This window comes from Fulvivirga imtechensis AK7, from assembly GCF_000331535.1.
GTDB lineage: Bacteria > Bacteroidota > Bacteroidia > Cytophagales > Cyclobacteriaceae > Fulvivirga > Fulvivirga imtechensis.
This window is the reverse complement of sequence record NZ_AMZN01000007.1, coordinates 1-49,918: the sequence shown is the minus strand read 5'-3', so window position 1 is coordinate 49,918 and position 49,918 is coordinate 1. Positions and strand designations below refer to the sequence as shown.

Here is a 49,918-nt window from a genome sequence, read left to right as displayed (position 1 = left end):
AAAAAATGCCCCAAATCAAAATTCAGAGCATCTTATTTTTATTATCTAGTAATTAGCCAAAGTCAAGAGGTAGAATGATAATTCTACCACCCCGCCAGCGACAATGAAGAAAAGTATCTTGTAAAATGAGGTTACGTGAAACTTTTTGAGCAGGACGAAAACAGCTATAGTATAGACAAAGAATCCGATGATCTGAAAAACATAAAAACCTGTGTACCTCATGTATTCAGTGGTAAATGCCAAGCTCGCATCGGTGTTGCTGTTGAGCTTCAGGTAAATGAACTGAATAAATACCAGCATCAGTTCGGTTACCATTCCCAGGAGTATTACCTGCTTGTAATTGAGTTCTTTAGCTATATTCATGATAGTCTTCTTTACATAAATAATTTTTCCTTATCTATCCCCGATAGATGTGATCACTGAAATAAAGGTACAGGTAGTGTATCTGTAAGTATATGATGCCAGTCACCGGATTCAAATGATTTTTGTTTGACGTTTTTGTCGCAAAAACCCTTCAAAATGACGTTTTTGCACCAGATAGAATATAATATTCATGCCGACATTTGACTTGATTATCTAAACAACCTAATAGAGAAATGAGGCAAAAAGGACAATAATTTAACTTTTATGGAGACATTCATTTTAGAAAAGGATATCAAAGTGCTATATGTTGAAGCAACATCATTTCCTGACGGTATCATGGAGGCACATGAGAAACTGCATGACCTGGTGCCGTTTGACATCAATCGAAGGTATTTCGGAATATCTCGTCCTGAGAATGGCACTATTGTGTATAAAGCGGCAGCGGAAGTGACTTTTTCAGGGGAGGCAGAAGAACTTAACTGTGATACGATGACCGTGAAAAAAGGCAGGTACATCAGCAGCACAGTGCGGAATTTCAAACAAGAACCACATAAGATCGAAAAGGCTTTTCAAAAGCTGCTTATGCATGATAATCTTGATCTAAAGGGGTACTGTGTTGAATGGTATATGAATGACGAGGATATTGTGAAGTGTATGATCAAGTTGAAAGACATCTGATGTTTTGCGGGCCATTGGCAATTTAACCGCAGAGGAAGTCGAGGGGATTAACACTGCTCCCCCTGTGGTTAACTTTAATTGTAACGGTATGGCGAAAACTCAGAGTTCCGCCTTTTTTCATACTCTGAAAATATGAATTTTAACGTCACTGCGAGACTTAACATTTTTCACAAAAATGCACAAAATGAGATGACGAATTGTTCTGTTGCAAAACTGCAGCGAAAGAAATGGGATATCAACTTGTTGCAAATCAGATATGTTGAATAATACGTCATCGGTAGGCAATCAATAACTTTTTAGTTGATTTGTGGGTAATGACAAGTTAACCGAACGGCCTTGAGAAAATGGCTCCGTCATAGCGGCTACACGAAAGCAATGCTTGAGTTTTTTCATGAGGATTCTCCACAGGAGTCCTTTGGACCTTTGGGGTTTGTTACTTTTGTGCCAAGGCAAAAAGTAAGGATCTAAGCTGTGAAAATAAAACCGATGCAACATCACAAATTGAGCAGCGAAGTTAACATGCTGATTACCAGTGAATAACAGTAACTTATCATTGGTGCATTCGGAGGGATCTATGCACAAGTCGCTACTTTGAAAATGCATAGATATCTTCTCTAGGGCAAGCCCAGGACAGGCGAGATGGCTGTGCTTCTTAGAAGAGATTTCCTAACTTGATAACATTGGATCTTTGGATGCGTGTGGGTGGGTTGTAATGCCTGTTTCGGAAGACTTCTGCCAATTTTGCCCCATCATTTACTTATTCTTGATGCCTTTGTTGTAGATCACATTCCGTTATTTAAATATTCTCAAAAACGAAACCTAATATTCAGTTATATTTTTAAAATTTACATTAATAAGATGTAGATATTAAAAATAATTTAAAAATTATAAAATAAACATGTGATATTTTTAACAAATCAATCATTTTGTTAATTTTGAATCGTCAAATAAACAATAACACTGTAGGGTGTTGAAATTGGCAGACAAGCCCTCCGGTCTCGAGGGTGAAGGTAACGGGATAAATTCCTTAGGGCATCCAATAGCAATGGGAACTAACCGCTTCGTGGAGGTTCGAATCCTCCCCCTACAGCGAAAATTTCTACTGGTTTAGGTTTTGAAAATGATAAGGGATGTGCTAAGTGGTTCATCCTTTTTTCATTGTGGTCAATTTTTTAACATCACATCTTCGTGATATTCGCCAAATTTTTGCAATATTGATGGTTGTTACTATAAACCGAAAACCCGTTACCTATGATTGAATTTCCCTGGGTGAAATACTACCCGAAGGGTATCCCCGCTGAAATTGGTGAGCCTGAGTATCCTTCTTTAGTTGAAATGTTCGAGGATTCTTTTGCTAAGAATACAGATAATGTTGCTTTTGAAAATATGGGTAAATCCATTACTTTCAATGAGCTTGACCAACTGTCGAAGAATTTTGCCGCTTACTTGCAGAATAAATGCAATATGAAAAAAGGTGATACCATCGCCTTGCAAATGCCCAATTTGCTACAGTATCCGATAGTGTTGGTCGGAGCATTAAGAGCGGGATTGATCGTGGTCAATACAAATCCTCTCTATACTCCGAGGGAAATGGAGCACCAGTTTAAAGATGCCGGTGTTAAAGCCATAGTTATAGTTGCAAATTTCGCGGCAAACCTGGAAAAAGTTATTGAAAACACCTCCATTGAACATGTCATTGTTACTGAACTAGGGGATATGCTGGGAGGCTTTAAAGGGGCGCTGGTCAATTTTGTAGTTAAGCGTGTAAAAAAAATGGTGCCAGCCTACCGGCTTCCGCAGGCGGTGCCTTTTAAACTGGCGCTGAAGCAAGGGGCCGGCTTAACGTTTAACAAACCGGCCGTCACCGCCGATGATCTGGCATTCCTGCAATACACCGGTGGTACTACGGGTGTGTCTAAGGGGGCGCAGCTTTCACATAGAAACATCGTCTCGCATACGCAGCAGATCACACATTGGTTTGCCCCATTACTGGAAAAGGGCAAAACAGAGTTGATGATAACGGCTATTCCGTTGTACCATATTTTTGCCCTTACGGTAAACGGCATCTTTATGATCAGGATCGGTGCAAAGAATGTTCTGATCACCAATCCTCGTGATATGAAAGGCTTTGTAAAGGAGCTGACCAAACATAAATTTACTTTGATCACGGGCGTAAATACATTATTCAATGGTCTTTTGAATCAACCTGAATTCAAAAATGTTGATTTTAGCTACTTAAAAGGCAGCATAGGAGGAGGAATGGCGGTGCAGGATGCCGTGGCGAAAAAATGGCAGGAAGTAACCGGAGCTCCACTGGTAGAAGGTTACGGGTTGAGTGAGACATCTCCTGTATTATCCGTAAATCCCCTGGATGGCACACATATGATGGGTACCATCGGGTTGCCTGTATCCAGCACTGAAATGGCTATATTTGATGAAAACGGCAGCCAGCTACAGCAGGGAGAAGTAGGAGAGATATGTGCCAGAGGACCACAAGTCATGAAAGGGTATTGGAATAAAGACAACTCCGGAGTGTTCTTTGAAGGAGCATGGTTTAGAACAGGTGATATGGGTGTGATGGATGAAAAAGGATTTTTCAGGATCGTTGATCGTAAAAAGGATATGATCAATGTTTCGGGATTTAATGTTTACCCTAATGAGGTAGAGAATGTAATCGCCAACCACCCCAAGATACTTGAGGTAGCAGCCATCGGAGTACCCGACCCCAGATCAAACGAGGTGGTGAAGATATTTGTCGTCAAGGGCGATCAATCCCTTACGGAAGAAGAGGTAAAGGAGTTCTGTGATGAAAATCTAACTGGTTATAAACGTCCAAAGTATATTGAATTCCGGGATGTTCTTCCTAAATCAAACGTAGGAAAGATACTGCGAAGGGAACTCAGGCTTGAAGAGGACTCGAAAAAAACGGCTTAGCATCCCGTTTTGGATAGTTTGAAATTAATGAGGCTGCCACTGAAGCTTTTCCGGGCAGCCTTACTTTCACCTCTTGGTGTCCTTCCTATCTCCGGAAGCTTTTAAACTTCAAGCCACCACTGACTGCTGATCAAACAACCCAAAACATCAAGCAGGAAACAAGAAACTGAAAACCCCAAACATCAAACATTAAACATCAAACAGGAAACTGGAAACTGTAAACTGGAAACTCGAAACTGGAAACTGGAAACTCGAAACTGGAAACTGGAAACTCGAAACTCGAAACTCGAAACATCAAACATATCCTGCCCGACACCCCTTGTTATTCTTGACTTCTCGAAAGAATAAGAGTAGCTTTGCCCGTCCTTACAAATATGCTCCAGCTTGACGCTAACAGATGAAATCCAATTTTTATACTTACTATCAACAGCACCCGCTTAGGGTAATACTTTTTGCTGCCTTGCTGCTCAGGATTTTAGCAGCTTTTTTCTCTAAGGGATACGCATTTCATGACGATCACTTTTGTGTGATTCGTGTGGCGCAGAGTTGGTCTGATGCTATTCCACATTGGCTGGAAGAGTCCCATCCTCCGAAGCATAGCATGGTCTATGCGGGTATCAACGCTCTTTTCATGTGGATCATGAGCAAATTTAGTATTGATGATCCTATGGTAAAGACGACCTTTTTGAGGCTTATTCATGCTTTGTATTCTCTGCTGACTATATACTTTTCCTACAAAATTGTCAGTCTGTTATCCAGTCGTAAGAATGCTATTCTTGCTGGATGGCTGCTTTGTGTGCTTTGGTTTATGCCCTACCTGAGTGTCCAGTTCTTAGCCGAGCTGGTTTGTGTGCCTCCGGTATTGGCAGCCTTCTACCTGATTTTAAAAGGAGAGAACAAGGGCACGATTACATGGAATACATGGATTTGGGCGGGTATTTTATTTGGAATAGCATTTTCAATACGTTTACATACCGTACTGTTTGCGGGAGGAATGGGAATGGTGCTATTATATGAAAAGAAGTGGGTTTCCGGTTTGTGGTTCACAGTTGGCTTCCTGATCATTACCTTCGTGCTGATAGGCATTCCGGATATCATATTTTTTGACTACCCATACCAGTATGTGATCGATTATTTTGTCTACAATAGCGAGAATGCCTATAACTATATCACCGGATCACCATTTAAATTTCTGCTTACCACATTTGGCTTTTTAGTACCTCCGGTGAGTATCTTTCTCATGTGGGGTTATATAAGAACCTGGAAAGTGGAGCCTAAGCTTTTTGTTGCGGTTTTTATCTTTTTCCTGGTACACTCTATTTTTCCCAACAAGCAGGAGCGCTTCCTGTTACCGATGTACCCGATGTTGATCATTTTGGGTGTCATAGGGTGGAATTCAATTAAGGAGCAGTCGAAGTTTTGGGCTGGTCATCCGGCTCTGTACGGTGGGCTGTGGAAGTTTTTCTGGACTATAAATGTTATTGCTGCTCTTGGTCTTGCGCTTACTTACAGTAAGAAAGACAGGGTCGAGCCTTTATACTATCTGTCGAAAAAAGAGGATGTAAAGGCCATTATACTCGAAAGTGAAAGAGGGCAGGTAAAGCAGCCCCCGGTCTATTATTTAGGTGGATCTGGTGCAGATTATGATGAACTGCAGTTAGATGTTTTGGGGTTGAGGGAATTTAAGGCCGAAAAAAAATATACGGATCCGGGTTATATAATTACTTTTAATCTTGGCGCAGACAAAACTGTTCAGGAGCTGCGTGGTGAATTGCAGCGTATGCAGAAGGAGCCTAATTACATTATTTTTAAAGGCGATGAAAACCTCGAGGCCAGAAAAGATCGTGTGCTTAGTCTGTTTCCTGGTAAAATGCTGGTGTTGCAAACGGAGATCTCGCCATCCCGGTTTGACAGGCTGCTTCACTTCTTAAATCCAAAGGTGCATCGCAACCATACGGCCAGAGTTTACAAAATTCAGTAATTTTCGTTTTTGAGGTTTGTCTTCCAGGCAGCGCCAAAGCTAATGAAGAAATCGGGGGCATTTTCATTAAGCGGTAATCCGAAAGAGGTATCCAACTGTAAGTTATGGCTGGCTAGATAGGTAAACCCTGCATCAAAATTGTGAGACGATGTGATATCTGTGGCGAAGTAGCCATATAATTCAACGAATGCTCCCAGCTTACCTGTCACTGCCGTGGCAAAGGATGATGAATAGGCCCAGGTGGTTTCGCGACTATCATCCCAATCTGCTCCAAAACCATGGGACCAGGAATATTTATCATTAAACACATGCTCCAGAAGCAGTCGGAAACCATAATTTAACTTATCAGTTTGAAAAGTTTCCTTTCCAGTGTCAGGGAGGGTGAAATTAGTAGCGAGGCTGGCAGCGGGTATCCAGAAGTTTTGTTTTATCAGCTTTATCTTTGGGCTCAGTGTAATAGGAGTAAGTCCGCTTGTTGTTGCTTCTATGGTTTCACTTTCCGCCTTTAGGGTCAGGTAATTGGTCAGTACCCGCATCTCCAGCCAGTTTGCAATACCATACTTGATGCTCAGGTTGGGGGAAGTGATCCAATTGTATTTGATACCATCTTCTTTGTTCCACTGGCTGAGCACCCCCGCTTCTATTTGAAAGGTTCCGGGGCTGATGAGTGCAATGGCATCTGTCGCATTGGGCCGGTCAGTAAAGATGTTTTCTTCATCTTGTGCACATAGCTGACTATATGCCAAAAATATCATAAAAAACAATATCAGTTTCTTCATAGAGATAGGGATCATTGGTTAAAGATGGGCATTCGAATTTATTTATCCCATTATAAAACGGTTTTATAAGCGTGGTAAATTCTATTTTTTCTATAAAATCGAGGTTTGTTGTATCTGTATAACAATATTGCTACAATAAATTATGGTTTTTTTAAAAGTTAGAACTAAATTAACGTTGAGGAGTAACCGGGCGCTGAAGCAAAGCGCCTTCCAGGCTAGTTAGTGTTTGTAAGGAAGCCCTAAGTGGCTTTAAGAAAACTTTCGCGCCAAAAGGCGGGACGAAGTGCCAAAAAGTGGCGTCCCGTACAGTTGTTACAGTTATCGAGATGAGCATTTTTGGGGCGAGCGTAACGCAGACATTGACGTTTTCTTAGAGACACTAGTTAGTGTGGTGTTTGCTAAATTGGTTTACTAAATTTTTGCCGCTGTTTTTCCTTTAGCAGGAGAGAATTTGAAAGCATAGCAGCGTGATGGTTTCAAATTTTAACGTAGAAAAAAAGGAAAATAGGACGAAAATTAGTTTGGGTAATTAGCATTCTACACACCAGGCCTGGACTACAGGGTGAATTGATACAACTATATGCTTAAATAATATGGTTGTGCAAAACATCTTTTTAGGTTTTGTATCAATATTGAAGAACTTATCAGCTTGTCATTAAAATGATTGGATTTTTTGAACACCAGTATCTTTCTTACAAGAAAAACCACCTGAGTAATTTGATAGCTCTTGCAAAGGCGGATGGGCATCTGCATACAGATGAAGAAAAAATGCTTTATAAACTAGGGGCTAAATACGGTCTGAAAGACCGGCAAATAGCTTCTTTGATAAGCAGTGAAAAGAAAAACGAACTTCAGATACCGGATACTCATGATCAGAAGATGAATCAGCTTTATGATCTGGTGATAATGGTATATGCTGATGGAGTAGTGGAAGAAAGTGAGGTGGAATTCTGTGAGGATCTGATGGAGCAATTTGGTTTTAGAAAGGATATAGTTCGTTGGATGATAGATATGTTTGATAAAGGAAATCCTCCTACACCCGAAGCATGGGAAGAGCTGAAATATGAGGGTAAAAAATATATTAAATAATAAGGCCTGAAACTGTATCAATTTCTGGCCCTGTTAAGTTGATTGTTACCGGCTATCCTATTACCAGATCAATCAGGTTTATTCCAAAGAATTTTTGTGTTACTGTCAGGATAAATATCAGCCCCAGGATAACCGGACAGATATAGGAGAGGGTTACATCCAGATACTTTTTGATGAATGATCCCATATACCCTTTATTTCCCTGCGCAATCTCTTCATGCAGGTTATGTTTTTTCCATACATAGGCTCCAAACACAGAAATAAAGAATCCGCCCAGAGGTAAGAAGGTTATCGTTGGCAATGTTTTCCACGAAATCCATGAAAAATTTTACCTCTCCCGAAGGGTAGGTCAGGAAGCTCGTAAGGCTTTCCACTGTGCCGGTACTGAGCATTGATGGTATACCCAACAAGAAAATCAGAATAGCAATGGCCCATACAGTAAGGCTAGCGAATACTCCTGGGAGTACGACAAATATGAGGCCGGCGCCCGGTGCGGAACCTTCCATAGTGCCTTCAGTCAGATAAGCAACAAACGGGAACATCATCAATCCGGCAATAAATGCGATACCAACATCAGCGAGCGTGATGAAAGCGGCAGATGTAATAATATTATCCCCCTTGCCTACATAACTACCATACGTAATTAAAGCGCCCATACCCAATGATAAGGAGAAAAATGCCTGCCCCAGAGCATTGAATACAACCTCAAGGGTTATTTCTGAAAAGTCAGGTATCAGGTAAAATTCTATTCCCTTAAAAGCATTAGGAAGTGTTAAGGCATATATTGCTAAGCAGAGAATTATAATTACTAATGTCGGCATCAAAATTTTGGACGCTCTTTCGATACCTCCTGCTATCCCTTTGGAAACAATGAATGCAGTAGCCCCATAAACACAATGCCATACAATCCTATCCTTATCACATCTTGAGTAAATGTCCCAAAATTTTCCCCTATGCTGAAGTTAGCTGAGATCATTTCAAGGAAGTACCCAAAGGCCCATCCGGCTACCACATTGTAGAAGGAGAGGATCAAGATGCCGCTGGCAATACCAAGCAAACCTGGTGCTTTCCAATTTTTGAAGCCAAGTTTCTTAAAAGCTCCTACAGGGTTTAATTGCGTTTTTCTTCCTATCGCAATCTCTGTAATCATTACGGGAAAACATAAAATAAAGCAAAATAGAAGATACATGATCAAAAAAGCAGCGCTACCGCCGGCACCTACTTCGAATGAGAACTTCCATATATTGCCCAGTCCTACAGCGGAACCTGCCGCTGCCCCTATCAGGTGCTATTTATTGGCTAGCGGGGGATTATCAAGAGGTTATTTAATTATTTTGCTTTCTTTAACACTGGTTTTGCGGCTATTTCAGGGGTTTTGCGCTCTTCGTTATTTACTACATTGAATTTTTCAAAAAGTTTTTTAATAGTGAGCCCCTGAACCACAATGGAGAAGAGTACCACACAATAGGTCATTGTAATAATGATATCGACTATCCGCGTTTCAAAGTTAGCCGTTTCATATAGAGAGAGCGCCAAAGCAACCGATATGCCACCTCTTAGTCCACTCCATGTTAATATCCTGATGGTGTAAGGCGGAAACTTTCTTTTTATCCTCATAACAGATATCGGGACGGAAACTCCTATGAAGCGGGCCAGTAAAACGATCACAATGGCTATGCCGGCAGCATAGAAATAGTCTGTTTCATATTTAATAACAATAACCTGAAGCCCTATGAGAATGAAAAGTATGGCGTTCATCGCTTCATCCATCAGGTGCCAAAATTTGTACACATATTCACCGGCAGCATCCTCTAATTTTTTTGTGCGGCCTTTTCTGCCCACAAATAGGCCCATTACAACCATGGCTAACGGGCCCGAGACATGTAGCATTTCAGCAATACTTGCACCCCCCAATACCATGGATAAGGTCACTAACACTTCTATTTCGGTATGTTCATTATCGATAATGCGGAGAAGGTTTAGTCCCAAATAACCGAGCAAAGCACCAAGCGCCAGTCCTCCCAATACTTCAACAGTAAATAATTCGATTACTTCAAGAACCTGCAGGTTTTCTACCCCTTTTGTCGCAATAGCTAAAATTGTGAGAAAAACCACAACGCCGATACCGTCATTGAACAATGATTCTCCGGCAATTTGTGATTCCAGGTTTTTCGATACAGTGGTCTTTTTGATCATAGCCAGTACAGCTATGGGATCAGTGGGGGAGATAAGCGCACCGAAGAGCAGACAATAAATAAAATCCAGAGAGATGCCTACAAATGGAAGCAGGAAGTATATTGCTATTCCTGCCACAAAGGTCGAGATCAGTACGCCAACCGTTGCTAATACTAATATCGGCCACTTTTCTTCGCCTAACTTCCTCAGGTCCAGTTCTAATGCTCCTGCGAAGAGGAGGAAGCTCAACATTACCTGGAATAGCACTTTCGAGAAGTCATACTCAGTCATCAGGTTGGTGGCCAATTCATTGAGCGTTCTAAAAACCCATTCTCCTACTATAATAAACATCGATAAGCCCAGGGCCAGAAGCATAAGCCCTATGGTAGACGGAAGTCTTAGCCATTTGACATTGATCAAGGTAAAAAATGCCGCCATGATGACCAGCAGCGTGATGAAATCTAAAACCTCCATAGTACAACGTTTTTAATATAAGCCGATGATAAAAAAATCTTTAACAAATCAATTTAGGAAAGAGTGACTTTATTTAAAAGCACCATCTAATATTTAAAAACCCAATAAGGGTGAACTTTGTATATATAATATAAAAGGCATAGAAATTTTTTAATTTTACAATTAAATATTGATTCTTTGAACCGGGATCAGGTAGAACAATGGACACGCTCAGACAACTCACTACAAAGGAAAAGGCACTTCAGGTAAACCTGGAAGGAGATATTTATGGCTCATTTGCGGAAATCGGTGCCGGACAGGATGTAGCTGCCAATTTTTTTAAAGCCGGTGGTGCCTCGGGAACCATAGCTAAGACTATGTCGGCATACGATATGAGCTTTAGTGATGCGATTTACGGAGTATGCGAAAGGTATGTATGCGAGCCCCGGCTTATGAAAATGCTGGAGCATGAGTACGACTTGCTGATCGAGCGGTTGCCTCACCGCGCCCCAAACACCCGTTTTTTTACCTTTGCCAATACCGTGGAGGCATTGAACTATGAAAGGAGCAATCAACCTCACGGATGGATCGGCTTACGGTTTCAATGTACACCTCAGTCGCCATATAATGAGTGTATCATTCATGTTAAAATGCACGACAATGACGCCATACTTCAGCAACAGGCGCTGGGAATAATAGGGGTCAACCTTATATTTGGTTGTTTTTATATTAAAGATCCGGAGGAATTGCTGGACTCTTTGCTTGATGGATTGGTACCCGGGCGCATAGAAATAGATATGTTCAGGATCAATGGTCCAGACTTTAAACATGTGGACAACCGGGTGATGAGTTTGAAGCTGGTGAAAAGCGGGATGACTTCAGCCGCTATGTTTGGTCCGGATGGTAACGTTATGCAACCTTCCGAGGCGCTTTATAAAAAGAATGTATTGGTGCTAAGGGGGAGATTCCGGCCGGTCACACACGTGAATGTGGATATGCTGCTAACGGCAAGAAGACATTTCAAGCACGAACCGGATGTAGATAAAGAGAAAATAGTTGTGCTTACAGAGCTGACGCTAAGTGATTTGCGCACCGAGGGAGAGATTGATGAGAAGGATTTTCTTAACAGGGTGGATATTATATGCTCATTAGGGCAAAATGTCATGATCTCAAATTATCCGGAGTATTATAAGCTGGTAGATTACCTGTCGGGAATTACCAGAGGGCGTAAGATTGGAATAATTCTTGGGATCTACAATCTGCAACGCGTCTTCGAAGAGAAATACTATACAAACCTTAGAGGGGGTGTGCTGGAGGCTTTCGGTACACTTTTTGGTAATAATGTCAAGCTGTATGTATACCCTTCAAAGAAAGTGGGAGGTGAAGGCCTTTATACACTGGATAATTTTGTGCTACCTGACAACCTACATGGGTTGTACCAATTCCTGCTCGATAATGACAAGCTTGAAAATATAAAGGGAGCCAATGTAAACAACCTGCATATCATTTCAGACAATGTATTGGCAATGATAAAATCAGGCCAGGAGGGATGGGAGCAAATGGTGCCACGAAAGGTGGTAAGTGCGATCAAGGAAAAGTGCTTGTTTGATTACCCGTGTGAGCCTGCTTACAAAAAGTCGCTGGCCGAACAGCCTGAGAAAAAGGTGGGGTAGGGGAGTAGGAAGTCGGGAGCCCGAAGTCGGTAGTCGGCAGAAGGTATTTACTAAAAGAATGATGTGCTTTTTGCTGCTGCATCTTCCATCATCTTTTCTGCCTTGTCTTTACCCAGATATCTGTCTATCAGGTAATGCGCTATGTACAGTGTAGGTGTCATAATAATAGCCACTGCAAACTTGTAGATGTAGTTGATAATGCCTACCGATAGTACCTGGGCCAGGCTCCATTTAGCATCAGCCGAAGCCAGTAAATAAAATGCTATAAAAAGTACTACAAAACTGTCTATTAGTTGAGAGACGAGCGTTGAACCCGTAGCCCTTAGCCATAGCATTTTGCTGCCTGTAATGTGCCTCAGCTTGTGAAAAACAAATACATCCAGCAACTGTCCTATCAAAAAGGCCACCAGCGACCCTACTATGATGCGTGCCCCTTGAAGGAAAACTTTGTCGAAGGCATAATCCATATCAAATGCATTACCCGCATCGTCAGTTTTGTTGATATCCAGCCAGAATGATGCCGGCTCAAGCCAGCTTACGACCGTGATGATCAGGAAGGCATATGAAATGAAGATCACGGTCAGGTAGCTGATCTTTTTTACACCTTCTTTTCCAAAATACTCATTAATAATATCAGTAGTAACGAACACTACCGGCCACAGCATGACACCGGCAGTGAGGTTGAAATCCAGCACCCAATCATCCAGCAGTTTGATTTGAGCAGGAGGAAAACCTAATGAGGATTCCAGGGAAAAGATTTTAATACCTACCAACTCCGCCAGCAACGCATTTGTGAGAAATATGCCACTGAGAATAATAAAAAGGTTGGTCTTTTTGTCTATTGTATGTTTCATAGATCAGGCACATCAATGGCTTCGCCTTCAGTAGCCAGTAAGGTATTGTTGAAAATATGTCTTGCCTCTGTTAAAAAAGGTGTAAGGTCTTTATAGCGTGCTGAAAAGTGGCCAATGATCAGTTGTTTCGCTTCTGCAAGTAATGCTATGCGGGCTGCTTGTTCTGTGGTAGAATGAAACGTCTGCTCGGCCCACTGTTCCCTTTCCAAAAGAAAAGTAGCCTCGTGATAGAGCAGGTCTACATTTTTTATGTAGTGGATGATTGTTTCGTCATACTTTGTGTCGGAACAGTATGCATAGGATCTCGACTTTCGTGGTGGTAATGTCAGATCCCGGTTTTTATATACAAGATTTCCCTGATCATCATAAATATCTTCTCCCTTTTTTAACCGGGCTATATTTACCAATGACAGGTTAGGAGGGAGCTTTTCTTTGTCGATTCTATAGGGTTTGGGTTTTTCCTTAATAATAAAGCCACTGCAGGGGATACGGTGATTTAGAGGAAAGCTCTTTACCTCTACCCATTCATCTTCAAACAAAATTTCGGATAGTGCGGGGTTTAACTCCCTGAATATTATTGTGTAATTCAATACGGTACCGGAGTACTTTAGCTGGGTCACAATGATCTCCTCCAACCCTTTTTGCCCAAATATATGGAGGTCTGCTTGTCGCCCCATCAGGTGCATAGTAAAGATCAATCCCATGAGGCCCAGGTAGTGGTCACCGTGAAGGTGGCTGATAAAGATATGATTGATCCGTTGTGTTTTACATTTATAGCGGGAGAGCTGTATTTGTGTAGCTTCCCCACAATCGATCAGAAAGTAGTGATTCTGTACATTCAGCAATTGAGCTGTATGGTGCCTGCCATAGGCAGGCGTGGCGGAGTTAGAACCAAGTATTTTTAGTTGGAACGACAAGCTTTTCTAATAAATACTCAACCTTCGTCTTCACCCTCTTTGAGATCATTTTCGAGCTCATTCATGAATACCGCGTCAATAGCCTCCTCTGTAGTAGGCAGAATGTTCAGTACACTGTCAAGTTGTGAGATTTTTATCAGCTTCATAGTGTGATCGGAAAGGCCACAAAGCACAAAAATACCCCCGTCTTCCTGGATTACGCGATTGCCCACCAGCAGAGCGCTTAGCCCTGAAGAATCTGTGTATTTAACATCCGAAAGGTCCAAAATTATATTTTTCACTCCTTCGGCATGGATTGTGATCAGTTCCGACTTCAGTTTAGGTGCAATGCTGGAGTCCAGCTTTTCCTCATGAAGTTTTAAAAGGCTATATCGTTCTTGTTTATCTATAGTGTATTTCATGTGTATATAATTTAATTTTCAATGGCCACATGGAATAGTCAGATTCTAAAAGAAGGCTTTATCAGCCCAAATTTTCTCCCATTATTCATGTCGCTTGATTGGCTCTTCTTTATGACTATTTCATAACTATTGCTTGTTGATCCCTTTAATAATGCTATTTTTAATTCTTTCGTTCACCTGACTGTAGTCTTGCTTGTCCAACGGCTCACCCGTCACTTTTTCGTAAAGCTCAAGATACCGATCTGAAATCGAATTTACAACCTCATCGGTCATTTCGGGAATCTTTTGTCCGTCTTTTCCCTGAAAACCATTAGCTATTAACCATTGTCTAACGAATTCCTTCGAAAGTTGTTTTTGAGGCTCACCTTTTTGTTGGCGTTCTTCATATCCTTCCAGGTAAAAATATCTTGACGAATCAGGCGTATGGATTTCATCTATGAGATAGATGGTGCCATCCAGCTTACCAAATTCATACTTCGTGTCAACAAGAATCAGTCCACGTTCTTTTGCCAGCTCGGTCCCCCTCTCAAACAATCTTTTTGTATAATTTTCAAGCTGTAAGTATTCAGCTTCCGACACCAGACCCTTGGCAATGATCTGCCCCCTCGAAATATCCTCATCATGACCCTCATGAGCCTTCGTGGTTGGAGTAATAATTGGTTGTGGTAGTTTGTCATTCTCTTTTAACCCATCGGGGAGCTCCACTCCACATACACTCCTTTTTCCATCCCGATATTCCCTCCATGCATGCCCTGCTAAATATCCTCTTATCACCATTTCTACCGGGTATGTTTCGCAGGTGATGCCTATAGCTACATTAGGATCGGGAGTAGCTTCCAGCCAGTTGGGGCAAATATCGCTGGTAGCTTCCAGATTTCTTGTAGCAATCTGGTTGAGTACCTGGCCTTTATAAGGAATAGCTTTTGGCAAAATCACATCAAAGGCTGAGATCCTGTCGGAAGCTACCATAGCCATTCTATTTCCAAAGTAATAAATATCACGCACCTTGCCACGATAGAAGCCGGTTTGATTACTGAAGGTGAAGTTTGTTTCTTTTAATGCATTCATACGGTGCTCGCAAATTTAGGTATGTAGCCAGATATTAAAAACACAATTTGATTTATTTGTCGGCGGTCAGGGGCTGACTAATTTTTTTAGCAATAATAGTTGCATTTTAATTTACAGGTGATTATAATTACTAAAAATATTAGTTAAAATATTTGCGCTATGGATCAGGGATATAAACTCAAATTGTATAGCAAAAAGCTTAGCTCAGGCAAATGCCAGATTAAATTCATCATATCTTCTTCATCTCAGCGGGGCCTATATGGGTATATGCTTGTGGAATCGGGGTCTACATTAAAGGAAGTAGTAAGTACCATTGAGCATGAGATAAGATATATTGAACAGCGGGATAGCTATTATCATTCGCATTTATATAATTTAGCAAATAAACCCAGGCGGAAGGACCTGATTTTAATTTTTAATAACTAAGACATGAGTCTCATCAGTGAGAATATTAAATACCTGAGAAAGAAAATAGGCCTTACTCAGGAGCAGTTTGCTGAAAGAATAAATATAAAAAGATCATTAGTAGGTGCCTACGAAGAAGGGCGGGCAGATCCACGTATAAGTAACCTGATCAGAATGGCGACAGTTTTTGGTACCTCGGTGGACATTCTTATCAATAAGGATGTAAGCCGATTATCAGACGAAGAATTAAATGTAAGCAAGTTTAAAAGAGGAAAGGAAGTGCTCGCCATAACTGTAGATGAAAACCAAAGGGAAAATATTGAGCTGGTGCCCCAAAAGGCCGCCGCAGGTTATCTTAATGGTTATGCAGACCCAGAGTACATTCAGGAATTGCCAAAGTTTAAACTGCCCATTTTACCTACAAATGCAACCTATCGCGCGTTTGAAATATCGGGAGACTCTATGTTACCTATCCTGCCCGGTACCATTATTATTGGTGAATATGTGGATGACATCAGGCAAATAAAGAACGGTAAAACTTATGTGCTGGTGACAAAGACTGAGGGAATCGTTTACAAAAGGGTCTTTAACTACATAGCAGACAATGGTAAATTGTTTCTTGTTTCGGACAACCGCCAGTATGCTCCTTTCCAGGTGAGCATAGATGATGTGCTTGAGGTTTGGGCCAGCAAAGCTTACATCAGTGTACAATTTCCTGATGCCAAGGACAGTAACGAGGTCTCAACAGAGCAACTGGCATCAATAGTTTTAGACCTGCAAAAGGAGATTATTAAACTAAAAGAGCAAACCAAAAAGTAACCAGCCGAACTTCAACGTGAGCCCCCAATTTGTTTTGGGTACAATGGTTGAAGCTTGAAACTTGATACTATTGCCTTACTATTCATTTTTTAAAAATGAAACATAAACTCTTTTAACAGTTTTTCGTTCCATTTGTTGAAAAGTTAATTATTTGTAAGTGTGCAAGTTGTTTCCATAAAGGTTTTATAATTTCATCCGGGGGAATATTTGAATTGTACATTAAAAAAACGAACTTTTGCACAATAAATAAACAAGAAACCAATGAACAGAGTGTTAAGAAAACTTTTTTTACTTGTCGTAGTATCAGGAGTGAGCTATGTCACTAATGCACAGGGATTTGAACCCACACAAGGCTTTAAGCAGATCAATTTCGGAGTAGGAGTGTCCAATTGGGGCGTGCCTGTATATGCCGGAATGGATTTCGGTATAGCGGATAAAATAACTATTGGACCCAGGATCAGCTACCGAAGCTATTCCAAAAGGTACAGTTTTTTCACGGGCGGATATGATATTGACTATACCATTTTTAACCTGAGCTTTAGAGGGGACTATCATTACGGAGCGCATATCAGTGGCTTACCTGACCAACTGGATCTGTATGGCGGGCTTTCTCTGGGTTATAGCGTATGGAGCCATGACTATGACGGGCCTGGAGATCCGAGCTTTGAAGATTCTGACGTATATATTGCTCTGCAAGCAGGTGCCCGATGGTACTTCAATCAAAACTGGGGCGCTAATGCTGAACTCACAGGAGGAACGTTATCCGGTCTGGAGATTGGCCTTTCTTACCGTTTTTAGCATTGTACTCAACCGGATGGCACTACTGTGCTATCCGGTGCTGGTGAATTTCAGTGTGTAAATAATATCAAGCAACATCTCCAGCCTGGGTCAGCTCCAGGTACGGGTTGAAAGCTACCTCCCAAAGGTATCCATCAGGATCGGAAATATACCCGCTATAGCCACCCCAGAATACTTTTTCCGGCTCTTTTATAATTTTAACGCCTTTTTTTCGCAGATCATCAAATATTTGATCCACCTCGCTTTCACTCCGCGCATTATGTGCCAGACTAAAACCTTTAAAGCCGTTTCTAAGATGATCTGTCTGAGCATCTTCCGCCAACTTCTTAATGGGATATAGCGAAATCAAAATGCCATTTAGTTTATAAAAGGTGATATTATCATTGCTTTCCTTTGTTTTCTCCCAGCCAAGTGTATTGGAATAAAAGTCTGTCGACCTGGTCAGGTCTTCGACTCCGAGTGTAACGATTGTAAGCCGTTGTTCCATTTTTATTTGTTGTTGGTAATTAAGCAAGTGTTTTTGTAAAAATACATAATGAGAGCAGTATAACAACTGTTGTTGGAGGGTGTTTAAATAATAAGGTGGTAAAACTGACAGGGAATTAGTGTCTCGAAGAATGTTCTTCCCGACAGTTATACTGACATTTATGCGGGACTCCGCTTTTTGGGACTTCATACCTATGTGCCATGGTGCTTCGGGTGCGAAGGCACAAGCCCTTGCTCCGCCCAGGCGGCTACGCGAATGCGAGCTTAGCGATTTTTTTTAAAGACACTAATTAGTGTTTGTAAGAAAACTCTAAGTGGCTTTAAGAAAACGTCAAGGTCAAGGCTTGTGAAGTGCCAAAAATGCGGAGCGTACTGAGGTACGTGAGCATTTTTGGGGCGAGCATAACGCAGACATTGGCGTTTTCTTATAGACACTAATTAGTGAATATGTTGTGGAGGTTATTAATAGTTGCGGGCATCTGTGCTTTTTTGCCTGCTGAAAAACCAGGTGCTGTAAATATGAAAGCGGTAGGTCCTTTGCTACAGGAGGCGGACGGCATCACGCTCTTTTTATCGGGAGACGTTATGACTGGCCGGGGAATTGACCAGATACTTAATCATTCGGTGAATCCGATACTTTATGAGTCGTATGTTAAAGATGCAACATATTATGTGCAATTGGCGGAAAGCCAAAATGGAAACATTGATCAGCCTGTTTCTCCAAAATATATCTGGGGAGATGCATTAAAGGTCTGGAGCCGGTTTGCCCCAGCCGCTAAAATCATCAATCTGGAAACCAGCATTACTAATAATGAGCAACCATGGCCGGGAAAAGGGATCAACTATCGAATGCACCCCAAAAATATCAATGTACTTACTGAAGCGGGCATTAATGTAGTGTCGCTTGCCAATAATCATACGCTTGATTGGGAAATATCAGGGCTGGTGGAGACACTGCGCACCCTGGAGGCGGCCGGTATCTTGTATGCAGGAGCTGGTAGGAATACTGAGGAAGCACAAAAGCCTGCCATTTTACAGTTGAAAAAGGGCAGGATCTTAGTTTTTGCATATGGTGCCGGAAGCAGCGGAGTACCGGCAGGTTGGGGGGCTACCACCGAGCGATCGGGGATATGTTATCTCCGGGAACCGGGGAAACAAGAGCTCATAAGCATCAAAGAGCAGGTAAGTGCAGAAAAGCGATCGGGAGATGTCGTGGTGTTTTCGGTACATTGGGGAAGTAACTGGGGTTACGATATTCCTTCTGTACAGCGGGAGTTTGCTCACCAATTGATTGATCGGGCAGGTGTCGATATTGTACATGGCCATTCATCCCATCACCCCCGGGGAATTGAAGTGTACCACGGTAAGCTCATCATTTATGGAGCGGGCGATTTTATCAATGATTATGAAGGGATTGAAGGTTACGAACAATTTAGAGATGACCTTGCATTGATGTATTTTCCAGTGATCGAACCTTCTTCAGGAAAACTACTATCTATGCAAATGGTACCTATGCATATCAAAAATATGAGGCTCAACAATGCTTCTAAAGCTGATATTCGTTGGATTCAGTATGTACTTGACCGTGAGAGTAGAAAGTTAGGCGCACAGGTGGTGCTAACTGATGAAGGTACATTGTCATTGCAGTGGTAACGGAGTACAAAAAAGAAAGCCTTCCGTTGCCGGAAAGACTCTCTCTACTTACAAGTTAAACCCCTTTCTTTTTCTATCTTTATAATGCGGACATTCGCTGTATCACTACATTTTCCTTGTATTCTACCCGGTAAAAGTGGATACCTTTAGACAGCCCCTGATTACTAATGGATATGCGATGGATGCCCTTATCCATTTCCTTATTTAGGATAGTCTTTTTTACCCGTCCGGTTACATCAATCACATTGATCGTAACGTTTCCACGTTCTGGTATGCTCAGGTCAATAAAAGTTTCGCCAGAGAAAGGGTTGGGATAGTTTTGACTTACATCGAATCCATCCGTCACCACCTTATTGACGATGGTATTAGTATTTTCACCCATAGATCTTGCGGAAGAGCCTCCTGCAGGTGGAGAGTATGCAACATAATCACTTTGTTTCACCCAGAAGGAATATCCACGAGGAGGCGCTGAAAGAAAGACTCTGCCATCTCCGTATACCTGAGCCGTTTGTGTTGGGTCAAATGCATTTACCAGGGTGGTACCAGCCCAATTGCTCCATCCGGATGTGGCGTTGTCTACCCAAAGACCTTTTGTGTCTGTTTCATGATTGTTGAGTACAATAATGCCGCCATCCTTTGTGCCATTACCAGCTCTTCTGGCTACGTAAACGTGATACGCGTCTCCGGAAGGATAAGGATTTCCACCATCACTGAGTACTGTTAGCCCGCCGTTGAGATATGTTTTTCTGGCGAATAGCAGCTTATTTATATCCTCTTGCAATGAGGCGGGCGCTTGTGTAGTATATGCACCCCCGTGAGCATCTTTTTGCTCTACACCATAGTAGTGAGAATAAAAAATGCAAGGTCTGCCTTCATGGGTTAGCATATAGGCATAAGCCATTTTCCAATCTTTAAATACCCACTTATCATGCTCTTTACCGGTGTCGTGGTTGTCAACAAAAGTCACTACGGAAGTGCCGGGCAGGCTGTGCTCACTACCCCTCACCATTCCGGCATTTTTGAGGTTTTTCATATCAAAGTCGGACTGGCCGCCATTGCACATGGCATTGAAGGTATTTTTCAATGGAAAATCAAAGCCATCCACATCTGCACCATAGCCTGCAACAGCATTTACCCAGTCCTTAATACGATTGGCACCTCCCCAATATTCGCCTACAATAAACCTTTGCTGTCCATTGAGTTCAGGCAGGTTATTTATCCAGTCGGCTGCAAACGATTCCTGAAATCCTCTGACAAAATCCAGTCGATAACCATCAAAACCTATTTCGTCAGAGAGCCATACACCCCAGTCTTTTAATCTTTGCTGCACAACGGCATCGTAGGTATTGAGGTCATTACCAAAGAATTTCGTGTTGGTGATAATCTCATCCGATCCGGGATAGCCAAGCCAGTCATTGGCATCCACAGGGTGGAAGTTAGCGTAGTTCCATGTGTAGTTTGGCTCATTTGTACCGGTATGATTCACATATGAAATTCCTGTGTTTGTACGTGCTTCAAGAGTGCTGTTAGCCACATTTACGCCATTGTGCCAGATCTCAGCCGGGTAGTATCCTCTGTTGCCGGCATCAGCCCATTGCCACTCCCATGGTCCCTCGGAGGCAGGTCTGTCTCTTCTTGGCCATAGACGGATCACAATGTCGTTAGTTGATGTAACCGTTATTTTCCATTCATCCAGATCTGATGCGCTGGATATCCTGCCTCTCGCAGTTTCTCCTGACGAAGGGTAGGTATTAAAGTTTCCGCCACCATTGTTAGGTTCTGTTTCCCAGGTGGGTGTGGCATCTGAGAAAGTATCGTCCGGCAGGCTGCTTCCATCCCAGCTTATTTGCAAGTCATATCCAATCTCTTCATTTTGATCTCCCCAGTTGAGATGATACCCACTCACTTTAATATAGTAATCACCGGTTCCGGCATTTGGGATTACCCATTTTATTTCGTGAGAAGGGTAGGGCGCATACTGGGTTCCATTACGATATGCTCTGTCAAATACATACTGTTTGACTGCAGGATTAGATTCTTCTTCATCCGAACTGGTATAAATGTGGTTAAGTATAATGTCAGCATATACATGTATCTGTTTGTCATGCATTTCATCGATCATTTCTTCCAGTTCTGTTCTGCTGCCGAACCTGGTCTCGGTTGTTCCTTTCTGAGTATAGTTTCCAAGGTCATAATGATCAAATACGCCATATCCCATATCATATATTCCGAAATTTCCTTTGGCTGGTGAGGGTACCCACACGCCTGTAATACCTGCATTGCTCAACTCCTGTGCCTGCGATTTTAGTGTATCCCACCAGGAGCCGTCTTTCGCAACATCATCTACCGGTACATCCCAGTAGAAGGCTTGCATCATAGCATCATTTTGTGCCTTTATTGTTCCAGCGGAGATACCGAGCAGAAACAGTAATGTAATGCCACTATAGTTGAAGTACTTAGTTATTTTCATAGGGTAAAAGGTGTTTGGTTGAAAATTAAAAAAATGATAGGTGTCGATATTATCGAAAACCTGAAACGCATATTAGCATCAGAAAATGAAGGAAGCGTCCGAAAATATAAACTGGGACCTTTAAAGAGGTATGGTTTTAGAAAACCGTACTCTTTATTAATTGGTATTCAGTGAGTTACTGTTTTTGAAATATTCTCTTGGAGTGACTTTGGTAAATCTCTTAAAAGCTACGTTAAAGGTCGACTTTGCATTAAAACCTACTTCGTAAGCTACAGCCAGATAGGTATAATTCTTATAATGGTCGCTGTTTACATGCCTTATAAACTCTTCAACACGATATTTATTTACAAAATCTCTGAAATTATGGTTAAAACCTTCATTGATGACCTTCGATAACAGGTGAGGTTTTATACAAACAATTTCCGAAAGCTCATTTAAGGAAAGATCAGATTTGCAATAAGGCTTTTCCATGGTCATCACCCTGTGTATTATCTCTTTTAGTTTTTCAATTTCAGGTGTTGGTATTGACCGGTCTTTGGTTTTGAAGAACTCTGGTTTTTTTATGGTCAGCCAGGTGAGCAAGAGTATTTGAAAAGATAATAGTAGTAGAGGCAGGTCGAATTTGATCAGGAAATAGTGCTGCCAGCCGCCGGTTGTGATCAAATAAAAATTTAACAACCAGCCTGTTAAAATAAAGCTTTTTATAAGCACACTATAGCTAACCAAAGGGGCATATTCACTATATCTTAGTTTTGCAAAGGCCAATAAATAAACAAGATTATGAAAAGCCCCTAAGCCGTGAGAAATAAATTGATCAATAGTAATATTGGCGAAGAGCGAGTAGCTTAAGAATTGCAGTGGTGTAAAATTGATCGATTTCATGATCACCAGGATTAAGACCATCAGAGCAGGACTGAAATGACGTAGTACTGTTTTTGTTGTTAAAGAACCTTCTTTGCCAATAAAAAAAAATACGGGACCGGTGGTAAACACTATAATTTGAGCAGCAGAGGCAAGATATATCTGCCAGTTGGTCGAGACAATTTCATAGATGCCTCTTCCAAACAGAAGAATACTGATAACACCTATCCATAAGGCCAGTGGATTGGTGAGGCTTTCCTTATTATTTTTTATACGATAAAGTAAAAAAAGACATATTACACCCTGAAAAGAAATGGCGAAAAAATAAAGCGCAAAAAAGTCAAAGGGTTGAGCGCCTCCCAGGTCCTGCCAGTTAGGTATAGTTATATATATTGTCTCATTATTTCCGTATGTGAAGGAGCGATTGGGCCTGTATTCGTTCTTTTCGTTGGTTTCAGTCTTAAGCCAGCCTCCCCTTGTAAATTTGTACTCGATGGTGCCTGAATCCCGGGGTAGGGTGGCAGTATATTTTCCATCCAGCCGTTTTTTTAACCTGTAAGCGGGATCATTTGTATTCCAATTATTAAATGTTCCTGAGATATAAATGGTGTCGTTAAGAGGTGTTGCTTTTGGTAGACTTTCTATAACAAAGGTCACCTGACCGAAAGCGGCCTGAGAAAAGAACATAATAGCCCAAAACAATAAACCCTTGGCGTCTACCTGCATGACTGGGAAGAACAATTAAAAAATATCACAATTATAAAGTTAATATTTTTTGCATACTATTCATGGGGACCTCTCTTTTCAGTATGGTATGTTGTTTATACTCAATAAGTTATTGTGGCATAGGCTGAAAAAAAAATAAACAAACTTCTGCAAGGCTTGTTAGGATCATTAAAAATTAATGAAAACAATGCAATGGCAACCTCGGTAATTGATCCAACTGTTAATAGTATCTATAAGCTTCTTAAAGTTACATATGGCTTACTCCCGATCCTGGCGGGTGCAGATAAGTTCAGGCATTTATTAGTGGACTGGCATAAATACCTCTACCCAGGGGTACCGGAAATCCTTTCAATAAGTTCACATACTTTCATGCACATTGTTGGTATAGTGGAGATTGTAGCAGGATTATTAGTGTTCTTATTTCCGAATATTGGTGCTTATTTAGTAAGCGCCTGGCTGTTTGTGATCGTGATGAACCTGATAATGGGTGGATTCTATGATATAGCCCTTAGGGATTTTACGCTAGGTATCGGGGCCTTGGCCCTGGGTAGGCTAAAGGAGGTAAAGGAAAGGGCAATCATTTAACTGCATCAAGGAACTATGAGTGCGTCCAATATCCGTTGTAGTTTGTAATCCCCTTTTCAAACGCACTGATGTAACTTTTTTGGTCATAAGTACTGCAAATTTTCAAAGATATTTACCTACTTATATAGTTTAGAACTAGCAAAATTATTTTGTTTATCTTTATAAAGATGTTGCATGTTTAATATTAGAAGTTCTGTAATGGCTGGTTTTTTACGGAACCTCGTTTTTATATCTGTATTTTTCTGTGTCGCCCCTCTTATGGCACAGCGGTTTTACGTTGACTCATATCAACATTCTGCAGATTTTAAGGGTAAGGTGAACGACATTGCTTCAGACTCTGCCGGATTTATTTGGCTTGCCACTGATGAAGGGCTGTATCGTTTCGATGACATCAATCCCACGCTTATTGAGAAAGGCCGGTATGCTGTTCTTTTCAAGACATCGTCAGGCAGATTACTAATTGGCGGGGACTATGGGATCAGAGAGCTTCAATATTCTAAACACCAGCCTCAACTGGCTGATTTCTTAGATCCTTTCGGTGAGCAAGAAGTGCAAAATTTTCAGATGGCTCAAACTGATGACGAAGAATTTTGGATAACTATACCCGATGGAGTGGTTAGGTTCAACGATAAAAGAAGTGAAAAATATGGTGTGGACGGTTTTGAGGGTATATATACCGATCTCCTGATTGTTCCTCATAAAAACGGAAATCTTTGGCTTATGAGCCATACGGGCGACATCTATTATTTTGATGTTCGGCAAAATAGGTTTACCCGGCAGAAATATGATGCGTTTCGGGCAATATCTTCGGCCAGCCTTTTAGATGATAGCCACTTATTGATGTATACCGATGCGGGACTCAGGCTGGCACGGATAGACAGTTTGGGCCATCTGCTAAGTGACCAACCCATAGAAGGAGCCCCCGATGATGTTTCAATGATCAAAGTAACATCAGAAGGAGGAGTACTTCTCGGGACCGAAGCTGATGGTATATATTTCGGGTTGTACGGGGATGGAAGGATTAATTTCAGCAAAATATTCAATAGCAATGACCCTCATCGTATTCAAAGCCTTCCTTTCGAGAAAGTCACCAGTTTATTTGTTAGTTCGCCTCAGGAGATCTGGGTTGGGCATGAGCGTGGTATAACACTGCTAAGGGAGTTGACCTTTGCTAATATAAGTTTGATGCTGCCACATGCCACAGTAGGTGGTTTGGCTCCTGTATCCGGAGATGAAACGTATGTTTCAATAGAAGGTATTTTATATAGAATAACAGGAAGGAGACATCCGTATAGCATTGAAAATGTGGAACTGGATCTGGCTCCTTATCGTCCAGGTGTAATGCAGAGCGTAGGCAATAGATTATGGATAACATCTACTGCATATCAGCTTTTTTATCTGGAGAATGGCCGGAAGTCAAGGGTTTTGGATTTTTCTGATCGGGGAACTGCAATATTTGTGATCAGAAGTGATGATGAGGGAAATATCTGGGGTGCCCAGGCACCGAGTCATAAGCCACTTACCGGGCTACTGAAAATTACCCCCGATCTGGAGGTCATCGAATATGACGAGAGTGATGGTTTTGAAAGCAGAATGTTAATTGCAGAACAGGCTCCTTACGGGATCTTATATGCGGCTGGTATTGGAGAAGACAGCTATCTGTACAGATATGATGCAGATAAAGACAGGTTTGTGAATATCAGCGTTCCTATGAATTTTGATTATGGTGATAATTTTGAAGTGCATGACATCGGCATAGGAAATGACAGCACCATCTGGCTAGCCAGCACCGCAGGAATGCTTCGGTATAAAAATGGAGAGATAGAAAAAATTGTAGTTAAGGGTATGGAGGACAATGAGGCGGTGGCTGCTGAAGTCACCGATGATGGAGCCGTTTGGTTCAGTATGGATAGTAAAGGTCTGATCAGATATAAGGATGGGAAGCATGTGGTATATAATCAAAAAATGGGCCTGCCGGCTGATTTTATGATATATCGCAATTTGGTAGTAGATGACAAAGGCAAGATATGGGTAGGTACCAGGGAGGGCCTGTGCACATCTTTAAAACCCACACCTCAGCCGCTACAGGTAATGAAGCCACAGTTTGTTAACTTAAAAGTAAATGGTAAGGCTTACATTCCAAAAAGAGATGAAAATTACTTTGAGTCGGGTGCGGGTATTACTGCATCGTTCATTTCACTTACTTATCCTTTGCATAAAAATCTATACTATTACAGAATACTAGGGCTGGCAGATTCAACATGGCGCAGTATTGATGACTCACTAGCGCTGGACAACCTTAATGCAGGTGAATATACACTGGAGGTCAAAGCTAATCAGATAGCAGGGTATTTGGAAAGTGAACCTTTGAAGTTTCAATTTGCAATTGGCAAAGTTTGGTACGCCACGTGGTGGGGCATTTCCTTGTTGGTCTTCGGTGGCTTCTGTGGCTTGACCGGTGTTTTCTACACAGGTTATATGGTTAGAATGAAAAGCATCAGAAAGCAGCAGGAAGAGTTACGAAAATTAGTGGATGAGAGAACAACGGAGCTAAAAAGGTCTAATACGGAACTGGAATATCAGAAAAGAGAGTTACGCAAATCAGCCGAAGTGCTTAAACAACGGAATAACGAGCTGGATCAATTCGCATATATTGTATCGCACGATCTAAAGGCGCCATTAAGAGCTATTAATCATCTTTCGGTATGGATTGAAGAAGACCTTGCAGATAAAACACATGGAGATATTCAGAAAAATATGAATTTGCTTCGGGGGCGTGTTTTTCGTATGGAAAATCTTATTGACGGAATATTAAGTTATGCACGGGTGGGAAAAGTGGAGGCGAAGTCCGAAGAAGTGGACCTGGATAAGCTGGTTGTGGAGGTAATTGAGATATTGGAAGTACCTAAAAAGTTTACTGTTTCAGTGAAAAGGAAGCTTCCGGTTGTCTGTATAAACGGCACTTTGATGGAGCAAATATTTAGTAACCTGATCAGCAATGCAGTCAAATATCATGATAAACCTGTAGGTACCATAACCATTGATTACCAGGAGGATGAAAACTATCACACCTTTTCCGTAACAGATAATGGGCCGGGAATTCCCAAAGAATTTCAGGAGAAAGCTTTTGCTATTTTCCAGACTTTAGAACCTAAGGACAGCAGAGAAAGTACAGGAGTGGGTTTAGCGATTGTTAAAAAGATTATCACAGAGTATCATGGCAAAATATGGATAGAATCAGAGCGTGGCAAGGGAACCACTTTCTGGTTTACCATTCCAAAATGCCAGCCGGATGAAAAGGAATCTGGTAGGACTGATTAACATGAGTTCGGTATAAAATGCCTGAAAACAGAGCGGTCATCCTATACCGAAAGCTAGAAAGGTTTCGGGGGATACGGGGCCTCCGCTTTTGAGGATTCCACACCTGTGTGCCATAGCGCTTTGGTGCGCAGGCATAAGCCTTTGCTCTGCCAAAGCGGCTACGCGAAGGCGAGCTTGACCATGACTTTTTTGAAAGCCACTTAGGGTTTTTCTTACAAGCACCGGTTACCTGACCCGCATAGCTTGACCGGTGGTTAAATGCCTGTTTACCTTTCCCGTAGCAGTTTCTACGAATTTTGGTAAATACAGGATCCCCTTCGGGCATTCAAACTTATCGAGCATATTTTGGAGTTCTGACATGAGGTCCCGTGCCTGGCCAATCGGCTTTACAGATTCAATAACTATTGTTACTCGTTGTCCTAATTTATTATCAGGCATTCCCGTCACAAAGAACCTGTTTGTGATTTTGAATTTGTTAAAAAGTTGTTCAATCGCCCTCTCAACCCTTTCACTCTGTACCTTGATACCTCCCGAGTTAATAACATTATCAATACGCCCCAGCCATTCGAAATGATGTGCGTCATGCAGGAATACCCTGTCATTTGTAATGATAGTTTGATAATCGGTCAAAACGGAGGTCACCGCCAAACAACCTCTTTCGTCAGTATCCAGAATCACTTCATCAAAAGCTTCATAATAGTTTGACCGTTTTTCTCCGTTAAGCCGTTTAAGAGCAATGTGAGAGACAGTTTCGGTCATGCCATAGGTGGCGTAGACAGGGGGCTTAATATGCCGGAGCCTCTCTTCCAGAGAAATGTTTACCGGGGCTCCACCCACTATTATTGCTGCCATTTTATTTAAGATATCGCATGTTGCGCTATTTGCAGCGGCCTCTTCTAACTGAAGTGGAACCAGTGCAGCAAAGTCTGGTTGTACACCGAGGTTAAGCATAGGGTTGGCGGATGGCTCGCGAAGTATGATATTCATTTGATTCAACAATGCCCGCACTAACATCATCTTTCCTGCAATATATTTTGTGTCCAGGCAGACCAATGCGTTCTGTCCTGGTTGAAGAGAAAGTGCGCGGATGGTGAATTTGGCGCTGGCTTCCATCTGCGAGCGCTTTATTTTTATCAACTTGGGTACTCCGGTAGATCCGGAGGTGTACATTTTAAAGTCGGGTGCGCCTGAGCGCCATTCTTTTATAAAGGAAACCGCACTTTTTTCGAAAGGAGAGGAGGGGAGAAAGTGGTTAAGTTCACTATATGTTAAGCGCTGGCCATTAATATAAAGATGCGGATCCATGGCTTATAATATGGTTGAGTTGAACATGGTTTAATAACACTCAATTTACTATCTAGTGTCTGTAAGAAAACGCCAATGTCTGCGTTATGCTTGCCCCAAAAATGCTCATCCCGACAACTGTGCTGGGACTCCGCTTTTGGGACTTCATCCCGCTCTTTAGCGGGAACGTTTTCTTAAAGCCACTTAGAGTTTCTTATAGACACTACTTAATACTCTTATAGCTGCTCTTAAAGTTTTTGAGCAGCGCTGTATTTTTTATTGATGAGCTTTCCAGCTCGATGATTTTCGGTTTGCTGCCAGGTTCAAAAAAATTCTTTCTGTAATTGTCCAACTTGCTCCTTTTATCACAGTTGAAGTATTCAAAGCCAAACTCTTCTGCCGTAAGCCGGGCATTAAGCTTTTGATGGGTTTCAAAATATTCTTCTAACTCCGCAAGTTTATCAGGGCCGTTAATGATCCGAAAAATACCCCCGGCATGATTATTTAGAAGGATGACCCTCAGGTTTTTGATGTTGTAATTATGCCAAAAAGCATTTCTGTCGTAGAAAAAGGCAAGGTCTCCGGTAATCAAAACATTCATTTTATCATTGGTCAGACAATGACCAACTGCTGTGCTGCTGCTTCCGTCTATACCACTTGTGCCCCTGTTGGCAAAAACTTCTATGGTGGGATTGTCAAGCCCCACGAAGTTAGCATAACGCACCGCCATACTATTGGCAAGGTGCAGGTTGCAATTGTCAGGGAGGTGGTTGATCATTTCGCGTATAAACTCAAACTCACCTAATGGGTCCTGGGGAAAAAAGTTGTCAAAAATCCGCTTGGATTTCCTTTCCTCTATCTGCCAGATATGGTAATAGTTTTCCTGCTTTTGGTTATTGAAGCTGGCTTCAAATTCGATATCGGAAATTTTGCCAAAGAAAGTGATAGCATCGGTTTTAATTACCTTTGTGAGAGACTGATAGGTGTCTGCCACATACCCTGCCTGCTGAATATGCCAGTGTGCTTGTGGCTGGTGCTTTCGTAGCAGCAGCTTTAGGTTTTTTGAGATGATCGATTTGCCAAAGGTCACCAGCAGATCCGGTTGCAAGCTTGCCTGCAGTCCGTTTTTATCCTGACCCAGAAAAAGGTCAGCATGACGTACAACCCCATCAACAGCGTGGAGATTAGAAATAATGTCACCGGCCACTGGTATTTTTTGAGTGGCTATGATCTTTTCCAGAGGAGCGTTGAGTGAGCTGTTAAACCTATCCTGTCCACCCACAATCAATATTCGGTTGAACCCTTTCCAGGTATTAACTAATTCCTCCCATTGCGACTCAGTAAGTTGTCGCGTTCCAGTAGTCTCATATATTACTTGTATGTCTTTATCATATCCTATTTCATCATCGCCTTCCGGGTAGAAAGGCTCTCGTAACGGGATGTTAATATGTACAGGCCCTTGAGGAAATTCTTTGGCACAGTTGACTGCTTCCGAGGTGATGCGGTGGGCATGCCATTTAGACCTGTTACTATCAAGATCTACTGGAAAATTATAATCCATCTTCACATGCCGCCCGAAGATACCGGTTTGTCTGATTGTCTGGCCATCCAACTGATCGATTAGCTCGGGGGGGCGGTCAGCAGTAATTACTACGAGCGGTATCTGCTGGAAATAGGCTTCAGCCACCGCGGGGGCATAGTTGTATGCAGCGGATCCTGATGTGCAGACTAATACAACAGGGCGATTTTGTTGCTGAGCGGCACCCAATCCTATGAAAGCAGCAGATCTTTCATCACTGACGGTCCGGCAGTTGATCTGCGGATGACGCGTAAAGGCAAGTGTAATTGGCGCACACCGTGATCCCGGTGAAAGGATCGCATCCGTTACCCCTAGCTGACTGCATATTTCTGCTATGTTGTATATCGATTGTAGATCCAAACTACTGAATGATATTTAGTAAAGTATTCATTTTTATCTCCGTCTCCTGCCATTCTTTGTCCGGGTGTGAATCTTCAGTTACACCTGCTCCGGAAAACAAGGTGGCTTTTGAGTCTTCGATGTGCATGCACCTGAGGTTAACATACAGCTCTGTGGCATTGTTAATGTTGGTCGGCCCCAGGTATCCGCTAAAATACCCTCTGTCATAGGCTTCATGTTCCTTCAAAAACTTTTTTGCCGGCTCCAGGGGCATTCCACATATCGCAGAGGTCGGATGAAGCAGTTTTAACATTGTGTCCCCCAGGTCGGGAAAATTGGTTGCCACCATATCCACTTTGAATTCTGTTTTAAGATGGAGTAAGTTCCCGGCAACGACCGTTTTTGGACCTGCTTCATCAAATTCTCTGAGTCTGATCTTTTTAAAGCAGTTGATAATATATCTGCTCACCAGCGCCTGCTCTTCTATTTCTTTCTGGGTCCAGGCTACATTGTTCAAAGGAGTCCCCTCTTTATATTTTTGAGTGCCGGCCAATGCTACTGTCTTAAAAATATTATCCCTTACGCTAATTAATAATTCCGGAGTGGCTCCCAGCCACAGGCCTGTTTGCGGAATAAAAACCAAAGAGACAAACGCAGTAGGGTAGGCTTCAGCCAACCTGATAAAATTAATCCCTACATTCAGCGGCTGTTCGAAAGTGATCTCCTGTTTTCGTGAAGGGACAACCTTTTGAAGCTGCCCCTTTTGTATTGCATCTACAGAGCGCTTCACCAGGTTTTTAAACGCAGCCTCTGCAGTATCATCAGTTGATACTTTTATCACGCCTGCCGGGTAGGTATTCTGCCGGTTTGAATTAATGTAATTTAAAAAATCATCTTTCTTGCCGGTCAGACTATAGTTCGGTAGATCATCGGAGAGGTTACCCTCCAGGTCAAAATGCAGATCTCCCCTGATCAGGTAGCCATGGTTATCGGTATCAAAAGGTGAAAATACGAAGCCAGGTATCTTACTTTCCAGGGGATGAGCCATAGGTCGCATTTCCGCAGAAAAATCAACAATAAAATGAATATTTCTTTCTTCTGGGCGTCTCCAGACAGCGATAGAAGCGCCTTCTCTCTGGCAGTAGCTGATGGCATTACTGATCACTTGCTCCGCAGACCGGATCTTAATATTTTTAGTTAATATCAAATGTTTGTTATTTTCGTTTTTCTAAAATAGCCATTGTTATCCTGCTAACGCACACCAGTTCCTGGTGTTCATTGGTGATCTTTATTTCCCATACCTGGGTTGATTTCCCTACATGGATAGGAGTGGTAATGCCGTAAACATAGCCATCCCGAACCCCTTTGATGTGATTAGCATTGATTTCGAGACCTACACAAAAGTATTTTGAACTGTCAACAGAGCAGTGCGCTGCAACACTACCTAACGTTTCTGCCAGCGCTACACTAGCGCCTCCGTGTAAAAGGCCATATGGCTGATGGTGCCTGTGGTCAACAGGCATTTTAGCTTTGATAAAATCCTGGCCTACCTCGGTAAACTCAATATCCAGGTGCTTCATCATGGTATTGTTATTCATTTTATTGAGTTGTTCGAGGGTTATCAGAGGATTGATCATGCTAATTGATAAAAAAAGTTAATTTTGCATGCCAAAAATACAGACAAAATTGAAAAGCAAAAAAATATATTTGGTACGCCACGGGCAGACAGACTATAACCTTAAAAAAATAGTGCAGGGCAGTGGCATTGATGCACCTTTAAATGAGACGGGACGCATGCAGGCGGAGCAATTTTACAAGACTTTTCAACATGTTAGCTTCGATAAGATATACACCTCTACCCTGCAAAGAAGTATTCAATCGGTGGAGCGTTTTATACAGAAAGGTATTCCTCATGAAGCGCTGAGTGGACTTAATGAGATCAACTGGGGCACACGCGAAGGTATGGAGATCACACCTGAAGAAGATGCTTACTATCATCAGGTAATAGCCGAATGGCAGGCGGGTAATACTGCGTTGCGAATTGAAGGCGGGGAGAGCCCTGAGGATGTTTTTGAACGGCAAAAGGAGGCGTTGGAGCATATTTTATCTCACGATAATGAGGAGACCATTTTGATCTGTATGCATGGCAGGGCAATGAGGGTTTTTCTTTGTCAGATGCTTAACTATCCACTGCAGTGCATGGACTTGTTTGCCCATTCCAACCTGTGTATGTACAAGCTGGTGTATACCGGCAACATGTTTTCGCTACACACCTTCAATGATATAAGGCACCTGAATGGATACTGTTCGCAGCTCTAATTTCACAGTTCACAGTTCACAGTTCTTCGTTCTCAGTTCACTGCAAAACTGGAAACTGAAAACTGAAAACTGGAAACTGGAAACTGGAAACTGGAAACTGGAAACTGGAAACTGTTACAACTGTTCAAGCGCTGCTTTGGCTTTGTTGTCGAGACTTGTTTTGTACTCATGGTTTTTGTAGCTCAGCACCTGGTTGAAATAGTTTTTCGCCCAGGGGGTGTCGTTTTGTGCCCGATAGATGTAGCCTAGCTGCAGGCAGGCGTTAGGAGCAAAGTACCAGTTTTCCCTTCCGGAGGCATCGATAGTCTCCTGATACAGGCCTATTGCTTCTTTGATCTTTCCCGATTTGTGCAACAATCTTGCCTTTCGGTAAACAAATTCCACCCTTTCTTTTTTTGAATTTAATACAAAAGGCTGTTCAAGAAGTTCTTCCGCCTGTTGGTAAAACCCGCCATCCGTCAGCAGGCGTAGCTTCATGATCATTTTATTCGGATACTCGGTTTGGCTCAGACTTTTAGACGCGTGCTTATCCGCTTCTGAGATTGTTTTCCCGGCAGATTGAGCCTTCTTATGAGCCCTTATCGCTTTGTCTTCTTCATTACTTATCCAATAAGTGAGAAACAGCTTATAATATGCGTCTTTAATAAAATTTTCCCCTTTGCTATTCTTTATAAAATCATGAAAGTATGTCTCAGCTAATGGATAATCACCTTTTTGAAGGTATATTTCACCCGCCAGGTAATTAAGAAAATTGAATTCCAGGTAGTTATCATCCAGTTCCATGAGGTCATTAAAAACATCAAGAGCCGTTTCACTTTGCGAATTTTTGATCAGTAGCGACATGTAGAGATACCCGAATAGCAGGTTTTTGTCGTTTAATTGAAAAAGCTCATTGAAGTTTGATACCGCTGTATCAGATTCGTTCAGCAAATAAGCCTGAAGGAGGTAGTGTACAACTTTTGCTTCCTGGCTAAACATACCATCGGAATCAGCAACTCGTTGTATCTCTGCAATACCCTGTTGTACGGTGCCATGCATTCCCAATAGGCTCATTATCCACTGGTATCTCTCCGGTACTGATCCTATCATGACGTGCAGCAGGCCCATAGATTTGTAGTTGGGAATGAAGCTGGCGTGTTGGCGGTCACTGTTTTTTCTGATCAGCTTGTAGGCCTGGCGAAAATCCCAGGCGGCTGTCCAGTCATTACCAAATTTTAGATTAACAAACGCTTTTTGCAGATACATTTCTGCCAGGTAAAAATTTTTGTAGGGGCTACCGGACTTGAGACCATCTATAATATCCGTTCTATGCTTTACACCCACCTCATAATTATCAAACATTGTAGGGTCATCTGTAACTATGATCTTCAGAGTTTCACTCAGGTTGTATAAATAAAGAGATGCGGGTCTTGTTTTTTTTAATAGCAATTCGCCCTGCTCGAGTCTGAGGGATATGATGTGTTGATATGCCTTTTTTTCCTGTTCGTTAAATTGCCAGTCAACATCACTGGCGTAGGAGTAGCCTATGGTACAAAAAAAAAGGTAAGCTGGAAGGCTTACCCTTTTTATAAAATGAATGTATCCTGATAAAACCAAGCTTATGCCTTTTTCTTTCTTCTGGTTGCTCTTTTGGGTTTATCATCCGTCATAGATTCCATGTCCACATCGGCCAGAATTCTACCTGAGTGCTCATCAATAACAATCTTTTTCTTCTCTCGTATCTCGGCAATCTTTTGAGGAGGGATCACGATGTTACATCCCTCTGCTGCGCCTCTTTTTACCGAAACTACAGCCAGCCCATTTGAAAGATTAACCCGTAGCTTCTCGTAGTATTTTAATAATTTGGGCTCAATTTTCTTCGTTGCCTTTTCCCTGTCGCTTCTTAACTTAGATTCTTCCTCTTCGCTATCTTCAAGAATCTCTTTTAATTCTTGCTGCTTATTGTCGAGATCTGCGCCTCTGTCACTTATCAGGGACTCGATACTTTGAATTTCTTCTTTTTTTCTTTCGATGGCTTCGTGAGCTTCCTTTATTTTTTTCTCAAGGATCTGGATCTCTAACTCCTGAAGTTCCACCTCTTTGGTGATGGCGTCATACTCACGGTTATTTCGAACGTTGTTTTGCTGTTCGTTGTATTTTTGGATCAGCTTTTCTGCTTCTTTGATGCCTACGCGGCTATCTTTTATAGATTGTTCCAGTTCTTCTAATTCGGTGCTGAATCTTCCAAGTCTGGTTTTGTACCCCTCAATCTCGTCTTCGAGATCCTGAACTTCATCAGGCAAATCCCCTCTTAATTTTTTTATTTCATCAAGCTTTGAATCAATAGATTGTAATTTTACAAGAGCTTCGAGTTTTTGTGCAACACTAGTGTTTTCCATGTAATCTATAAGTAACTAATTGGATTTGTTACAGTTTCTGATAAATTGTGTGCAAAGGTAGTAAATTTTTTACTTAATATCTCATGAATTAATTCTTTTGTAAAGACTTCACTTTCATAATGTCCGATATCCGCTATTATGATCCTGTCTTCAGCATCAAAAAACTCATGATACTTAAAGTCAGCAGTAATATATACATCAGCTTTTTGAGCAATGGCTGCCGGCAGTAAAAAACTACCTGAGCCTCCGCAAACGGCTACCTTTTTTATTCCTTTTTTCAAAGTGCGTGTATGTCTTACACAAGTCAGCGACATACTACTTTTTAAATGTTTTAAAAAGGCAAAAGGTTCCATTTCTTCCTTTAATTCTCCCATCATGCCGGCTCCAACCTCTTGGCTGTAGTTGCTCAGGGGAGAGAGAAAATAAGCTACCTCTTCATAAGGATGGGCGTGGTGCAGGGCGGCAATTACCTTCCTCTCCAGATGAGTGGGAAGTATCAACTCTACTCTGTCTTCAGTTACCTCTTCCTGCTCGTTGGCTTTTCCAATGTGAGGACTGGCCACATCATTGGGCTTAAAGGTACCTGTGCCTTCCACGCGAAAGCTACAATGGCTGTAATTTCCGATGTTGCCTGCACCCGCAGAATGCACAGCATCTAATACTTCCCGCGTGTTTTGTTTGGGGATAAATGTTACCAGTTTTGATAACATAGCGGGCCTGGGTACTAAAACAGAAGTGTTTTCCAGGCCAATCTTATCGCATATCTTTTTATTTACACCATTGAATACATTATCAAGATTCGTATGAATGGCATAAATGGCTACATCATTCTTCAAAGCTTTTATCACTGTTCTCTCCACATAATTACGCCCGGTAAGCGACTTCAATCCCTTAAAGATAATGGGATGGTGCGCTATTATCAGGTTGCAGTTTTTATCCAGGGCTTCCTGCACGACTTCTTCGGTTACATCGAGTGTAATAAGCACATTCGTAACCGCCATACTGCTGTCGCCAGTAATCAGGCAGGAGTTGTCGTAACCCTCTTGATATGCCGGAGGAGCAATATTTTCTAAATATTGGATTATGTCTTTTATTTTAGTCATAAATGGCCAATTTTGTGGTGATTCAAAGTTATGTAAATGTGCAATACCTGACAGGTCATTCATGAATTTTTTAGGCGTCTTACTTTTTCCATTCACCTTTTTATATGACCTGATCACGCGTTTAAGGAATTATTTGTACGATACAGGTTACAAAAGATCTTTTGAGTTTCAGACCAATGTTATATCTGTGGGTAACTTGTCAGTCGGGGGTACGGGAAAAAGCCCCATGGTAGAGTATATTATACGACTACTGAGAAACAGGAAGCTCGTAACGTTGAGCAGAGGCTATGGCAGGCAATCTCGTGGATTCAGGATTGCTACTGAGGAGGATACTCCCAAGACTATAGGAGATGAACCATATCTGTTTTATAAAAAGTTTGATCATGTGTATGTTACAGTAGGGGAGCAGCGTGCGGTGGCCATTCCTTTTATTTTGGCGGAATTGCCTGATACGGAGGTGATCATACTTGATGATGCCTACCAGCATCGTCCTGTAAAACCAAGTCTTAATATCCTTCTTACTGATTATACAAAGCCATTTTTTGAAGACCACATTTTGCCAACTGGCCGATTAAGAGAAAGTAGAAAGGGGGCAAAAAGGGCTGATATCATTGTGGTTACCAAGTGTCCTGAAAACCCGGATGTACACAGGTATGACCTGCAGATAAAAAAATATAATCCGACCGCCCATATCGCATTTAGCTCCATTGCTTATCTGCCTCCACAGAGAATTTCGGGGACAAGAGATTTCTGTCAAAATGTATTCTTGGTAACCGGTATCGCTAACCCCAGGTCTCTTAAGGAACACATAGAGGCGAATTATAGATTAATTGGTGAACATTACTTTAAAGATCACCATGACTATACAGAAAAAGACGTGCGTTTGATCAAGAAGGAATTTGAAGCAAAGGCGAAAGATGTCGCGTGTGTGTTGACAACAGAAAAGGATATGGTAAAGCTACATCCTTTATTGAAAAAAGGTGAATTTTCCGGGCTTCCGGTATTTTATTTGCCTATTGAGACTGTTTTTGTAAATGGTGGCAAGAGATTTGATGAAATGGTCCTGAATTCAATCAGGTCTTATTCAGATTAGGAGTTTTTAGTTAATTTTGAGCGTGGAATTTAGATTAGCAGCTATTATTTTAGTATTTCTGTCTCTGGCCAATCAGGCATTTTCTCAAATAGAAATACCTGAGGAAGGACGAAAGGATCGTGTTGGATCAGGTATTTTGGATGATTCTACGAAGCAGGTATATGGCCCAAGTACCACCCGGTTTACATTTGAAAGAAATATTAAATATAATAATCCCCATTACTGGAATATTGACACTTCTGTAGTTGACCTTCACAAATATCAATTTGTGGCACAAACAGAGAATTTGTATCAGAACCTGGGAAATATAGGAACAGCAATGAATCCGATTTATCCTCAGATACCTCATCAGATCGGGGCTACTTCAGGTTTTAACATTTATGATATTTTCTATCAGGGGCCGGAAGAGGTCAGGTATTTTGACACACGATCTCCATATTCTAAGTTCGGCATTATATGGGGAGGACGTGGAAGGTCCATCACTGAGGCTGCGTATACAAGGAATATCGATGAACGCTCCAACTTTGGATTTGATTTCAGAGGGTTATTCATTGATAAACAGATCCAACGGAGAGGCCGGGGCGATCGCCATGCGGAAGGGATCTACTACAGAGGCTTTGGTAGCTATAGCACCAGGAATGGCCGCTATACTATATTAGGGAGCTTTATCAGAAACAGACATAAGGTAGATGAATATGGAGGTATACTGACTGATGGCACCGAGAACAGTAACGATGTCTTTTTCGATCAAAACCGTCAGATAACCCTTACCAACGCGGAGACAGATGAGCTACGCACCAACTATCATATATACCATCAGTATAAACTGAATGATTTTATTCAGCTTTACCATTCTTATGACAGGTACAAGCAGCAAAATGATTTCCTGGATCAGTTGGATACCACACAGACTTTTTTTGATTTCATAGAGGTGGATTCGGCTATTGTAAAAGACCGTTCAAAGCTGATTTATCGTATGCATGAGATCGGGGTAAAAGGGGATATTGGAAAGACTTTTTACAACTTCTATTATAAAGCGCGCGATGTAGACTTCAGGTATAAGTACCTGCCGGATACACTTAATTTTGAAACGAAGTATCTCGAGAATTATGGTGGGTTTAATTTGCGATTTGGCAATGATTCCATCAGTTATATCAGCGCATATGGCGAATATAAGCTTGGCGGGGAGTATAGATTTGGGGCTGAGATAAGGAACAGTTGGTTTTTCGCGGAGGCAGTCAGCGCTAAATACCTGCCCGCCTACATTCAGAGAGCGTACAGGGGAAGCCATGATTTTTGGATCAACGACTTTAAATCCCCCATTTCATCAGGCTTAAAAGCGGGTTTTCTGTTGAAGCTGGGACCAATAGCATTGATGCCCTCGGGAGAATATAATTTGCTGACCAACTATGTTTACTTCAGGAAATTTAATGTTGACGAGGGTGAGCAGTCAGTGTTACCCGTACAAGCATCGGGTGATATCAATTTACTTAAAGGGCAGTTTGACCTGAGTGTTGATTTCCTCAGGCATTTTAATTTCAAGACCAAGGTCATTTATGCCAATGTTTCGGGAGGGTCAGCCGATGCCATTAGTGTTCCCGAGCTTTTTGGCAATGGCCAGATATCCTACGCGAATATTTTCTTTAAAGGAAATCTCGAACTACAAACCGGGATAGATGTTCATGTAAAAACAGCTTATGAAGCACAGGCTTATGATCCGGCCATTATGCAGTTTTATGTCGGAGAGGGCTTTGAGGTTCCTTTTTTTCCTGTACTGGATATATTCGTTAATGCCAAAATCAACAGGGGCAGGTTCTTTATCAAGTATAATAACTTCATGAAGTTATTCAGAGAAAATGGGTATTTCCTTACACCTGATTACCCTGCTCAGGACAATGTTCTTGATTTTGGCATTAATTGGGCTTTTTACGATTAGATATTAGAATGGAAAAACATGTACTTGGATTAGAGCTACCAACCGACCCGAGATGGGTCAACATTGCAGAAAAAAACATAGAGGATATCCTAATTGATCACGCTTACTGTGAGCAAAAAGCCGCCAGTTCTTGTATATCGCTTATCGTTAAATACCCCGAACGACAGGAGCTGGTAGACATGCTGACCCCTGTAGTAGCCGAAGAATGGAGTCATTTTGAGCGTGTGCTTGAGGAGATGAAAAAGCGAGGTTTCAGTTTGGGCAAACAAAGAAGGGATGAATATGTGGCGCAATTGGCTCATATAGAGAAAAAGGGAGGAAGCAGAGAAGATCAATTGGTGGAAAAGCTGTTGATCAATGCGCTTATAGAAGCTCGAAGCTGCGAGCGCTTCAGGCTACTCTGGAAGAATATCAGTGATAAAAGCCTGCAGCAATTTTACTATGAATTGATGGTATCCGAAGCAGGGCATTATAAAAATTTCCTAAAATTGGCGAAATCATATAAACCAGAGGCCTATGTGAATCAACGATGGAAAGAGATCCTTGCTGCTGAAGCGGAGATCATCAAAACCCTTGAGGTAAGGCCCGACAGAATGCATTAGGGCGAAGCGCTTGGCGTAATGAGCAAAGCGCCAAGTGCTAAGAGCAAAGCGTCAGGTGCCGGGGCGTCAAATACAGATACCGAATCTCAAATCTCATATCTCACATCTGCATCACGTCTTCTGCTTCTTCTTTTTGGCTGCCGGAAACAGTATGTTATTGAGGATCAGCCTGTAACCTGGTGATTTGGGGTGAAGATTCAGGTCAGTAGGTTCTTCATTGACCAGGTGCTGGTAGTCTTCAGGGTCGTGACCACCGTAGAATGTCCAGAAACCCTTACCGAAAATACCGTGAACATACTTCACTTCTTTGATGGATTTATTTTCGCCCATGATCACCACATCGGGCTTGACCAAATGTTTTTTATAGCCGGTAGTTTGTCCATAAAAGCCCTTGATCACCCGGGTGTGGTTCTGCGTGAGCATGGTGGGTATGGGATCCCATTTTGCTGAAAATTCAAAGAGGTTGAAGAAATCATTTTCCTCCCTCAGACCTCTTTCCGACAACTGATTATCGATATTGGAAAACTCATACTCGTAGGGGTCTCTTGATATCTTGAAATTATAAAAGGCGAATGTGTTTTCAAAGTTCAGTTTTTGCTGAGCTGCCGGATCGGCCGGGTCACCATCAAACATGCGCTCCACTATATCTATGCCTTCAGCAGCCAGCGCAATATCATACGAGTCGGTGGCAGAGCACATGGCAAATAGAAAGCCGCCCCCACTTACAAATTCTTTTATTCGCTTCGCTACGGCCAGTTTTAGTAGCGACACCTTATTAAACCCATGTTTACGGGCTGATTCTTCAAACTCTCGTTGTTGCTCGATATACCAGGGCATATTTTTAAAAGAGCGATAAAATTTTCCATACTGCCCAGTAAAGTCTTCATGGTGAAGATGAAGCCAGTCGTACTTGGGTAGGTCTCCTCTCAAAACTTCATCATCAAAGATCACATCATAGGGAATCTCGGCATAAGTAAGCACCAGCGTTACCGCATCATCCCAGGGGAGCTTGCTTTTGGGAGTGTACACGGCAATTTTCGGGAACTTCTCCAGCCTCATTACATCGGTATTGGAAGAGGGGCTTGCAATTTCTTCCAGTATCTGGTTAGACTGAGCATCAGAAATAACAGAATAACTCACGCCTCTTATAATCAATTCATTTTCAAACTTTTGATAATATTTGAACATGAAACTCCCTCCACGATAGTTAAGCAGCCAATCAACTTCCACTTCATTTTGAAGGATCCAATAAGCAATACCATAAGCTTTCAGGTGGTTCGACTGCTTTCCGTCCATCGGAATGATAATATAGCTGGCGTAGGCACCTGAACATACTATAACAGCTAAAAACGTAAAGAGAAATCTCCTCATGTCACAATATTTTATACGTTTGCCCGTGGGCATTGCTAAATTTCAACTTTCTAATTTACCGATAAAATACTTTATCAACTAATCAGACAATTTATAAACGTATTAACGATGGGATTGATTAGATTAGTTTCATAAAAGTAGGATTTCCATGAACCTGATAGAAAATATAAAGGAAGGCCTTAGGTCAATAAATGCTAATTTGCTCAGAACAATTTTGACTGCGCTGATCGTAGCAATCGGTATCACCAGTCTGGTGGGTATACTGACGGCCGTTGATGGCATTCAATATTCTGTGAAAGATAGCCTTGCCGAATTAGGGGTAAACACCTTCGATATCTATTCCAAACGTAATCGTGGCGGAAGGAGAGGAGGGGTTACCGAAAAGGTGGTGCCGCCACTGAAGCTCAAGGAAGCTGTCAGGTTTACCGAACTTTACAGGTATCCGTCATCGGTTGCCCTTTCAACGCGGGTAACTCAAATTGCAGAGGTGAAGTACCAGTCTGAAAAAACCAATCCTAATGTGATGGTTACCGGGGCTAATGAAGAATACATCGCTTTGGAAGGGCTCAATATAAAAAAAGGAAGGAACTTCTCCGCGGTTGAAATTCAATATGGCACCAACGTAACGATTATTGGTCAGGATGTGGAAAAGGCTTTATATAAAAATGGAAAGGACCCTATCAATACTGAAATTTCTTTTCTTGGAGCTAAATACAGGGTGATAGGCGTACTTGACAAAAAAGGCCAGATGGGTGGAGGCGGTGGGCCTGATAATTCCGTGATCGTACCCATCATCAATGCCAGCAGATTTTCTTCCAACAGAGTGCTGAGGTATGGCCTAACTGTGGGTATCACCAATGCGGAGGAAATGGAAGTGGCAATGGGAGAAGCTACCGGCTTAATGCGAAAGATCAGGCAAGACCGGCTTGGGGAGCCCAATTCATTTGAAATTGCCAAAAGTGAATCTCTGGCGGATACCATGAAAGAGATTAGCGGCGTGTTGCGAATTGCAGGTTTCGGTATTGGTTTTATTACACTTCTCGGTGCATGCGTGGCCTTAATGAATATTATGATGGTGTCTGTAACAGAAAGAACCCGTGAAGTGGGGGTAAGGAAGGCATTAGGAGCGACACCGTTGAGGATCCGCCAGCAATTTATCATAGAAGCAATAGTAGTTTGTCTTTTGGGTGGTCTGGCCGGTGTCATACTTGGGATCGGAATTGGCAACCTGTTTGCCAGTATATTGGGTATAGATGGTTTTGTAATGCCCTGGGTGTGGATCATCGTGGGCCTGGTGGTGTGCGTGGCAGTTGGCCTTATCTCAGGGTACTATCCCGCTAATAAAGCAGCCCGTCTCGACCCGATTGAGTCACTGAGGTTTGAATAAGCCGGAATTCAATGGCATAAATCACTTGCTAAACTCTGGAATATTTGCTAACTAGTGCCTGATTATTAATGAAAAAGCTTGGCTTCATTAGTATTTGGCTGCTGATTGCAACTGTTGCCTATGGCGGTGAGATAGTACTCTCCGGTACTTATATGGGAAAGCCCGTATTTGTTCAGAACCCTTTTAATCATTCCCGAAATTCTTTTTGTACGGATGCCGTATATGTCAATGACCGTAAGCTTTTTGAGGCACCACAGATTTCCGCATTTAAAATAGACCTATCTTACCTGAAAATGGAGGATCTGGTGGTAATCCGGATCGTTTTCTCTGATGGGTGCCAACCACGGGTTGTCAACCCACAAGTGATACAACCACGATCAAACTTCAAGTTCATCACCAGCCAATCCGATAATAGCTCAATAAGCTGGACCACAGCCGGAGAACTGTCGGGTGGACAATTTGAAGTAGAGAAATTTCTGGCAGATAAGGATAAATGGGAAAGTTTTAAATCTGTCCGTGCCCGGGGTAATCAGGAAACTAACCAGTATGCCATTGGTGCTCTGCATCAGACCGGGGAAAACAGATACAGAATAAGATATGAAGCTCCTGATGGTATAGTGACGTACTCAGTAGAGGTCTCATATACTTCCTCTTATCACCCAATTACTTTTTATCCTGCCATAGCTACAACCAAAATAACCCTTTCCGACACCACATCCTATTCTATCACGGACTCCTATGGTAAGCTGGTGAAAAAAGGAGAAGGGAGAGAGATATTGGTTTATGATCTTAATCCGGGTGAATACTATCTGAACATCCAGAACAGGATGGAGAGGTTTGTGAAGAAGTAAGGCTGGTCACTGGTCATTGGTTGGTAACTGCCAACTGTGAACTGGGAATATGAATTGGGAATATGAACTGCGAAACTACAAACTACGAACACAAACAGTGAACTATAAACAGTGAACCGTAAACTGTAAACTATAAACTATAAACTATAAACTGTAAACTGTAAACTGTGAACCGTGAACTGTAAACTGTAAACTGTAAACTGTTTACTAATAATTATTAACATTATATTCTTATTAGCCCCTCGAGCACTACATGCGCCTGGCTCAAAACTTCCAGAGTATCATTAGAAGTAATTTTCAGGTGCATGTAGCCACCCCTTTTAGATGCCTGGTATGCTTTCATTTCTGTTTTGCCTAACCTATCACCCCAATATCTGGCAAGTACCGAATGTGCGGCACCCGTCACAGGGTCTTCATTGATGCCGATCCAGGGACAGAAGCAACGAGAATAGAAATCATAATTTTCGTCATCAGACTTAGTGGTCACTACCACCTCTTTTATTTGATCTGAAGCTTTGATCAGCTCGTTGAAGTCTGGTTTGAGGTTTAAAAGGGTATGTTTGCCGGCTACTTCTACCAGCAGCATGTCGAGTTCTTTTGCAAAATATGCCTGAGAGGTATTATTAATACCTAACGCACGATAAAATTCTTCACCGGGCTCATATCCGGTTGTATCATACAGTGGGAACTTCATCAAGATATTGTCATCGACTATTGAAGCAAAAAGTTGCAGATCATGGGCTGTTGTAAAGTGGACCTCATTTTTATGTAATACCTCCAATACAAGCTTAGCAGATGCAAGTGTAGCATGTCCACAGAAGGGAATTTCAACTGTTGGCGTGAAATACCGGATGGAATAGCGGGTTTCGTCTTTTGGGTAAGGCATCAGGAAGGCAGTCTCAGATAAATTGAGCTCACCGGCAATGTCCTGCATGATGGCTTCCGGAAGGGTGTTATCCAGCAGGCATACTCCCGCAGGATTTCCCCTGAATGCTTTGTCTGTAAAGGCGTCTATTATGAAAGTTTTGATGTTCATCAATGTTGGGATTTATGATCCAAGTAAAACTAATATTTTCATTTATATATCAATGCTGTTAGGTTAGGAAAAGCGCTTCTTAAGAAGCACAGTCATCCCGATCTATCCAACAACTTTCAGTTGATTTTGTGGATAATGACATTACACATCATTAACCACAGAGGAAGCAGAGGAGCAACAGAATCACAAACCACCACGTCATCCTGGAATTTTATAGAGTAACGGAGAAAATATTCAGGATACCCTTGATCCATGGCAGAAGTTGAAGCCCGGACACAGCCAGTAGCGAGGAGATCACGGATCTTCCCCTGAGTCCTGGCTAGAGACAGGCGGGATAACGGTAGTGGGGAATTGAATAATTCTCTGACTATCGGCATGTAATGAAAACTTGTCATTGGTGCCCCAAGAGAGATCTATACATCTTTAAAGCAGTTGCTTGTGCATAGATGCCTTTCCTCATATGAAATCGGAATGGGCTACCAGAGTCTGTATCGACTATTGGGACATGGCGCTTAACCTTGTTTTTAATTTTTGCATGCTGCAACCAGAAACGAAACTTTGAAGAATTTTACAATTTTAAAACTCTTTGTAATCCGTTATCAGAACGTAGAACTTTATCTTTTTTATGCTTTTTGATGTTGTATATAATCTTATAGCCGTATAACTTTTCCAATAAATGTTCTTCTTTTTCTGCCAGACTTTTTGTATATTAAAAAAAGTCTGTCACGGTTTTAATTATAAATATTATGAAGAAGAAACTCATTTATCCCGACCCTGGTAAACTCATAGTCGTGCTGCTATGGTTGTTTTCCTTCAATGTAGCATCAGCTCAAACTGATGCCGCTGATACTATTGATTACTTCTCTCTATCACTGGAAGAGCTCATGAATATGACCATTACTGTGGCTTCTACGGAAGCATTGTCTCCGCGTGAGTCTCCAGGTATTGTTAATCTGATCACTGCAGATGAGATAGCCCGATCGGGAGCGAGGGATCTGATCGATGTGTTGCGGCTGATACCGGGATTTGAATTTGGAGTTGATGTGCAGGGTGTAGTCGGAGTAGGACTGCGTGGTAACTGGGGGCACGAGGGAAAAATATTAATTCAGCTTGATGGACAGGAGATGAACGAAAGGAGTTTTGCCACTACCCAATTGGGGCATCATTTTCCATTGGAACAAATAGACCGGATAGAGATCATCAGGGGGCCGGGGTCGGCTATTTATGGGGGCTATGCCGAACTTGGAGTGATCAATATTATTACCAAAAAAGGCAAAATGCTTAATGGAGGAAGCGCCTCTGTGGCCTATGGGCAGATGGCTGAAACTCTCGGCCGCATGGAGGGTAATGTTATGATCGGGAGAAGTAGCGGAGATCTTTCCTTTGATGCCAAACTTACAGTAGCCCAAGGTAATAGAAGTGACAGGACATATACCGACTTTTATGGAGATAGCTATGACATGAAAGATAATTCTGCCATGGGTAACGTACATATAAACACCGGCCTTAAATATAAAGGTTTGGATGTCCGGTTGATCTATGAAGACTATAAGGTGGAGCAGCGAGATCTTTTCGATGCCGCAATGCCGGAGCCGGTGGATATGCATTTTAAAGGTTTGTACACTGAACTAAAATACGATTATCAGATGTCGAACCGGGTAAAGTTGACACCGAAATTTCAATACAAGCGTCAGAGGCCGTGGCTGGCTAATGATGCTATAGCATCTAGACTGGATACCATCAATGATGGTGAGTTTGAAGGAGTATTTGCAGACAAAACTGTTGAGCAAATCTTAGGTGATATCGCTTTTAACACCAACATTTCCACTAGAGTAAATACAATTGTCGGTTTCCAGTACTATATAGATCAAGGTACTTCTGTTTCAGGATATGAGTATGATTTTAATGAATCTACTGAGGTGAAATTTCACAATTTCAGTGCCTATGGTCAAGGTTTGTTTAAGCTTGACTTTGCTAATATAACCTTAGGCGCAAGGTATAACAATCACGAACAATTTGGTGATTCATTTGTGCCCCGCCTTGGGATAACTAAAGTTGTCAATAATTTTCATGGAAAGTTGCTGATTAGTCAAGCTTTCCGAGCTCCCAGTATTCAAAATATAGATGCTAATGAAGATATCAAACCTGAGCTAACAACAGTTTTTGAAATAGAAGCAGGATATCAATTTTCTGATAAGATGGTGCTTACGGCTAACTTCTTTAATATAAAAATTGAAGATCCCATTGTATACTTCTATGACAGTGATACTGGCGCTGAAGGTTACGCCAACTATAATGAAACAGGCACTCGTGGTGTAGAGCTTGAATATCAGTACAAAGATAGCTGGGGCTCGTTGGCTATGAATTATTCCTATTATACGGCCGGAGGGGACAATAAAGTGGTATCTTACGATGTGCCGGGCAATGATAATAAGCTACTGGGGCTGCCGCAGAGTAAATTCAACCTGTATGGCTCGTTTGCCCTGACCAAAAAAATCACTTTCACTCCCTCGTTTACTTACCTGGACGAACGAGCCGGTTTTGTGAGAGCTGATGACCTGGATAATCCTGTATTGGAAACTTTCGATCCTGCACTATTTGTCAACTTCTATTTTCAGTATAAAAATCTGCTTATTAAGAGCTTGACGGCAGGGGTTGGTGTTTTCAACCTGACCGACAATGACTATGCCTATATTCAACCCTATAACAGTGGTCACTCCCCGTTACCTGCAGCCAGCAGAGAAGTGGTGGTAAGATTGAAGTATCGGTTCAATTTCAATTGAGATTGATGGTGTTTGCTAAATGGAGGAGGCAAAGTATAAACCTTTGTGCTATCTTCATGAGTAAGCTTCTGGTTCAATCCAATTCAGCGAGTTTATCCTCTACCTGCATCAGATGTACTTCGTTATACACCTCTTTGTACGGATCTGTTTTCTTATAGCCTTTTTCCAGCAGTGTCTTTGCATGAAGCAGGGCCTCCAGTGCAGAAGCAGTGTCAGCCAGTTGAAGGTGAGTGATTCCTTTATAATAGTAGGCCATCGAAGATTTGTCATACAAGGTTAGCATTTTTTCAAAGTCAGCCAGGGCATCCTTATATCTGCCATTTTCCATATGGGTGATGCCGCGATAAACAAATACATAAATATCAACATTTTCTTCACCTTCACTGCTGATATAATAGTCGTATTCCTGTAGCGCCTGATCATATTGTTTTAGTTGCTGGTGCATTTTTCCTTTCAGGAAGTTTACATTCTCTCCCCAGGCGTAGTCTACCTCTTCGGGAGTGAGGTCATCGTATTTCTGCAGCTTTATCAGCGCCTTTTCATAATCTTTGTAAAGATTGGTCATTAACCAGGAGTAGTAATACAAAGTTTCGGAAGGGTTCAGCTCCTCAGCTTTCTCCAGTAAGGGAATAGCAACGTGATAATCACCTATTTTGCTATGGGTGACCGACTTTTCTTGTAGATAATCAGCATTTAATGGATCAAGGACCATCAAAGTGTCAAAAAGCGCTTGTTTAATCCGGCTGCCCTGGTAGTAATAATTTTTTATGCTATCCAGTTCTTGTAGTTTAGCTGATTTTTCTTCGTCTGACAAGTGGTCGAAGCGTATGCCTTGTTTCTGGTGGCAACCAGCCGTTATGAACAGGAAAATACTAAGGGAATATGTCAATAATTTTTCCATTGTTTATTCGAAAGGTGAGTAGTCTGTAAGTATCGATGGGCTGGCCATGCTCATCACGGCCGGGCTTCCAATCCTGAAGTCTTTCAGTGATCTCGAATATCTGACTTGAAATAGCCGGATCAAATTCTTTTTTCTTATAGTCATTATCAAGTTCCAGCATTTCAAATTTCCCTGCCTTGCCTTCACAATTCACAATAAACCTCATTCTGATGAGCCCGGATTCAGCAGAGTTTTCTGGTGCCCGGTAGCTGGCACTTACTATCTTATTGATATGGTAGAGTCCACCGTTGTAAACAGTGCCTTTGTAATAATAACGATGTGGCGGGTAGTTGATGTAAAGATATTTGTTGCAAAGCTGGAAATCTGACGGCCGATTAAAAGCCTGTCTGGGAAGAGAATTGTATACCACCTCTCTAAAGTCTCCTTCTTCCCATCTAAGGACCCTAAGCTCCTTGGAGGTAATGCTGATCACTTGCTCTATAAACTGAAAATTGTCTCTGCAAGAGCTATGGTTGCCATATTTATACAAAAAAATATAATCATCGACAGCATAGGTTTTATAGCAGTATTTATAGTAAGATGTCCCTCCCTTCGGAAGCTCCAGAAAAAAGCTGTCAGTGCTAAAATACAGTTCTTCGGTGTTGCTGAGCCAGTTGCTTTTCGTTAACAGCGCATTGACCTCATTTAAGGTCACATTTTTAGTTTTTCCCAGCCGATGAAAATGCCTCGGATAGATGGGATTCCACTGCAAATGATCATTTGTTATCGAGAAAAATTGTTCAGGAAATGCCTGATCCTTTAAAAATAAGCTGTCGGGAGTGATTCTGAAAGACTGCTTACTCCACTTATTGTCCTTTTCCCGGAGGTGCAGGGTATCACCCTCAAATTTCCAGAGTAGAGCGAGTGGATGATACTCACCACTGTCCAGTTCATAGGATCCGCCCATCCAAAGACCCTGGAGGTTTTCACTAGTGATTTTCTGTGTAGCCTCAGTGCATGCGGTAAAAATGGCTAAGGCGGAAATAAGAAAAGCTACTAAATATCTCATGACATAAAAGTAATAATATGATTCAATACAGGTAGTTAATGACCTGTTAATGTTGCTTTTTGGTTTTTAGGAGGTGAATTAAGCCGAAGGCAGGTCCCAATGCGAGAATCATAAACAGATACTGAGGATTTAAGAAAACAGAAAGGTATGTAAGCAGTTGAATGCTGGCAATGGTAATGGTGAAACCTATACAATTAACAACAGTCAGTCCGGTGCCGATGTATTCCTTGTCGGCGGTTTGAGCTATCAGGGTTGAGAATTGCGGAGAATCTGCTACTACAGCCATTCCCCAAACCAGCATGAAAGGCAGGAAAAGCCACGTTCCAAGAATAAATGGAGAAAGTATGCAACACAACCCGGAAATCGCCAGTGCATAGCTAGTGTAAAGAATTACAAAAAGACGAACTAATTTTGATAAA

The 49,918-nt window shown here is 41.8% G+C and carries 42 protein-coding genes and 1 pseudogene; 18 read left to right on the top strand and 25 right to left on the bottom strand.

The window, feature by feature from the left end; translation table 11 throughout:
* Positions 1-45: 45 nt before the first annotated feature.
* Positions 46-363: a hypothetical protein gene (locus C900_RS03245; RefSeq protein WP_009578158.1), complete on the bottom strand. Its 318-nt coding sequence runs from the start codon at positions 361-363 to the stop codon at positions 46-48.
* Positions 364-627: 264 nt separating this feature from the next.
* Between C900_RS03245 and C900_RS03240 the strand changes: the two genes are divergently transcribed.
* The 3 genes from C900_RS03240 to C900_RS03230 all read left to right on the top strand — a co-directional run bounded on the left by C900_RS03240 (position 628) and on the right by C900_RS03230 (position 5,956).
* Positions 628-1,041: a hypothetical protein gene (locus tag C900_RS03240; protein ID WP_009578157.1), complete on the top strand. Its 414-nt coding sequence runs from the start codon at positions 628-630 to the stop codon at positions 1,039-1,041.
* Between the two features lie 1,251 nt (positions 1,042-2,292).
* On the top strand, positions 2,293-3,975 hold the full coding sequence (locus C900_RS03235; RefSeq protein WP_009578155.1) for a long-chain-fatty-acid--CoA ligase: 1,683 nt from the start codon (positions 2,293-2,295) through the stop codon (positions 3,973-3,975).
* Between the two features lie 397 nt (positions 3,976-4,372).
* Entirely contained in the window at positions 4,373-5,956 is a 1,584-nt protein-coding gene (locus C900_RS03230) for a glycosyltransferase family 39 protein (protein WP_009578154.1), read from the top strand.
* Here C900_RS03230 and C900_RS03225 read toward each other — a convergent pair.
* Positions 5,950-6,735: a transporter gene (locus C900_RS03225; RefSeq protein WP_009578153.1), complete on the bottom strand. Its 786-nt coding sequence runs from the start codon at positions 6,733-6,735 to the stop codon at positions 5,950-5,952. The genes C900_RS03230 and C900_RS03225 overlap by 7 nt on opposite strands.
* A 660-nt stretch (positions 6,736-7,395) precedes the next feature.
* Between C900_RS03225 and C900_RS03220 the strand changes: the two genes are divergently transcribed.
* A complete protein-coding gene (locus tag C900_RS03220) occupies positions 7,396-7,824 on the top strand; it encodes a tellurite resistance TerB family protein (RefSeq protein WP_040495430.1) in 429 nt (142 codons plus the stop codon).
* A 52-nt stretch (positions 7,825-7,876) separates the two neighbouring features.
* Here C900_RS03220 and C900_RS30805 read toward each other — a convergent pair whose 3' ends face one another.
* Genes C900_RS30805 through C900_RS03205 form a run of 4 tightly spaced genes read right to left on the bottom strand, consistent with a single transcriptional unit; the run spans position 7,877 to position 10,473 of the window.
* Complete coding sequence (locus tag C900_RS30805; RefSeq protein WP_009578150.1) at positions 7,877-8,011, bottom strand: hypothetical protein; 135 nt, start codon at positions 8,009-8,011, stop codon at positions 7,877-7,879.
* Between the two features lie 37 nt (positions 8,012-8,048).
* Positions 8,049-8,648, bottom strand: coding sequence for an SLC5/6 family protein (locus C900_RS30525; protein WP_245558390.1), 600 nt, complete (start codon positions 8,646-8,648; stop codon positions 8,049-8,051).
* Between the two features lie 29 nt (positions 8,649-8,677).
* Complete coding sequence (locus C900_RS30520) at positions 8,678-9,106, bottom strand: SLC5/6 family protein (RefSeq protein ID WP_281168970.1); 429 nt, start codon at positions 9,104-9,106, stop codon at positions 8,678-8,680.
* A 47-nt stretch (positions 9,107-9,153) separates the two neighbouring features.
* Positions 9,154-10,473 carry a cation:proton antiporter gene (locus tag C900_RS03205; protein WP_009578147.1) on the bottom strand — a complete coding sequence of 440 codons (1,320 nt, stop codon included), beginning with the start codon at positions 10,471-10,473 and terminating at the stop codon, positions 9,154-9,156.
* Positions 10,474-10,673: 200 nt separating this feature from the next.
* On the opposite strand from C900_RS03205, the gene C900_RS03200 reads away from it, so the two are divergent.
* Positions 10,674-12,125: a hypothetical protein gene (locus C900_RS03200; RefSeq protein WP_009578146.1), complete on the top strand. Its 1,452-nt coding sequence runs from the start codon at positions 10,674-10,676 to the stop codon at positions 12,123-12,125.
* Positions 12,126-12,175: 50 nt separating this feature from the next.
* Here the strand turns inward: C900_RS03200 and C900_RS03195 are convergent, their stop codons facing one another.
* From C900_RS03195 to C900_RS03180, 4 genes are all read right to left on the bottom strand, one after another.
* A complete protein-coding gene (locus tag C900_RS03195) occupies positions 12,176-12,979 on the bottom strand; it encodes a queuosine precursor transporter (protein ID WP_009578145.1) in 804 nt (267 codons plus the stop codon).
* Entirely contained in the window at positions 12,976-13,896 is a 921-nt protein-coding gene (locus C900_RS03190; RefSeq protein WP_009578144.1) for a ribonuclease Z, read from the bottom strand. Before C900_RS03190 ends, C900_RS03195 begins: the two co-directional genes overlap by 4 nt.
* Before the next feature lie 17 nt (positions 13,897-13,913).
* Positions 13,914-14,297 carry an STAS domain-containing protein gene (locus tag C900_RS03185; RefSeq protein ID WP_009578143.1) on the bottom strand — a complete coding sequence of 128 codons (384 nt, stop codon included), beginning with the start codon at positions 14,295-14,297 and terminating at the stop codon, positions 13,914-13,916.
* Between the two features lie 126 nt (positions 14,298-14,423).
* The gene (locus C900_RS03180; RefSeq protein WP_009578142.1) at positions 14,424-15,365 is read right to left on the bottom strand and encodes a phosphoribosylaminoimidazolesuccinocarboxamide synthase; all 942 of its coding nucleotides are present in this window, start codon (positions 15,363-15,365) and stop codon (positions 14,424-14,426) included.
* A 159-nt stretch (positions 15,366-15,524) separates the two neighbouring features.
* On the opposite strand from C900_RS03180, the gene C900_RS03175 reads away from it, so the two are divergent.
* From C900_RS03175 to C900_RS03165, 3 genes are all read left to right on the top strand, one after another.
* On the top strand, positions 15,525-15,791 hold the full coding sequence (locus tag C900_RS03175; RefSeq protein ID WP_009578141.1) for a hypothetical protein: 267 nt from the start codon (positions 15,525-15,527) through the stop codon (positions 15,789-15,791).
* Between the two features lie 3 nt (positions 15,792-15,794).
* Positions 15,795-16,589: an XRE family transcriptional regulator gene (locus C900_RS03170; protein ID WP_009578140.1), complete on the top strand. Its 795-nt coding sequence runs from the start codon at positions 15,795-15,797 to the stop codon at positions 16,587-16,589.
* Positions 16,590-16,850: 261 nt separating this feature from the next.
* Positions 16,851-17,387, top strand: a complete 537-nt coding sequence (locus C900_RS03165) for an outer membrane protein (RefSeq protein ID WP_009578139.1) — start codon at positions 16,851-16,853, stop codon at positions 17,385-17,387.
* Positions 17,388-17,454: 67 nt separating this feature from the next.
* Here the strand turns inward: C900_RS03165 and C900_RS03160 are convergent, their stop codons facing one another.
* Positions 17,455-17,874 (bottom strand): VOC family protein, encoded by a 420-nt coding sequence (locus C900_RS03160; RefSeq protein ID WP_040495425.1) that lies wholly within the window; start codon positions 17,872-17,874, stop codon positions 17,455-17,457.
* A gap of 446 nt (positions 17,875-18,320) precedes the next feature.
* Here C900_RS03160 and C900_RS03155 point away from each other — a divergent pair, with 446 nt between their 5' ends.
* Positions 18,321-19,526 carry a CapA family protein gene (locus tag C900_RS03155; protein WP_009578137.1) on the top strand — a complete coding sequence of 402 codons (1,206 nt, stop codon included), beginning with the start codon at positions 18,321-18,323 and terminating at the stop codon, positions 19,524-19,526.
* Positions 19,527-19,605: 79 nt separating this feature from the next.
* Here C900_RS03155 and C900_RS03150 read toward each other — a convergent pair whose 3' ends face one another.
* Positions 19,606-21,996: an alpha-amylase family glycosyl hydrolase gene (locus tag C900_RS03150; protein ID WP_009578136.1), complete on the bottom strand. Its 2,391-nt coding sequence runs from the start codon at positions 21,994-21,996 to the stop codon at positions 19,606-19,608.
* Positions 21,997-22,152: 156 nt separating this feature from the next.
* On the bottom strand, positions 22,153-23,583 hold the full coding sequence (locus tag C900_RS28060) for a helix-turn-helix domain-containing protein (protein ID WP_009578135.1): 1,431 nt from the start codon (positions 23,581-23,583) through the stop codon (positions 22,153-22,155).
* A 156-nt stretch (positions 23,584-23,739) separates the two neighbouring features.
* Here C900_RS28060 and C900_RS03140 point away from each other — a divergent pair, with 156 nt between their 5' ends.
* Positions 23,740-24,168 (top strand): hypothetical protein, encoded by a 429-nt coding sequence (locus tag C900_RS03140; RefSeq protein ID WP_221408104.1) that lies wholly within the window; start codon positions 23,740-23,742, stop codon positions 24,166-24,168.
* A gap of 174 nt (positions 24,169-24,342) precedes the next feature.
* Positions 24,343-27,489, top strand: coding sequence for a sensor histidine kinase (locus C900_RS28055; protein WP_051052762.1), 3,147 nt, complete (start codon positions 24,343-24,345; stop codon positions 27,487-27,489).
* A 225-nt stretch (positions 27,490-27,714) separates the two neighbouring features.
* Here C900_RS28055 and C900_RS03130 read toward each other — a convergent pair whose 3' ends face one another.
* The 4 genes from C900_RS03130 to C900_RS03115 all read right to left on the bottom strand — a co-directional run bounded on the left by C900_RS03130 (position 27,715) and on the right by C900_RS03115 (position 32,328).
* Entirely contained in the window at positions 27,715-28,794 is a 1,080-nt protein-coding gene (locus C900_RS03130; protein WP_009578130.1) for an AMP-binding protein, read from the bottom strand.
* Between the two features lie 202 nt (positions 28,795-28,996).
* Positions 28,997-30,712 carry a 2-succinyl-5-enolpyruvyl-6-hydroxy-3-cyclohexene-1-carboxylic-acid synthase gene (menD, locus tag C900_RS03125; RefSeq protein WP_040495422.1) on the bottom strand — a complete coding sequence of 572 codons (1,716 nt, stop codon included), beginning with the start codon at positions 30,710-30,712 and terminating at the stop codon, positions 28,997-28,999.
* A 1-nt stretch (position 30,713) separates the two neighbouring features.
* Positions 30,714-31,898 (bottom strand): isochorismate synthase, encoded by a 1,185-nt coding sequence (locus tag C900_RS03120; RefSeq protein ID WP_009578126.1) that lies wholly within the window; start codon positions 31,896-31,898, stop codon positions 30,714-30,716.
* 7 nt (positions 31,899-31,905) lie between these two features.
* Complete coding sequence (locus tag C900_RS03115; RefSeq protein ID WP_009578124.1) at positions 31,906-32,328, bottom strand: hotdog fold thioesterase; 423 nt, start codon at positions 32,326-32,328, stop codon at positions 31,906-31,908.
* A 49-nt stretch (positions 32,329-32,377) separates the two neighbouring features.
* Between C900_RS03115 and C900_RS03110 the strand changes: the two genes are divergently transcribed.
* A complete protein-coding gene (locus C900_RS03110; protein WP_157493870.1) occupies positions 32,378-33,010 on the top strand; it encodes a histidine phosphatase family protein in 633 nt (210 codons plus the stop codon).
* Positions 33,011-33,124: 114 nt separating this feature from the next.
* Here the strand turns inward: C900_RS03110 and C900_RS03105 are convergent, their stop codons facing one another.
* From C900_RS03105 to C900_RS03095, 3 genes are read right to left on the bottom strand one after another with little or no spacing between them, the layout of a single operon-like run.
* Entirely contained in the window at positions 33,125-34,606 is a 1,482-nt protein-coding gene (locus C900_RS03105) for a tetratricopeptide repeat protein (RefSeq protein WP_040495421.1), read from the bottom strand.
* Between the two features lie 2 nt (positions 34,607-34,608).
* A complete protein-coding gene (locus C900_RS03100) occupies positions 34,609-35,388 on the bottom strand; it encodes a zinc ribbon domain-containing protein (RefSeq protein WP_009578121.1) in 780 nt (259 codons plus the stop codon).
* Positions 35,389-35,393: 5 nt separating this feature from the next.
* On the bottom strand, positions 35,394-36,491 hold the full coding sequence (locus C900_RS03095) for a Nif3-like dinuclear metal center hexameric protein (protein ID WP_009578120.1): 1,098 nt from the start codon (positions 36,489-36,491) through the stop codon (positions 35,394-35,396).
* Positions 36,492-36,552: 61 nt separating this feature from the next.
* Here C900_RS03095 and lpxK point away from each other — a divergent pair, with 61 nt between their 5' ends.
* The 3 genes from lpxK to C900_RS03080 are packed head-to-tail and all read left to right on the top strand — an operon-like array spanning position 36,553 to position 40,122.
* Positions 36,553-37,584, top strand: a complete 1,032-nt coding sequence (lpxK, locus tag C900_RS03090; RefSeq protein WP_040495420.1) for a tetraacyldisaccharide 4'-kinase — start codon at positions 36,553-36,555, stop codon at positions 37,582-37,584.
* A gap of 22 nt (positions 37,585-37,606) precedes the next feature.
* On the top strand, positions 37,607-39,520 hold the full coding sequence (locus C900_RS03085; RefSeq protein WP_009578118.1) for a putative porin: 1,914 nt from the start codon (positions 37,607-37,609) through the stop codon (positions 39,518-39,520).
* Between the two features lie 8 nt (positions 39,521-39,528).
* Positions 39,529-40,122 (top strand): MiaE family protein, encoded by a 594-nt coding sequence (locus tag C900_RS03080; RefSeq protein WP_009578117.1) that lies wholly within the window; start codon positions 39,529-39,531, stop codon positions 40,120-40,122.
* 111 nt (positions 40,123-40,233) lie between these two features.
* Here C900_RS03080 and C900_RS03075 read toward each other — a convergent pair whose 3' ends face one another.
* Positions 40,234-41,493, bottom strand: coding sequence for a hypothetical protein (locus tag C900_RS03075; protein WP_009578116.1), 1,260 nt, complete (start codon positions 41,491-41,493; stop codon positions 40,234-40,236).
* 148 nt (positions 41,494-41,641) lie between these two features.
* Between C900_RS03075 and C900_RS03070 the strand changes: the two genes are divergently transcribed.
* Positions 41,642-42,880, top strand: coding sequence for an ABC transporter permease (locus C900_RS03070; RefSeq protein WP_009578115.1), 1,239 nt, complete (start codon positions 41,642-41,644; stop codon positions 42,878-42,880).
* Between the two features lie 68 nt (positions 42,881-42,948).
* The gene (locus C900_RS03065) at positions 42,949-43,731 is read left to right on the top strand and encodes a hypothetical protein (RefSeq protein WP_009578114.1); all 783 of its coding nucleotides are present in this window, start codon (positions 42,949-42,951) and stop codon (positions 43,729-43,731) included.
* 223 nt (positions 43,732-43,954) lie between these two features.
* Here C900_RS03065 and C900_RS03060 read toward each other — a convergent pair whose 3' ends face one another.
* Positions 43,955-44,767, bottom strand: coding sequence for a PhzF family phenazine biosynthesis protein (locus C900_RS03060; RefSeq protein ID WP_009578113.1), 813 nt, complete (start codon positions 44,765-44,767; stop codon positions 43,955-43,957).
* 746 nt (positions 44,768-45,513) lie between these two features.
* Between C900_RS03060 and C900_RS30800 the strand changes: the two genes are divergently transcribed.
* The gene (locus C900_RS30800; protein ID WP_009578111.1) at positions 45,514-47,550 is read left to right on the top strand and encodes a TonB-dependent receptor plug domain-containing protein; all 2,037 of its coding nucleotides are present in this window, start codon (positions 45,514-45,516) and stop codon (positions 47,548-47,550) included.
* A 73-nt stretch (positions 47,551-47,623) separates the two neighbouring features.
* Here the strand turns inward: C900_RS30800 and C900_RS03050 are convergent, their stop codons facing one another.
* The 3 genes and pseudogenes from C900_RS03050 to C900_RS03040 form a co-directional block, all read right to left on the bottom strand.
* Positions 47,624-48,451: a tetratricopeptide repeat protein gene (locus C900_RS03050; protein WP_009578110.1), complete on the bottom strand. Its 828-nt coding sequence runs from the start codon at positions 48,449-48,451 to the stop codon at positions 47,624-47,626.
* Positions 48,423-49,499, bottom strand: a complete 1,077-nt coding sequence (locus C900_RS28050; protein WP_051052761.1) for a hypothetical protein — start codon at positions 49,497-49,499, stop codon at positions 48,423-48,425. The genes C900_RS03050 and C900_RS28050 overlap by 29 nt, the downstream gene beginning before the upstream one ends.
* A 46-nt stretch (positions 49,500-49,545) precedes the next feature.
* Positions 49,546-49,918 (bottom strand): annotated as a pseudogene (locus C900_RS03040) (hypothetical protein); the annotation flags it as partial.

Bases quoted from the DNA above. Each gene is read 5' to 3' on its own strand.
- C900_RS03245 (WP_009578158.1), bottom strand. From the start codon at position 363: ATGAATATAGCTAAAGAACTCAATTACAAGCAGGTAATACTCCTGGGA.
- C900_RS03240 (WP_009578157.1), top strand. From the start codon at position 628: ATGGAGACATTCATTTTAGAAAAGGATATCAAAGTGCTATATGTTGAA.
- C900_RS03235 (WP_009578155.1), top strand. From the start codon at position 2,293: ATGATTGAATTTCCCTGGGTGAAATACTACCCGAAGGGTATCCCCGCT.
- C900_RS03230 (WP_009578154.1), top strand. From the start codon at position 4,373: ATGAAATCCAATTTTTATACTTACTATCAACAGCACCCGCTTAGGGTA.
- C900_RS03225 (WP_009578153.1), bottom strand. From the start codon at position 6,735: ATGAAGAAACTGATATTGTTTTTTATGATATTTTTGGCATATAGTCAG.
- C900_RS03220 (WP_040495430.1), top strand. From the start codon at position 7,396: ATGATTGGATTTTTTGAACACCAGTATCTTTCTTACAAGAAAAACCAC.
- C900_RS30805 (WP_009578150.1), bottom strand. From the start codon at position 8,011: ATGGGATCATTCATCAAAAAGTATCTGGATGTAACCCTCTCCTATATC.
- C900_RS03205 (WP_009578147.1), bottom strand. From the start codon at position 10,473: ATGGAGGTTTTAGATTTCATCACGCTGCTGGTCATCATGGCGGCATTT.
- C900_RS03200 (WP_009578146.1), top strand. From the start codon at position 10,674: ATGGACACGCTCAGACAACTCACTACAAAGGAAAAGGCACTTCAGGTA.
- C900_RS03195 (WP_009578145.1), bottom strand. From the start codon at position 12,979: ATGAAACATACAATAGACAAAAAGACCAACCTTTTTATTATTCTCAGT.
- C900_RS03185 (WP_009578143.1), bottom strand. From the start codon at position 14,297: ATGAAATACACTATAGATAAACAAGAACGATATAGCCTTTTAAAACTT.
- C900_RS03180 (WP_009578142.1), bottom strand. From the start codon at position 15,365: ATGAATGCATTAAAAGAAACAAACTTCACCTTCAGTAATCAAACCGGC.
- C900_RS03175 (WP_009578141.1), top strand. From the start codon at position 15,525: ATGGATCAGGGATATAAACTCAAATTGTATAGCAAAAAGCTTAGCTCA.
- C900_RS03170 (WP_009578140.1), top strand. From the start codon at position 15,795: ATGAGTCTCATCAGTGAGAATATTAAATACCTGAGAAAGAAAATAGGC.
- C900_RS03165 (WP_009578139.1), top strand. From the start codon at position 16,851: ATGAACAGAGTGTTAAGAAAACTTTTTTTACTTGTCGTAGTATCAGGA.
- C900_RS03160 (WP_040495425.1), bottom strand. From the start codon at position 17,874: ATGGAACAACGGCTTACAATCGTTACACTCGGAGTCGAAGACCTGACC.
- C900_RS03155 (WP_009578137.1), top strand. From the start codon at position 18,321: ATGTTGTGGAGGTTATTAATAGTTGCGGGCATCTGTGCTTTTTTGCCT.
- C900_RS03150 (WP_009578136.1), bottom strand. From the start codon at position 21,996: ATGAAAATAACTAAGTACTTCAACTATAGTGGCATTACATTACTGTTT.
- C900_RS28060 (WP_009578135.1), bottom strand. From the start codon at position 23,583: ATGCAGGTAGACGCCAAGGGTTTATTGTTTTGGGCTATTATGTTCTTT.
- C900_RS28055 (WP_051052762.1), top strand. From the start codon at position 24,343: ATGTTTAATATTAGAAGTTCTGTAATGGCTGGTTTTTTACGGAACCTC.
- C900_RS03130 (WP_009578130.1), bottom strand. From the start codon at position 28,794: ATGGATCCGCATCTTTATATTAATGGCCAGCGCTTAACATATAGTGAA.
- C900_RS03115 (WP_009578124.1), bottom strand. From the start codon at position 32,328: ATGATCAATCCTCTGATAACCCTCGAACAACTCAATAAAATGAATAAC.
- C900_RS03100 (WP_009578121.1), bottom strand. From the start codon at position 35,388: ATGGAAAACACTAGTGTTGCACAAAAACTCGAAGCTCTTGTAAAATTA.
- C900_RS03095 (WP_009578120.1), bottom strand. From the start codon at position 36,491: ATGACTAAAATAAAAGACATAATCCAATATTTAGAAAATATTGCTCCT.
- lpxK (WP_040495420.1), top strand. From the start codon at position 36,553: ATGAATTTTTTAGGCGTCTTACTTTTTCCATTCACCTTTTTATATGAC.
- C900_RS03080 (WP_009578117.1), top strand. From the start codon at position 39,529: ATGGAAAAACATGTACTTGGATTAGAGCTACCAACCGACCCGAGATGG.
- C900_RS03075 (WP_009578116.1), bottom strand. From the start codon at position 41,493: ATGAGGAGATTTCTCTTTACGTTTTTAGCTGTTATAGTATGTTCAGGT.
- C900_RS03070 (WP_009578115.1), top strand. From the start codon at position 41,642: ATGAACCTGATAGAAAATATAAAGGAAGGCCTTAGGTCAATAAATGCT.
- C900_RS03065 (WP_009578114.1), top strand. From the start codon at position 42,949: ATGAAAAAGCTTGGCTTCATTAGTATTTGGCTGCTGATTGCAACTGTT.
- C900_RS03060 (WP_009578113.1), bottom strand. From the start codon at position 44,767: ATGAACATCAAAACTTTCATAATAGACGCCTTTACAGACAAAGCATTC.
- C900_RS30800 (WP_009578111.1), top strand. From the start codon at position 45,514: ATGAAGAAGAAACTCATTTATCCCGACCCTGGTAAACTCATAGTCGTG.
- C900_RS03050 (WP_009578110.1), bottom strand. From the start codon at position 48,451: ATGGAAAAATTATTGACATATTCCCTTAGTATTTTCCTGTTCATAACG.
- C900_RS28050 (WP_051052761.1), bottom strand. From the start codon at position 49,499: ATGAGATATTTAGTAGCTTTTCTTATTTCCGCCTTAGCCATTTTTACC.